Source organism: Bradyrhizobium sp. JR4.1 (assembly GCF_040548605.1).
Classification (GTDB): Bacteria; Pseudomonadota; Alphaproteobacteria; order Rhizobiales; family Xanthobacteraceae; genus Bradyrhizobium; species Bradyrhizobium canariense.
The window spans coordinates 57,672-100,445 of sequence record NZ_JBEPRY010000028.1 but is presented as its reverse complement, the minus strand read 5'-3'; the positions used below and the strand labels follow the sequence as shown (position 1 = coordinate 100,445).

General features: G+C 59.3%; 38 protein-coding genes and 7 pseudogenes (1 of these 45 cut by a window edge). 18 read left to right on the top strand and 27 right to left on the bottom strand.

Going from position 1 to position 42,774, the window contains the following annotated elements:
- The first annotated feature begins 822 nt into the window (after positions 1 to 822).
- On the top strand, positions 823 to 1,002 hold the full coding sequence (locus ABIB90_RS35480) for a hypothetical protein (protein WP_354202419.1): 180 nt from the start codon (positions 823 to 825) through the stop codon (positions 1,000 to 1,002).
- Positions 1,003 to 1,578: 576 nt separating this feature from the next.
- On the opposite strand, the gene ABIB90_RS35475 is transcribed toward ABIB90_RS35480, so the two are convergent.
- The 4 genes from ABIB90_RS35475 to ABIB90_RS35460 all read right to left on the bottom strand — a co-directional run bounded on the left by ABIB90_RS35475 (position 1,579) and on the right by ABIB90_RS35460 (position 5,365).
- Complete coding sequence (locus ABIB90_RS35475; protein WP_354202418.1) at positions 1,579 to 2,133, bottom strand: FAD-binding protein; 555 nt, start codon at positions 2,131 to 2,133, stop codon at positions 1,579 to 1,581.
- A 382-nt stretch (positions 2,134 to 2,515) separates the two neighbouring features.
- Positions 2,516 to 2,824: an NAD(P)-binding domain-containing protein gene (locus ABIB90_RS35470; protein ID WP_354202428.1), complete on the bottom strand. Its 309-nt coding sequence runs from the start codon at positions 2,822 to 2,824 to the stop codon at positions 2,516 to 2,518.
- 261 nt (positions 2,825 to 3,085) lie between these two features.
- On the bottom strand, positions 3,086 to 3,766 hold the full coding sequence (locus ABIB90_RS35465) for an HAD family hydrolase (protein ID WP_354202417.1): 681 nt from the start codon (positions 3,764 to 3,766) through the stop codon (positions 3,086 to 3,088).
- Positions 3,767 to 3,775: 9 nt separating this feature from the next.
- A complete protein-coding gene (locus ABIB90_RS35460) occupies positions 3,776 to 5,365 on the bottom strand; it encodes a class II glutamine amidotransferase (RefSeq protein WP_354202416.1) in 1,590 nt (529 codons plus the stop codon).
- A 946-nt stretch (positions 5,366 to 6,311) separates the two neighbouring features.
- Between ABIB90_RS35460 and ABIB90_RS35455 the strand changes: the two genes are divergently transcribed.
- Positions 6,312 to 6,950 carry a hypothetical protein gene (locus ABIB90_RS35455; RefSeq protein ID WP_354202415.1) on the top strand — a complete coding sequence of 213 codons (639 nt, stop codon included), beginning with the start codon at positions 6,312 to 6,314 and terminating at the stop codon, positions 6,948 to 6,950.
- 9 nt (positions 6,951 to 6,959) lie between these two features.
- On the opposite strand, the gene ABIB90_RS35450 is transcribed toward ABIB90_RS35455, so the two are convergent.
- From ABIB90_RS35450 to ABIB90_RS35405, 10 genes and pseudogenes are all read right to left on the bottom strand, one after another.
- Positions 6,960 to 8,717 (bottom strand): phosphoenolpyruvate hydrolase family protein, encoded by a 1,758-nt coding sequence (locus ABIB90_RS35450; RefSeq protein WP_354202414.1) that lies wholly within the window; start codon positions 8,715 to 8,717, stop codon positions 6,960 to 6,962.
- Positions 8,714 to 9,802 (bottom strand): annotated as a pseudogene (locus ABIB90_RS35445) (ABC transporter ATP-binding protein). Before ABIB90_RS35445 ends, ABIB90_RS35450 begins: the two are co-directional and overlap by 4 nt.
- Positions 9,803 to 9,833: 31 nt before the next feature.
- Complete coding sequence (locus ABIB90_RS35440; RefSeq protein ID WP_354202413.1) at positions 9,834 to 10,313, bottom strand: HAD hydrolase-like protein; 480 nt, start codon at positions 10,311 to 10,313, stop codon at positions 9,834 to 9,836.
- Positions 10,225 to 10,632, bottom strand: a complete 408-nt coding sequence (locus ABIB90_RS35435) for a hypothetical protein (RefSeq protein WP_354202412.1) — start codon at positions 10,630 to 10,632, stop codon at positions 10,225 to 10,227. The genes ABIB90_RS35440 and ABIB90_RS35435 overlap by 89 nt, the downstream gene beginning before the upstream one ends.
- Positions 10,625 to 11,395: an SDR family NAD(P)-dependent oxidoreductase gene (locus ABIB90_RS35430; protein WP_027515969.1), complete on the bottom strand. Its 771-nt coding sequence runs from the start codon at positions 11,393 to 11,395 to the stop codon at positions 10,625 to 10,627. The genes ABIB90_RS35435 and ABIB90_RS35430 overlap by 8 nt, the downstream gene beginning before the upstream one ends.
- A complete protein-coding gene (locus tag ABIB90_RS35425) occupies positions 11,392 to 12,303 on the bottom strand; it encodes a ribokinase (RefSeq protein ID WP_354202427.1) in 912 nt (303 codons plus the stop codon). Before ABIB90_RS35425 ends, ABIB90_RS35430 begins: the two co-directional genes overlap by 4 nt.
- Positions 12,304 to 12,317: 14 nt before the next feature.
- Entirely contained in the window at positions 12,318 to 12,620 is a 303-nt protein-coding gene (locus ABIB90_RS35420) for an ABC transporter permease subunit (RefSeq protein WP_354202411.1), read from the bottom strand.
- Between the two features lie 62 nt (positions 12,621 to 12,682).
- Positions 12,683 to 13,168, bottom strand: a complete 486-nt coding sequence (locus ABIB90_RS35415; RefSeq protein ID WP_354202410.1) for an ABC transporter permease family protein — start codon at positions 13,166 to 13,168, stop codon at positions 12,683 to 12,685.
- Between the two features lie 11 nt (positions 13,169 to 13,179).
- The gene (locus ABIB90_RS35410) at positions 13,180 to 13,860 is read right to left on the bottom strand and encodes a carbohydrate ABC transporter permease (RefSeq protein WP_354202409.1); all 681 of its coding nucleotides are present in this window, start codon (positions 13,858 to 13,860) and stop codon (positions 13,180 to 13,182) included.
- Positions 13,861 to 14,198: 338 nt separating this feature from the next.
- Positions 14,199 to 15,584, bottom strand: a complete 1,386-nt coding sequence (locus tag ABIB90_RS35405; protein WP_354202408.1) for an ABC transporter substrate-binding protein — start codon at positions 15,582 to 15,584, stop codon at positions 14,199 to 14,201.
- A gap of 269 nt (positions 15,585 to 15,853) precedes the next feature.
- On the opposite strand from ABIB90_RS35405, the pseudogene ABIB90_RS35400 reads away from it, so the two are divergent.
- From ABIB90_RS35400 to ABIB90_RS35385, 4 genes and pseudogenes are all read left to right on the top strand, one after another.
- Positions 15,854 to 16,010, top strand: a pseudogene (locus tag ABIB90_RS35400) (IS630 family transposase); the annotation flags it as partial.
- Between the two features lie 238 nt (positions 16,011 to 16,248).
- Positions 16,249 to 16,413, top strand: a complete 165-nt coding sequence (locus ABIB90_RS35395; RefSeq protein ID WP_354101523.1) for a hypothetical protein — start codon at positions 16,249 to 16,251, stop codon at positions 16,411 to 16,413.
- A 15-nt stretch (positions 16,414 to 16,428) separates the two neighbouring features.
- Entirely contained in the window at positions 16,429 to 16,860 is a 432-nt protein-coding gene (locus ABIB90_RS35390; protein WP_354202406.1) for an oxygen-independent coproporphyrinogen III oxidase, read from the top strand.
- A gap of 29 nt (positions 16,861 to 16,889) precedes the next feature.
- Positions 16,890 to 17,255, top strand: a complete 366-nt coding sequence (locus ABIB90_RS35385) for an oxygen-independent coproporphyrinogen III oxidase (protein ID WP_027515963.1) — start codon at positions 16,890 to 16,892, stop codon at positions 17,253 to 17,255.
- A gap of 1,355 nt (positions 17,256 to 18,610) precedes the next feature.
- On the opposite strand, the gene ABIB90_RS35380 is transcribed toward ABIB90_RS35385, so the two are convergent.
- The 6 genes from ABIB90_RS35380 to bioB form a co-directional block, all read right to left on the bottom strand.
- On the bottom strand, positions 18,611 to 19,876 hold the full coding sequence (locus ABIB90_RS35380; RefSeq protein WP_354202405.1) for an adenosylmethionine--8-amino-7-oxononanoate transaminase: 1,266 nt from the start codon (positions 19,874 to 19,876) through the stop codon (positions 18,611 to 18,613).
- Positions 19,873 to 20,505, bottom strand: coding sequence for a dethiobiotin synthase (gene bioD / locus ABIB90_RS35375; protein ID WP_027515961.1), 633 nt, complete (start codon positions 20,503 to 20,505; stop codon positions 19,873 to 19,875). Before bioD ends, ABIB90_RS35380 begins: the two co-directional genes overlap by 4 nt.
- 250 nt (positions 20,506 to 20,755) lie before the next feature.
- The gene (locus tag ABIB90_RS35370; RefSeq protein WP_354202404.1) at positions 20,756 to 20,923 is read right to left on the bottom strand and encodes a hypothetical protein; all 168 of its coding nucleotides are present in this window, start codon (positions 20,921 to 20,923) and stop codon (positions 20,756 to 20,758) included.
- Positions 20,910 to 22,064, bottom strand: coding sequence for an 8-amino-7-oxononanoate synthase (locus tag ABIB90_RS35365; protein WP_354202403.1), 1,155 nt, complete (start codon positions 22,062 to 22,064; stop codon positions 20,910 to 20,912). The genes ABIB90_RS35370 and ABIB90_RS35365 overlap by 14 nt, the downstream gene beginning before the upstream one ends.
- 3 nt (positions 22,065 to 22,067) lie before the next feature.
- Complete coding sequence (locus ABIB90_RS35360) at positions 22,068 to 22,325, bottom strand: aspartate 1-decarboxylase (protein WP_027515958.1); 258 nt, start codon at positions 22,323 to 22,325, stop codon at positions 22,068 to 22,070.
- A 114-nt stretch (positions 22,326 to 22,439) separates the two neighbouring features.
- Positions 22,440 to 23,438, bottom strand: a complete 999-nt coding sequence (gene bioB, locus ABIB90_RS35355; protein WP_354101529.1) for a biotin synthase BioB — start codon at positions 23,436 to 23,438, stop codon at positions 22,440 to 22,442.
- A 118-nt stretch (positions 23,439 to 23,556) separates the two neighbouring features.
- Between bioB and ABIB90_RS35350 the strand changes: the two genes are divergently transcribed.
- From ABIB90_RS35350 to ABIB90_RS35315, 8 genes and pseudogenes are all read left to right on the top strand, one after another.
- Positions 23,557 to 24,219: a GntR family transcriptional regulator gene (locus ABIB90_RS35350; RefSeq protein WP_027515956.1), complete on the top strand. Its 663-nt coding sequence runs from the start codon at positions 23,557 to 23,559 to the stop codon at positions 24,217 to 24,219.
- Between the two features lie 123 nt (positions 24,220 to 24,342).
- Entirely contained in the window at positions 24,343 to 24,702 is a 360-nt protein-coding gene (locus ABIB90_RS35345; RefSeq protein WP_027515955.1) for a Dabb family protein, read from the top strand.
- 111 nt (positions 24,703 to 24,813) lie between these two features.
- Entirely contained in the window at positions 24,814 to 26,208 is a 1,395-nt protein-coding gene (gene pabB / locus ABIB90_RS35340) for an aminodeoxychorismate synthase component I (RefSeq protein WP_354202402.1), read from the top strand.
- Positions 26,205 to 26,783, top strand: coding sequence for an anthranilate synthase component II (locus ABIB90_RS35335; RefSeq protein WP_027515953.1), 579 nt, complete (start codon positions 26,205 to 26,207; stop codon positions 26,781 to 26,783). Before pabB ends, ABIB90_RS35335 begins: the two co-directional genes overlap by 4 nt.
- 530 nt (positions 26,784 to 27,313) lie before the next feature.
- A complete protein-coding gene (locus tag ABIB90_RS35330) occupies positions 27,314 to 27,535 on the top strand; it encodes a hypothetical protein (RefSeq protein ID WP_354101532.1) in 222 nt (73 codons plus the stop codon).
- 17 nt (positions 27,536 to 27,552) lie between these two features.
- Positions 27,553 to 27,977: pseudogene (locus ABIB90_RS35325) on the top strand (hypothetical protein).
- Between the two features lie 660 nt (positions 27,978 to 28,637).
- The gene (locus ABIB90_RS35320) at positions 28,638 to 28,889 is read left to right on the top strand and encodes a hypothetical protein (protein WP_027515949.1); all 252 of its coding nucleotides are present in this window, start codon (positions 28,638 to 28,640) and stop codon (positions 28,887 to 28,889) included.
- Between the two features lie 74 nt (positions 28,890 to 28,963).
- A complete protein-coding gene (locus tag ABIB90_RS35315; RefSeq protein WP_354202401.1) occupies positions 28,964 to 29,248 on the top strand; it encodes a hypothetical protein in 285 nt (94 codons plus the stop codon).
- A gap of 652 nt (positions 29,249 to 29,900) precedes the next feature.
- Here the strand turns inward: ABIB90_RS35315 and ABIB90_RS35310 are convergent.
- A complete protein-coding gene (locus tag ABIB90_RS35310) occupies positions 29,901 to 30,470 on the bottom strand; it encodes a GNAT family N-acetyltransferase (protein ID WP_035968463.1) in 570 nt (189 codons plus the stop codon).
- A gap of 1,942 nt (positions 30,471 to 32,412) precedes the next feature.
- Here ABIB90_RS35310 and ABIB90_RS35305 point away from each other — a divergent pair.
- Positions 32,413 to 33,645, top strand: a complete 1,233-nt coding sequence (locus ABIB90_RS35305) for a diaminopropionate ammonia-lyase (protein WP_354202426.1) — start codon at positions 32,413 to 32,415, stop codon at positions 33,643 to 33,645.
- A gap of 2,584 nt (positions 33,646 to 36,229) precedes the next feature.
- Here the strand turns inward: ABIB90_RS35305 and ABIB90_RS35300 are convergent.
- A pseudogene (locus ABIB90_RS35300) lies at positions 36,230 to 36,322 on the bottom strand (ATP-binding protein); the annotation flags it as partial.
- 67 nt (positions 36,323 to 36,389) lie between these two features.
- On the opposite strand from ABIB90_RS35300, the gene ABIB90_RS35295 reads away from it, so the two are divergent.
- From ABIB90_RS35295 to ABIB90_RS35285, 3 genes are all read left to right on the top strand, one after another.
- Positions 36,390 to 36,554: a hypothetical protein gene (locus tag ABIB90_RS35295; protein ID WP_354202400.1), complete on the top strand. Its 165-nt coding sequence runs from the start codon at positions 36,390 to 36,392 to the stop codon at positions 36,552 to 36,554.
- Between the two features lie 339 nt (positions 36,555 to 36,893).
- Complete coding sequence (locus tag ABIB90_RS35290) at positions 36,894 to 37,145, top strand: hypothetical protein (protein ID WP_354202399.1); 252 nt, start codon at positions 36,894 to 36,896, stop codon at positions 37,143 to 37,145.
- A 319-nt stretch (positions 37,146 to 37,464) separates the two neighbouring features.
- Positions 37,465 to 37,665, top strand: a complete 201-nt coding sequence (locus ABIB90_RS35285) for a hypothetical protein (protein WP_354202398.1) — start codon at positions 37,465 to 37,467, stop codon at positions 37,663 to 37,665.
- 889 nt (positions 37,666 to 38,554) lie between these two features.
- Here the strand turns inward: ABIB90_RS35285 and ABIB90_RS35280 are convergent.
- The 5 genes and pseudogenes from ABIB90_RS35280 to ABIB90_RS35260 all read right to left on the bottom strand — a co-directional run.
- A pseudogene (locus ABIB90_RS35280) lies at positions 38,555 to 38,683 on the bottom strand (IS5/IS1182 family transposase); the annotation flags it as partial.
- A gap of 92 nt (positions 38,684 to 38,775) precedes the next feature.
- Positions 38,776 to 39,813: pseudogene (gene fni, locus ABIB90_RS35275) on the bottom strand (type 2 isopentenyl-diphosphate Delta-isomerase).
- Between the two features lie 78 nt (positions 39,814 to 39,891).
- Positions 39,892 to 40,800, bottom strand: a pseudogene (locus ABIB90_RS35270) (terpene synthase family protein); the annotation flags it as partial.
- The gene (locus tag ABIB90_RS35265; RefSeq protein ID WP_354202397.1) at positions 40,797 to 42,344 is read right to left on the bottom strand and encodes a hypothetical protein; all 1,548 of its coding nucleotides are present in this window, start codon (positions 42,342 to 42,344) and stop codon (positions 40,797 to 40,799) included. The gene ABIB90_RS35265 and the pseudogene ABIB90_RS35270, both read right to left, overlap by 4 nt.
- Positions 42,345 to 42,651: 307 nt before the next feature.
- A protein-coding gene (locus ABIB90_RS35260) for a polyprenyl synthetase family protein (RefSeq protein ID WP_198034818.1) crosses the window boundary here: on the bottom strand, positions 42,652 to 42,774 show its end. Its footprint extends 885 nt past the window's final position; only the last 123 of its 1,008 coding nucleotides appear in the window; its start codon lies beyond the right edge, outside the window; the stop codon is at positions 42,652 to 42,654.

The window sequence follows — 42,774 nt, the reverse complement described above, 5'->3', positions numbered from 1 at the left end:
TCGCTGCGACGATGAAGCCGAAAACCGAGGAGTCCGACGAGCTCTAACGGTTAACTGGAAAGATCAGCGCGCTGCGGCCTACCGCGTAGGGTTACGTCGTAAACGCGACAGCAGTGGTTGCAACGACGGCACACTTGAGATCCGGGATTTGATCTAGGCATGGGATAGGTCTCCTCATCCTGGTAAGCGCCAGCATTATGTCCCGCGCTTGCTCCAGCGCGGCTTTCTGCATGACCCCACAGAAGAAGCGGAGCGGACCCAGCTACATCATCCGGCTCCAAGCCAGAGGTTGTTGGCATTACCGACAATGACGTGGAAGACTGGGTCTGTTCGCGTAAATAGCTCGACGACTCATCGAGACGGGATGAGTTGATAACGAACTTTGAATAAGATCAAAGTCGCTAACGCTATGCGGACCAGGTTCCGGGCCGATACTATTCACTCGAATGTCGCCGCGCAATGCTTGGTCCATCTCATGATGCGCACCGATCACTTGCATCGCGTGATGTCGGAGGGCGTCAGAAACGGGTTTGATCAGTCCTATTTGCACGCCGCAGCTATCCAGCAGCCATACCTGCGCGCTATATTTGTTTCTTGCCGGAGAAGCCTACGATCTGATTGCCTCATACCGACTATCGTTCGGGGCGGAGGCATGAGCGGCAAGGACGAAAAGACTCCGATCGAGGCATTAGGGCCGCCAAGTAATCGGAAAATTCCGCGTGCCGAAGCGCGGTCGCAAGAACTGTGGCATGCCGCCGCCCGCGACGTTCGACATCGATACGCTGCCGGGCAGCTCTGATTTGGACGCCATTGGAGGCCGCCGTGGTTATCCGGCGCACGCCCGGCGCGCTGGAGCAGTGGCGGCGGCATCCGAACCACCCGCTGAAATGGCGTCACGTCGACGGCCGACCAATCTATCCTATCGATGCGGTACGCGACCATCTGGCCAAATGCGACGAGGCTACTAACAATTGGTTTGACGATATCGCAACAGAAGACTAACAGATTTCTTTCATTCGTCGCTGGACGGCTAAAGCCTGATCAAGGAGCAGACTAGCTATGCCCTTCAATAGCAAGCCGAAGCGCTTTCCGGATGCGCTGCGGTTTTCCGCCTAAAATGAACGCCACGCGTACACGCGCGGGGCCCCCGCGCAGGTCTACACCCTCGTGATCCCGGATCATGCCGCCGACAAAGACGCGCCCGACAATTCCGCTGTCCCCAGGCCTTTGACACTCAGGTGTACGCGAGCATCGTCGATGCATTCCCCCGATCGCTCGGCCGAGCTCTCGTTGAAGCGTGCGGATCGAGACATATGCGCGCGCATGGTCGTCCCGCGTTCCGTGACTAAAGTTCAGCCGGAGCGTGTCTGTGCCCGAAAGGTAGAGAGCACGGATCTTGTCAGGTTCGGCGGTTGCCGGACAAGGATTGTGACGATCTTAGCATAGCGCGAACGACGCATCGTGAACCCTCTTGGTCCAGGATGAGTTCTACGTAAACCGCGATGGCCACCGAGGACGTCGTTCGGATCTGCTTGCCGATGCTGCCTTGATCACGCCCCACCCCCGCCTGTTGCCGTCCTACCTACTACATGCCGCCACGCAGCCGAAAACAGTGCACGTGGCGATCATGCTCCGGAAGCCGCGCCCTCTTGCCCCTGGTGAGCCGATCGCAGGATGCTGTTGACCGCGCCGGTAGGCGAACACGATGGCCGGGCCGATCGTGATGCCTGCGCCGGGATAGATTCCGCGCATTGGCGAGGTCATATCATTGCCGCAAGCATAGAGGCCCGCGGTCGGCCTGCCCTGTCCGTCCAACAACTGTCCGCAAGTGTCAGTTGCCAATCCAGTCGCCGTTCCAAGCGTTGCCGGGACGATCGTGAGCGCTATAAATGGGCCGTTTTTGATCGGTCCGAGATTTGGATTTTTCGTTCCCATGGCCGGATCACCGAGCGTGCGGTTGAAAGCCGATTCACCGCGCTGGAAAAGCGGATCGCGTCCTTCAGCAGCGTGCGCGTTATGCTCTTCAACCGTCTTTTGAAGCTCTCCAGGGTCCAGTCCCAACTGTTTTGCAAGTTCGGGAAGCGTGCGGCCGATCTTGATGTAGCCGAGGCGCGCATATTTTCCGATGCTCAACGTCCAGGGTCGGGGAGCAAATGTCCCATGCCTCGCGAGCGGACGAAATCCTGGTCGCAGACGAAGTAGAACCGTTTGTCCGCGGGATATCCGCTTTTGAACATTCCGAGGCAAATGTCATGGTACGAATTGGACTCGTTGACGAAACGTCTGGCATTCGGCCCCACGGCGATGACACCGACGCGGCCGCGGTCGAGCCAGCCATACGGAACCACTCGCGAGGAGCTGCCACTCTTCAGGATCGATACAGGCGTCCAAAAGCCTTGAAATATTCCGGTGTTAGTGGAGCCGCGACTAATCAGAGAGCGGAGCATTACGAGAACGATGTCAGGACCGCACGCAAATTGGCAAACCTCCGCGGCTACCGCCGCTATCCCCATCGTCATGCTGTTGTAAACAAGCTTGACCTGTGACCTCGTCCGACATCGCCGACATGAAGAACGGTCTCACAAAATGCGACAAGAATGCGTTCAGCCGCAGGAAAACGCTTTTCATTCGATCCTAGGATCGCGTAGAGACGGCCTAACTCTGCTTGTTCGGGGCTCCGCGTCAGTGGAGCATCTATAAAGCTCAGGCCGCCTTTTTGGGCTTGCTCAGCGAGTGCAACCGTCGAAGCAGGATACGACGTCGAGCAGTCAATCATTAAACCTCCTCGGGCATATGGACGAACAGTCCGTCTTGCCCAAGGCAGACCGCCTCAACCTCGCGGCTGGAGGGCGAAGATAACAGAACGGCACTTACATGTCGCGCCAACTCAGCGATTGACGGATGTTCATGAGCCCGCACCAGTCAAGCGATCCGCACCGAAGCGATTCTTGTTGGCTGTGATATGCAAACAATTTGCTGACGCAACAGGCTGATGCCCATACCGGTCGTCCAACGCCGATCAGGTCTATTCTCTGCCTCGCCGTTTAGGAGCGACGTTGTGTGATGATCCCTTGCCAATCATGATTTATGCATTCCGCAAAAACCCATGGCTTCGTAGGATTGGCAACAGCTCATGATGGTTCTTAATCGTGTAGTCCGGACTTGCCGCCCGCAAGCGCGACTCAGAAACGAATCCCCCGGTAATAGATACACTTATCAGTCCGAGATTCCGTGCAATATCCGTTTCAACCGGCATATCGCCGATAATGACGGTTGAGGCCGGCTTCAAGTTTTTCTTCTGCATGTACAGACGAAGCCGCTCTCCTTTGCTCATCGATTTGTATTGAGTGTCGCGGCTTTCGAAGGCGAGCACGTCGTCGATGTAGTCATTGATTCCAAGTCTTCTCAACTGGGAGCGCAGAGGGTCGACTATGTGGTTGCTCACGATGATGGACGAAGCCGCTTCTCGACGCGCCAACTCCAAGACTCTGCGTGCGCCCTCGCGCAGATCGGCTTTATCGGCAAGACGTTCATAGGCGTCGTGAAAGATTGCACTCCCATGCCGATCCACCGTCGCAAGCTCGTCTTGCGACAGTCCGAGACTGCGATAAAGAAGAGATAGCGGAACGTCGCAATGTTCCCGAAACGTCTTCATGTCGATCGCTGCACGACCAAAGCGATCTAGTATCGCATTGGTTGTTTCGAGCAGTGCGTAGGCATCGTCGAGCAGCGTGCCATTCCAATCGAAGACGAGAACGGGTTTCATGATCTGACCTCAAGCAGGGATTGATTCCGAATAGGGAAGATCGGCCACTAATTCGTGCAAGTTCTCATTCGCGCGCCTCTGCCCCGCAGGGGTTGGCATCTCAAATGTAAACGGTGACAAATCGACGCCGTCTTGGCTGCCTGGCAACAGCGACACTAGAAGTGGAAACGGCAGATACGTTATCGTGGCTGCGTTGATGGACGCGGCAATACGACTTTCGATGATTTTGAGAACTTGTGGCTCCATCTTGTGAAAGCGAAGGCTTTGCGTGCGCTGTTCGGGTGGCAATCGTTTCCATATCTGCCAGAATGCCAACTCATCTAGTGTATCGATGCCCATACCATAGTAGTTCGGAGCCAGTATGGGCGGCGAACCGATCGCCCAATGTACGGCTTTGGCCCCAGCGGCTAGCAACATATTCGTAACAGCCTGACTGGTGTCGCCACGAATGAGGGCCTCGTCGGCAATGATTATCGTGGTTTTAGCAAGGCTAGGTCCCGAGACGCGGTACTTTTGAGCAATGCGAGACTTTCGCTGGCTGGGTGTACCGATGAGAGTTCGCTGAAGGAATTGCGTTGCGACTACTTCCCGACGCTGGGCGAGCAGGCCGTATTCGGCGAGAGATGCAAACAGACCATCAGCGTACGGTCCTCCGGCATGCGGCATCGAGGAAACGATTGTGAGCGGGGAGCCTGGCTCTCCTTGCAATCGCTGCGCAACAAGGCCACCAAGGGCGACACCGATGTTGTACCGGGTTTCGAAATGCGATTGGCCTTCAACCGACGTTTTTGGATTTCCCAGATAAAGAGATTCGTAGGCGCAGAGTTTGGCTTTGTGTCGCCTGTTGCTCACGGAACGATCAACACAGCCCCCCGTTTTTCCGTCTACATACTTGATGTGTCCCGGTAAGACTTGCTGCGTCTTACCCTCTAAACCGGCGAAGGCACAATTTTCCGAAGCAAATAGCAAGAAGCCGTCATCTGTTTGCATAGTTTCCAATGGTCGCAAACCACATCGATTGCGGTATGCAACTAGAGTTCCTTCACCGTCCAGTAAGAGCGCGCTAATAGCACCATCAATACGGTCATCAACGTCGCGCAAGACGTTTACATAACTAACGGGCAGACCGTGCCGCCAATAGTCTCTTTCACAAGAACGTTCGATCCATTTGAGCAAGAGCTCAGCATCTGTGTTGCCGCCTAACCTGTAGCCCTGGGCAAGCAATTCTTCCCTGAGTTCACGGGCATTGACCAAAGCTCCATCCAGAGAAATTGCCAAATGGCGGCTGATGCCCGCATTGTGGTGGATTGGCTGAACTTCGCCGCCATCGCTGGTTTCTCGGCATCGGCTACGAATGTGGGCAATTGCAACATGGGGCCTAAACTTCGGATCCTGCTCATCGTACTCAATGCGCACGGAATCGCATGATGGCTCAAGCGCTCTCGCATATCGAATACCTTCCTTGTTCATGAAAGCTGCAACGCCTATCCCCGCCTGCCCACGAAGTGCTAGCTTCGGAAGCATGTGCTTCAGCCGATCATAAACCGTCGCCCGCGAATTGCTTGAAGAGCATAGAAACGCAGCAGCAACACCGGACATGCTATTAGCCCCGCTTGTTCGAAGAACTGATGTGACGAGCCCATCACAGCAAAGCGTATTTAACCGCCAAGGCGCGCAGACGTGGTTCCGCCTCTCATTAAGCAAGCGCCGTACCAGTGCTTGGGTGAATCGGTTTGCACCGCCAGAGCAACCTAATTCGGGAAACATCAGCTATTTGGTTTGCTGGATGATCTCGCGTCGTCCGATTCCCGACACGTTGTCTGAAGCGCGACGCGTTAGTACGACAAGAGCCACGCTCTGACTGTAGTCATCTCGGTCCCATCGTCCCACGGGCACGTTCGCGCTCAAGCTAAGGTGCGACGCAAATCCTCACACGTGGTCGAGCACGACGATTTCGAGCCGCTTGACCCGCGTGGCGGGCAAATCTCTGGGGCCTTGGTGGCAACTCTATTTCGGTCCATACTGCGAGAGGCAGGCTGATACCCGAAGTGGTGGAAGCAGGTAAAGCGCGTGCCCTCCAGATCGCAGATGTGATCGCGCCTCCGCGTTCGTTGGAGCTTGGCAGGGCTTCCGTTCTCACCGCCTACCAAACGACGCTGCATACTGGCGTGCAATTTGAGCGGCGAGCGATCCGGATTGCTTTCACCACCGCCAACAGGAATGAACAGCATCGTTTGAGGGTGGTCACCAAAGTACGACGCGAGCTAGGACTTCTCTCTTCGCATCACCGGGACTGAAATACGAGAGGATCGATTTCATGAAACGTGCGATGCTGGAGCAGGCCGAATGGGTCGAAAGAAAGCAGACGAGCCCGGTCTGACAGCGGATCTCCCCCGATCCATAAAAAATCGGCGATAGTCGTTTGGCCTGAGTTGACCTCTTTGAGTTCAGTTCCCGTCGGAATATGTGCCAGCCCGCAGAAGTTCGGCCTGCGCGCACATCTAGACCAGGCCGAAAGCACGTATAAGATGGGTGAGAGATGCGGATGAGTAAAATCGGGTCGAATGGGGTAAAGATGATAGCTGTCGGCAAACCTGCCACTGTTCTGGCGAGCGCCCGTAAGAGCACGTCACTCGAAATCTACGCACCATCTTTGCGGAGCCTTCCGAAAGACTCCATGCTCGTCATGGCCACCTTGCCTATTATGGACTGGAATGACTGCCTGTTGCGAGACTTGAAAAACGCTCCCAAGAGAGGACGCGCCCACATGTACGCGGCGATCATGATGCTCGACCCGTTCGCGTACTGGGACGACCTAGCCGAATTATTGAGAGATGCCGGGATTCTCGGAGTAATAAACTTCCCGCCTGCCTCTATGATTCAGCGATCGACGACTGGCGAGCCAATCGATGCCGGACAGGAGCTAGAACTTCGGCGTATGGAATGGTTTACGAGCCTGGGGTTCAAGAGCTTGTTCGCTGCTGCTAAGGATTCTGAAATCATATCGGCAGAGAGACGACTTGGTTCGCATCTCCACGGTATTGTCGATTTCCCGGAAGAGGCTCTTGAGCTGAGGATTGGCGACGAGATGGAGCTGGTCAGCCTTGGCCGGCACGGGTCGTCAAAGCCAAAGTTCGCGCTCTTGGACGCGACGGCTTCGAAGCGGCGCGTGCCACAAGATTGAGGGCGACTGCTACTCCAAGATTCTCAGCTTCTTGATCTTGTTGTAGAGCGTTTTTCTTGAAAGTCCCAGAGAGCGGGCAGTCCTCCCGCGGTGGAGCCTGTTTCGTTTCAATCCTTCGATGATCCATTCGCGCTCGGAGAATGCCGATGCGGGCTTGGCGGGCAGCGCGGCATTCAACAACGGCTTGAGGACCTCGGCGACTATGTGGGTATTTTTCAGGGCTACAAGTTGGTTGACGATCTGGCGCAATTCCCTCAAATTTCCGGGCCAATGATGGCACGCTAGCGCCAGGAACGCCGACTTTTCGATTGCCAGCCTTTGCGCGTTCGAATCGCCCTTGGCCTCGACTGTAAAATGCTGAATCAGCTGCGGAAGGTCCTCTAGTCGGTTTGACAAAGCGGGCAGCTCTATGTCGAGCCCAACAAAGAAGGCAAGAAGGCGGGGACATAGAACACTTTCCAAGCTTGCTCCACGGGCCACTGTTGCGGTTGCGATGATCTTGGCGTTGGACCTTACAACGGGTATGCCGTTCAGCGGCGTGAAACTACCCGTCTCGATATAGTCGGCAAGACGCTCTTGCCCATCCCGCGACAGCTGATCGGCATGCATCAGCAAGAGCGCAGAATCGCTTGCGGCTTCCAGGAGCGACAGTTGGCGTCTCCTGTTCTCATCGCCCTCAGTGCCGAACAGCGCACCGATCTTATTGATTGCGGGACCCGGCCCGCAATCAAACAGCGCCGCCTTCGTGTTTTTCCGGTCGCTGAAGGCATGAATGAGACTTGCAATTTGCCGCTTCCCTGATCCCGCCTCACCCCACACCAACACAGGATTGGGACCGCCAGCCAAACGCCTTGCGGTCTCGAGGACGCGCTTCATGATTGAGGACTGCGCAATTATGCCGTGCCTGACGCCGCTCAACTGGAGCTGGCGGTCGAGGAGATCGACCTTCTCGCGTAGCAAGTGAATGGTCTTAAAGCCGGAAGTGACCTCAAGGACCGACATTTCCAATGGGACGCGATCGAGCGAAGAGCCGCCAATGAAGCCCTGGATACCTGTTTCGCGACAAATATCCAGCAATTCGTCAGGCTTTGTAATAGGTCCGCCGCCGAGCAGGCAGATTGCGCTCTTGTCGATGGATTGCGCCACACGCGCAACGGCGCTCGTGCGCGCGGCAAGCTCCGACAGGCTGATCGATGGGGCGGCGGATCCGGTTTCTCCCCCCCGGTTGAGATTGAAGTTGATGCAGATGGCCTCAGCTCCTGCTTCGACCATGCGTCTTGCTTCGGATTTGGTCCGGGTGTAGCCGATGGTCATCAGGCCACGTCTGGCAGCTTTCACCAGGAGCTCGATTTCTCGCGCATAGCCAAGACCGGACTTTTCCAGCAATGATCTCCTGTAGTCATCGATGTGGATGACGGACGGGAAGTTGGTAACCCCGGAGAAGCCCCATCTGATGATGTGGTCGAGAAAGCGGTCAATATCGAGCTGCGGATCGAAGGTACAGGCCCCGAAAAATACCGGCAGTTTCGTGCTGGGCAGTATCTCGGTCCGGCCGAAGCCGGCTACAAATTCATTGGTATTGCGGATTGGAAGAATTGAGGCCGGCGAAGAGTCGCCCATCGCGCGAAAACGGCCGGCGTTCAGGGCGAGAACGAAATCCGCCCCCGCGAGTTCGGCGGCTCTGGCGGTCATCCCCGATCCGATTCCCGCCCCGAGCACAAACGAACGGGAGTTCCGGAAGAACTGCCTGATACCGTCTTCCTTCACCTGACCCGTCCGCGTCTGCATACCGAGCCCACGTCCCGCACGGCACCAAGGAAAGTTGCGGGCGCACGCAACCGCCGCAATGCTTTTGCGTTCGTCATGAAGAGGTGGCATTCCGCCGGAGCATCGGCAAGCCGGATCTTGCCGGCGCTCTTGGGTGGTTCAGGCCTTGCCTTTGCGACGACTGCTTCCTTTCCAACGTTGCCGTAGATGTATGTGACGCTGCCGAGATGCTCGATGAAATCGACATCGAGCTCGATCGCTATCTCTTTCTTCTCCGCAGCGGGTGGGGAGAAATCATCCGGCCTGATTCCGAGGGTGACGGATTTCCCGACGAGAAATTTATCCGGTTGGACCGGGACGGATATTTTCGCACCCGCGTCCAGTCTGACGTCCATGCCCGACTCGTGCGCCGCCTCGATCTTGGCATTGAGGAAGTTCATCTTGGGCGATCCAATGAAGCCGGCCACAAAGCGAGATGCCGGATTGTGGTAGAGATCATGGGGCCCCACTTGCTCTATATCGCCATCCTTAAGAACGACGATCTTGTTGGCCATGGTCATCGCTTCGACCTTATCGTGGGTGACATAGATCATGGTGTTTCCAAGCTGCTTGTGAAGCTTCGCAATCTGAACCCGGTTCACGCACAATGGCCCGGCCGATCGCTACCCGCTGCCGCTGCCCGCCTGAGAGTTGTCGGGGTTTGCGATCCAGCAGATGGTCAATTTGCAATTAACAAGCCTTGTCGCGACTCTCGCGTGTATCCGGGCCCTATCAACCTTCGCCATACGCAGAGGGAACGCGAGGTTCTCTCGCACGGTCATGTGCGGAGAGAGAGCGTAGCTCTGAAACACCATGCCGAGGTTGCGGTCGGCCGCGTCAACATCGTTGACGAGCTCGTTGATCAGCAGCCGCCCTCCGCTAATTCGCTCCAGTCCCCCGATCATTCTCAAGAGCGTGGACTTGCCTGCCCCCGATGGTCCGACGAAGACGACGAATTCCCCATGATCAATTGTCAGATCTATATTCTGTAGGACCGGGATACTTCCATACGCCTTGTTGACACCTTCCAGACGGACATCAGCCATCACGCTCTCCTTTGTCGCGAGCTGCCAGTAATCATCGGCGGCACCTCAATCTCCTCTCCTTTAGACTTGACACCATGAAATCGGGCGGAATCAGCGATGGGTCCTCTCGTGCCGGCACACCGGTCGTGACCAGCACGGTCGGAAGACCCGCCCGTTTCCTTGCCTGAATATTCGTCTGTATCTGGTCGCCGATCAGCAAGGTGGAACCGCGAGCTGTCCGCAGACGCGAAAGTGCAGTCTCGATCATATGCGCCTCGGGTTTACCGACGATCAGGGGTTTCATTTGCGTGGCAGCAGCGACCGCCGTGATCGTTGCGCCTGCTCCGGGCTCGAACCCGTTGTCGGTTGGCAAGAGGAGATCGGGATTCGTGCCTATGAATGCGGCTCCGTTCAAGATCGCGTCGACCAGCGTCAGCATCTTCTCATGCGTGATCTGCCGATCGAGTCCCATCAGTACGACCTCGGGCTTTCGGTCGGTAGTCTCGAGACCCACGCCGGCGATGGCCTTCACAAGGGATGGCGCACCGATAACATATGCGCGTCACGTCTGGGTATTTCGCGCGGATGAGTTCCGCGGCCGTGATAGCGCTCGTCACCACGTCTTTCGGCGCGATGGCAAGGCCGAACGCTTCCAATTTGCGGACGACGTCCTCCGGAGTGTGCGTTGAATTATTGGTCACGAAGCAGACCGGCACTCCGGCGGCCTGCCATCGCCCAAACGCCGCGATGGCGTCCGGAATCGCGGCGTTCCCGCGATAGACTTCGCCATCCAGATCCGAAATGATCCCTTCGACTGGCGGCCAATTGAGGTGAGAGCCTGCACTAGCCATTCATAAGCATCCCGCCGTTCACGTGAACGATCTGCCCGGTCATGTAGGAAGCTGCAGGACTGGCGAGGAAGACGGCTAGCCCTGCGATATCCTCCGGTACTCCTACCCGTCCCAAGGGGATCCGGCCGCTGTGGCGCGCTTCCGTCTCCTCGCGCGGACGGCCATGCATTGGCGTGTCGATGATCCCTGGCGCGATCGCATTCACGTTAATGTTCAGGGGAGCGCATTCGTAGGCAAGTAACTTCGTGACGTCGTGAACGATCGCTTTGGAAAGACAGTAATCAGCTCCGCCGGCCTGGTAGTTGAACACGGCCCCGTGCGAGGACAAGGAGGAGCCAACGTTGACGATGCGCCCGCCCTTGCGTTTCATGAAACGCTCGATGGCCATTTTTGAACAGCGCAGGACTGCGACCGAGTTGATCTGGATGGTACGCTCAATTTTCTCCGCATTACCGTTCAGGAGCGGCTGGGCAGATTTGATACCGGCATTGTTGACCAGCACATCGAGCCGGCCAAAGTGCTTGCTAACCTCATCGAGGACCTTGGCGACATCTTCCTCGCGGGCGACATCCATGGCCATGGGCAATACGCCATTGCCATAGGGCAATCTTGCCAGAGTGTCTCTGAGATTCTCCAGATTGGCATCGGTGGCGACGACGTTCGCCCCGCCTTGGCGGAATGCATTTGTAATGGCAGAGCCAATCCCACCACCGGCCCCGGTGACGAGCACCGTTCTATCTGACACTGAGAACTGTTCGGTCATTCCAACTCCAAGATCGTTTGGGACTTCAGAAACTCCTCAACGGCCTGGGCCGTCGGCATCGCGCTTTGAGCGCCGCGTCGTGTAACACACAAGGCTGCAACGTCCAGCGCTTTCCTGACCGCTTCCCTTAAGGGCAAGCCTTGAGCCAGTGATGCGGCGAACGCTCCGTTAAACGCATCTCCTGCCGCTGTGGTATCGACGACTTTCACCGGGAACGCACGCAGCGCAAAAGAGCTCGTTGCATCGGCATAGTAGGCTCCCTGCGCACCCAAGGTGATGAGCGCTGCCCGTGGCCCAAGATCAAGAAGCTTCGCAGCCACGCCCGCGGCACTCTCGAAGTCTTCCACCTCGATCCCGGTCAGTTCGAAAGCTTCCGTCTGGTTCGGCGTGACAAAATCGACACTTCTCCACACCGCGACTGAAAGTCCGGGTCTTACCGGCGCCGGGTTGAAGATCAGCTTGAAACCCCGGTCGGATTTCATCTCGAACAGCCGATTGAGCGCTGGTGTCGGGATCCCCATCTCAGCCACGACGATTGCTTCTCGGTCGATGAATCGCGCCGCGCTCTCGATCATGTCCGGCGTCACGTTGAGATTGGCGCCCGCGTCTATGACGGTCATGTTGGAGCCGTCGTCACCGACAATAACCACGGCTGAACCCGACACCTCACCCGCACAGATCTCGATGGCATCCGCGCAAACACCGGTATCGCGCAGCGACCGCAACAACAATCGTCCGGTATCATCATCGCCTAAACGCGTGTAAAGACCAAGCCGGGCAGCGGCAACAGCCTGATTGGCGCCCTTCCCCCCGGGGGTGCGGGCCAACGCTCCCATGAGGCTTTCACCCGGCGTCGGAAGGCGCTCGACATTGAAGCAGAGATCGAGATTCGTCGTTCCGAAAAACATCACTGGCCTAGCGCTCATTTTACGGCACCAAATGTGAGGCCGCGTTCGAGGTGACGTTGGCCGATGATGATCAGAATGACGGGAATGATCATCGTCACGACCAGCCCTGCGGCCATCACAGGGTAGAACTGCACGCCCGGATTGAGCAGCTTGAGAAGAGCGACCGTCACGGGTGCCTTGGTCGAGCTGAGGATCAGACCGAGAGCGAAGTTGTGCCAGGCGAGCAGAAAGATGAGCAACGAGGCCCCGATGAGGCCCGGCTTCAAGAGCGGCAGCACGATGTGCAACACAACCCGGTCCGGTTTGGCGCCGTCCATGGCAGCCGCCTCCTCGATATCTTAGGGGATGTCTTCGATATAGGAGCGGCTCAGCCAAACAATCAGACGACCTGGTAGACCCAGATCATCCCGAGATAGGTGTCATACAGTCCAATCGTCTGAACGACGCTGAAGAGCGGGATGACGACCAAAAGGACCGGGGCAAAGCGGAAGCCCAAAATAATGAAGGCAATGTCTTCCTTGAGAGGTATGTCTCGCCTCGCCAGGACGTAGCCGGCGGGCACCCCAACGAGCAGAGAGATGATTACGGAGCGGAGAGCAATGACGACGCTGTTGGTGATCGGCGTCAAGAAGTCGACTTTGATGGTGCCATAGCTGGTCGCCCCGGCCTGGGCGACATCAAACAAGACACGAAAATTCTCCAGTATCGGCACGAAGAGAAATGTTGGCGGCCAGGTCATGACGTCAGTCTGCTGCTTCAGCGACATCATCACGATCCAGACGAGTGGTAAGGCCAGGATCAATGCGCAAATGCCGATGAGCAGGTTTAGAATCAAACTGGTGGAGGTCGAGCGCTTCAATCGCATAGGTTGCCTCCTCAGCTTACGCGCTGCCGAACGAAGCGCCACAGCTTCACCATGGTAAACGTTCCGATCAGCACGATCATCCAATTGACGACCATAAGTGCGGCACCACGCCCAAAGGAGAGAAACGCGGTAACGTAAGCTCGCACCGAAAGGACAGAGGTGCTATTTCCGGGTCCGCCTTGCGTTGTCCCGAAGATGATGTCGAACTGATTGAGCGATTCGATCAGCCGAAACACTGCGGCAATCAGAATGTATGGGGTGACCAGGGGCAACTCGATGTGGAGGAAGGTTGCCCATCCCTTCGCGCCATTGACACGCGCGGCCTCCCTCACCTCTTCATTAATACCCTGAAGGCCTGCGAAGACGATTAGCGCGAAGAATGGCGTGTAGGTCCAGACGTCAATGAAGACCAGTGAAAACATCGCGGTGTTTGGATCTGAAATCCACGCAAACCGGCCTATTCCCACGAGAGACAGCAAGTAATTCATGATACCGCTTTGTGGGTCCATCATTGTCGTCCACATGAGCGCAACGCTCATCGGGGGCAGGACCAGGGGCAAGTGAATGACGGGCCGCATCACACGCGCAAGGAAGACTTCAGTTGCGAACAGCTTGGCAAGTGCAAGACCGAATGCAGCCTCCGCAAATACCGCCGATCCGGCGTAGACAAGAGTGGCACGAATGCTGTTCACAAAAGTCGCTGGTCTTGATCAGTGCTGCGTAATTGTTGAGCCCCATGAAGTGGCCCAGCGGGCGACCGAACTTGAGATCGGTCAGCGACTGAAAGACGTCATAGAAAAACAAGAAAAGAAAGCCAAGAAGTATGATGATGGTGGGGGCTATCGCGCTAATGCTCCACCAATCAAGACGCAGCTTTTCGGCGCGCCTGACGGTCTCATCTCGTGGCGGCGCAAGTTCGCTGGCCGAAGGCTGCAGCGTCACGATTCCGTCGGATCCTCGAAGGTCCATCTCACTGTATCTCTAAAATGCGAAGGGGGCGACGACGATGGTCGCGGCCCCCCAGCGGGCTTTACATCGACGAACGGATCTCGGAGGCGAGATCAGCCAAGGTGGCCTTCACGTCAGCTCCATTGACCATTTTTTGCATGGCCACGGCCCAACCACTCATTGCTTCGGCAAAGCCGACGCGAGCTGTAAAGGCGAGTTGTGCCCTGTCCTGAACGGTCTTGAACGTGTCGACGAAGTTGTTGAACTCCGGCTTTGCCGCATATTCGAGCCAGGCCTTATCGCTCCAGGTCGAGGCACGCGGAGAGTTGACGAGCTTGCCGGCGATCGCGCCGTTCAGCTCGACCTGTTTTGACGTTGCCCATTGGATGAAGAGCCAGGCTGCCCCCTTCTTCTGCGACGCAGCATTCATCGCTAGAGACCAGATCCAGATGTTGGATTCGAAATCCTTGCTGTTCGGAGCGTGCAGCGGAGGCGCGAATGCGATCTTCCCGGAGGCAGGCTTGCCAGCCACGTCATTCCAAAAGCCGAACATATTGGAATCGATCGCCATCGCTGTTCGTCCCGAATTGATGCCATCGACCACCTGGTACCAGTTGTCGTTGGCAAAGGATGGAGCCGCGCACTTCTTGATCATGTCCACGTAGTCCTTGTGGAACGCGATCGACTCGGGCGAGTCGAGGCCGGTGTCCAGCTTACCGTCCTTGACGACGAAGTCATGCACCCCGTAGGACCTGGCAATCGAGATCGCAGCCGTGTGGATGCTGCTCCAAAATCGCACGCCGCCCACGCCCAACGGTGTGATCGCGGGGTCCGCAGCCTTCAGCTTTTCGCAGGCCGCGGACATCTCCGGAGGAGTCGTCGGGATCTTGAGGCCGTACTTGGCGAGGATGTCCTTGCGGTAGAACAGCTGGATGTTCTCAAAGCCATGCGGAATGGCCCACACCTGTCCGCTTCCCGGCTCGATCTGCCCTTCTTTGACCTTCCAGGTCAGCGCATCCCGTAGTGCAGGGAAGAAATCCTTGTAGTCGTAGCCAGCCGCCGTGAGTTTCGGATCGTTCAGATAGCGGTCGAGCGGCTCAAGCAGTTGACCTGGTGCAATATCCCAAGCTGGTTGAATGCCCGTACCCACAACGTCCCAGCTCGGCGACTTGGTACTGAGCTGGATTGTCAACTTATTCCAATAGGCGTCGTCAGGATAAAGCTCGGGCGTCACCTTGATGCCCGTGAGCTTCTCGAATTCCGGCAACTGGGCTGCGACTGCATCGGCATACGGATGAATGTCGTAGGCCCAGACGATCGATGCGCCTTCGAACTGGCGCCAGTTGATGTCGTCCGCCTCGGCTTGGGTAAACGCCGTGACCATTCTGGCCAAAAGCGTGGAGCTGATGAGAGCTTTTTTGGCAAAATTGGCCGAATGGCCGCGACAAGCGGCAAGCTTCCTTGGCATGATTCCCTCCGATGGGCTCTCTGGCCCGTAGACCACGCGCCCCCTCCTCTTCCAGAGGCCGTAGTGTCGGGAAGGCTAGCGCTCAGCGTTCGGTCGTAAGCGGCTTTTCAAACTCTGGTTGGGTAAAGTTGAGTAACTCGACAGGACTACGACGGCAGTTCGGAGTCAATGAGCACACCCAAGTTGAGCAGCCGCTTCGAACTCGAACGATAGACAGATTGATCGACCTAGTACCCACTTTTCATAGTGAGTGGTGATTCAACATCGGGATGATACTCGAAACAAGAGAAGTCCAGCTTTCGAAAAAAGGATCGCAAGGTGCTTGAGGCATGTTGCCGCTCAGCGGTGACATTGCAGCGCGATTTGAATCGGGCTCGGATCGTTCTGCCGGCTGCGGGCGAGCGCAGCACCTCAGAGCTGCCAAAACGTGGTGCCAACTACTGCGGGCGGAGTTGAAGCCCAGAACGGCCAAAGGATTGCGCCAGCGCAATGTGCCTCCTCAGCGAAGTCGGTAGACAATTCCGCAGCTGAAGGAGAAACAGATGAGATCGTAATCTGGCGCAATAGTACGGTCACGACAGGCTTCCACGCACCTAATCGCCGAAACTACGGCCAACGCCTTCCAATCTCGCACATCCATTTTGGCGGCGGCACGCCGACGATCATGACGCCCGAGGCCTTCGCCGATCTCGTCGGCGCGCTCCGCTTCTCGTATCTCGTGTTGCCCGGCGCCGAAATGGCCGGGGAGATCGATCCGCGTACCCTGACCGAGCCGATCGCAGAGGGTTTGGGCTACAGCGGAGTCAATCGCGCGAGCCTGGGGGTGTAGAGCTTCGATCCTGTTGTGCAGCGCGCCATCAACCGCCTGCAGACTTTCGAGCAGACCGCCACGAGCGTTGAGCGCCTGCGGCGAGCCGGCGTCGGCTGGCTCAATTTCAATCTTATCTACGGTCTGCCGCTTCAGACCATGCAATCGTGCCTAGACACGGTCGCCAAATGCATCGAACTTCGGCCGGATCGCTTGTGGGTGTTCGGTTACGCGCATATGCCCTCCTTCAAGAAACATCAGCGCAAGATCGACGAACACGCCCTGCCCCAGACAGTCGAGCGTCATCTTCAGTCGGAACTGATTGCGGAAGCCCTGGTCGACGCGGGCTATGTGCGCATTGGCTTCGACCATTTCGCCCTACCCGGCGACAATCTTGCTGCGGCGAAGCGCCAGGGGCGGCTGCGTCGGAACTTCCGGGTTACACCGACGACACCGCCGAAACGCTGATCGGGCTAGGGGCAAGCGCCATCGGAAGGATGCCGCAGGGATTCGCACAGAACGTCGTGGTAACCCGTGATTACCTGGCGCGCATCGCCCACGACCGGCCCGCCACCCTCAAGCGGTATGCCTTCACGGGTGACGATCGCTTCCGAGCCGATCTAATCGAGCGACTGATGTGCGACATGGCCCTCGACCTGTCGAAGGTCGCTCGGTCGCGATCCGAAGTCGGCCATCGTCGATCGCTCGCGGCTGATAGCCTGATTCCAGACGGCGCAGTGACCATGGACGGCGACGAGCGACTGTTCGTCAGGAAAGGCGCCGAGTTTCTCGTCAGGACTGTGGCGTCCGCATTCGATGCTCATCTGGCGCAGTCAGTGCCGACTCACAGCCGCACAGTATGAGGCTCTTGGAGCTACCACACCAACGTGTGGAGAGACTAGGTTGGATTGCCGCAGTTTCCGGCGGTTGTTGAGCCAGCTGCGAAGTCGATCGGTTACTGTCGACCTCGACTAACCAACCTACCGGACTCGGGAAACTCGACGTTCTCGAACGACGTCTTCACTGGATCAAACCGCATGTTTAGATAAGCGAGAACAGCATGCCGGACATCAGGCGATGTGAATTCCGGAACTCGAATGCCGGTAAACAAGAGGGCATTGATTCTTCCGCGGACTCGCTAGGCTAGAGCACAAATGCTCACAGGAAGTTGCGAACTGCGCGCGCGACTATCCTATCGTCAAAGGAACCTTGAGCGACTGAATCGCATAGTAGCACCGAAAATCAACGAGCAGCAGCGTGCTCGGCATCATGAACGTTGGTTTTCCGTTACGGGCAGACCCATCAAACCTAATGGGGTCCAAGCCAGGAAAAGCCAAAACACATAGAGAGGTACGATCGCGCTATTCGGTGCAGTCGAGCAAACCTGGTTCCTTGACGACCCAGCCGCAGCACGCTTGTTGGTCCTGTAAGCAGTGAAATCGATGATTGTCGCCGACCTCTCTGTCGCTTGATACTTTGATACCATGAAAATCCTACTCAGCCACTGCCCTTGTCGCTTTTGCATTCTCTGCCGCATTTGGTCGTGCCGTGTCTTGAGCCAAGTGCAGCAAGCAAAGCCAGATGTGATCGGCCTCGCGCCGGGCTTTGAAGCGGCCAACGCATTTCTTAGAGCAAAGAGCCGTGCGCCAGGAATAATGGCGGACCAGCCCAAACTTTCCGCCGCACACCGCGCAGCACCTTGACTGATCGCGGTGACAACTATGGGAGCTGTTTCGCATTCTCGCCTCCTGTCGGCGTTACGTGGACACCTCGGGCATTTTCTTCCGCAGCACCACTGCCCGCACACGGCAGGGGCGGTGCCAAGTTTTGCGATCCGTGCGGGACACCGGCCGCAAGGGCTTGAGCCTGATGCTGATGCGCGCGGCGCGATCCATCTGAGTGCTTCCGCGACAGTCGCAAATGTAATAAGTATCCAATCTCGATTCCGGCAATGAGCTGGCCACGCGCGACAAATTCCTGCGTTTGTGCAGCTTTTCTCGATGGATTTCAGCTGCCATCGCGCAAGAGGCGCCTAGCGGCGCTCTACGGCTTGTAAGCGCCACGCTGCCTTTGCGCGGTCAAAGGCGATAGCTCACCTTCTTCCTCGGCTGTTTGAGAGGCAATAATGACTGCGGGCGAGTGAGGGTGCAGAGTTGCGACTCGGATGGGCCAAGCTGAGGTGCTTGGGCCCCAGAGAGAAGGCGCGGAAAGCGAGACGTCAGGTCAGTGCATCGGCCGCATCCCTGATGCTGCTGTAGATTTCGTCAAGGTCTGCCGCTGTGACACAATAAGGAGGCATCACGTAGATCGTGTTCCCGAGCGGCCGCAGCAGCATATTTCGCTGTTTAAAGAAGGCCTGAAGCTTCGGACCGAGTTCGGCCAGATAGCCTGCATCGCTCGCTTTCAGATCGAGTGCTGCGATGGTGCCAGTCCGACGGACCTTTTCGAAGCGTCGGTCGGCGCGGAATAGCTCTAGCGCCTCTTCTTGCATCGTACCGACCGACGCCACGCGCTGGCGAGTTTCCGGATCCTGCCAGAGATCGAGGTTGGCGATTGCGGCGGCGCAAGCCACCGGGTTCGCTGTATAAGAACTCGAGTGAAAGAATGTCCGTGTACGATCCTTCGAATAGTGCGCGTCGAAAATATCCGCCCGGCACAGTGTCACCGCGAGCGGAAGCGTCCCACCCGTGAGGCCTTTGGAGTAGCAGGCGAGGTCGGGAATGACATTGGCCTGTTCGCAGGCGAATAAGCTTCCGGTGCGGCCCCAGCCGGTCATGACCTCGTCGGCAATGAACAGGACATCAGAGGCCTCGCAGATCCGCTTCATCTCTCTTAGCACCCACGCCGGGTACATCAGCATCCCACCTGCCCCCAAAATCAGCGGCTCTACAATAAAAGCGGCGGGCATTTCGTTTCGACAAGCCGCCTCCAGCGCATCCAGTGTCGCCTGCTCATGACCTCTCGCAGGAAACGGGACTGAGGTCACGTCGAACAGGAAGGGCGCGTATCGCACGTTGAATACCCCTCGAGCACCGACCGACATCGCACCAATTGTGTCCCCGTGGTAGGAATGTTGCATCACGACAATGCATCTTCGCTGCTTGCCGATGTTGTGCCAGTAGCCGACTGCCATTTTTAGCGCCACTTCCACGCTGGTCGAGCCACTGTCCGAGAAGAAGACATGCGCGAGGCGATCGGGTGCGAGTTTCAAGAGTTGTGCAGCAAGCTGCTCCGCCGGTTCGTGGGTGTAGCCTGCGAAGATAATCTGATTGAGCTTGCCTGCCTGTTCCTGGATGGCGCTCACGATATGAGGATGGCAATGCCCATGGGTCACCACCCACCAGGATGATATAGCATCGATAACTCGACGACCATCAGCGGTGTGGAGATAGGCGCCATCTCCCCGCACAACCTCTGTCATCTCCTCTTGCAGCGCATGTTGTGTGAACGGATGCCAGATCGGCGACTTCGGCTTCGTCGTCATTGCTTGAATTGATCGGCACGGAACGAGTTCTTAAAGGCGGCCTGCAGCGTGTCTGCCGCGAGGGGCGACAGCCAGGGCAATCGCCCTAACCAAGGCGCCCGCCCAATCTCGCGAATAGCGATCTGGGTCTCAGCATTTGGTGCTCCAATGAAGGCAATTCCAAGAATGGGGATCTGGCGCCTTCGCAGAGCCTCTATCGACAGCAGCGAATGATTAATGGTGCCCAGCGCCGTGCTCGCGCAAAGCACGACCGGAAGCCGCCATCGCTCGAAGACATCAATGTAGAGTGTATCGCCCCTCAGCGGCACCATCAGGCCGCCAGCACCCTCAATCACCAACGGTCGCCCCCCGGTGTCTGGCACATTGAGCGAATCTGGCTCCATGCGAACTCCGTCAATTTCAGCGGACTGATGGGGCGAAACGGGGGTGCGAAGCCGGTAAAGCTCCGGCATGATGCGATCGGGCGAGAGACCGCCGAGCCGTGCGACAAGTTCGGCATCAGTCTCTCCTTCGAGACCGGCCTGAATCGGTTTCCAATAATTCGCGCCGAGGAGATCGGCGAGTCCCGCGGAAAACACCGTTTTTCCGATTCCGGTGTCTGTGCCTGTCACCACGATCCGCTGACTCATCGAGCTTCACCTCTCGCCTCAATAAACACGTCGAGCACTGAACGCACCTTGTCGTCTTGCTCGACCGGAAGTCTTTCATCTTTTGCACCCATTATTGCCGGGGCGCTCAGCCGAATTTCCCTATTGCTGGGCCGTTCGCTGCCGAATTCCGTAGCTAATTCGGAGAATGCAAAGCTTTCATGTGACAAGCGTCGAGGCCTGCGGGGGTACTTAAGCAAACAACGAGGGGCGTTCTAAGCGTCGGAACGCTTCACTGCCCAGCCGTGGACGAGTTCCACCGGCTCCCGTTCGGGCGGCCGGCCTGAATGGTTTGCAAGAGGATTGCACCGAAGAGATGGGTGAACCCGGCCGCAAAAACGTTTTTCTCATCCCGGTACGCCGTATAAGCCACCACGAATCTGTGATCATCGAGCTCCATCTCTTGTCTCCTCGAACAGAGCATCGAGCATTGCACGCACGTCATCCTCCGCCATGTTAAGCGTCAGTGAAATTCGCAGACGAGCCGTGCCCGCCGGCACGGTTGGCGGCCGGATCGCGCGAATATCGAAGCCGCGCGCCTGCAGTCTCGATGCGAGCCGCATCGCACGCGCGTTGTCGCCCACAATATAGGGCACGATCTGCGAGTCCGAGGGACTTCGCCCGCCGCGCGCGCCAATCTCTCGATGCGTGAACGCGACCAGCTTGGCCAAACGCTGCTGCCGCCCGGGCTCCTCCCGCAGGATCAGCAATGCCTCCCGCACGGCGACTGCCATCAATGGCGAGGGCGCGGTGGCGAAGATGAATGGACGGCAGCGGTTGACCAGGAAGTCGCGCAGCACGCCTGCGGCCGTGACAAGCGCGCCGGCCGCTCCCAGTGCTTTGCCGCAGGTATGGACAACCAAGAGGTTCTCGCGCCTTTGATAAGGCGCGGTGAGCCCTCGACCCTGCTCGCCGTAAACGCCCGTGGCATGGGCCTCATCCACTACGACAAACGCATCATGGCGATCGGCGATCGCGATCAGTTCTTTGAGCGGGGCGAAATCGCCATCCATGCTGTAGAGACTTTCAACCACGATCCAGACGCGACCGGTTCCGCCCGCAGCCCGCCAGTCACAAATTGTGCTTTCGACCGACTGAGGATCATTATGGGCGCTTAGACGAAACTCGGCCCGGCCAGCACGCGCTCCTTCATGAACGCTTGCGTGCACAAGAGAATCGAGAACAAGCAGATCACCCCGCTGGGGCAGTGTTGTCAGGACTGCAAAATTTGCGACATAGCCGCCGGCAAAGAAAAGCGCCGCGTCCGCCCCAAAGAACTGAGCTGCTTCCGCCTCGAGACTTTCGTGTTCGTCGCAATTGCCACGCAGCAGCCGCGACCCGCCGGCCCCGATCGGGGTCCCCGCCTCGAGCGCGGCCGTGATAGCCTTTTTCATGCGCGGCGCGCTCGCCAGCGCCAGATAATCATTCGATGTGAAATCGACCCCGCTGCGCGGCTTGAGGCTGCGCAGTCGGTCGTCTTCGTTCAGGACCTGCAACGCCGCGACATAATCGGCAACCTTGACGCCAAGGCTTAACGTCACGCTTCAACTCCCACATCGCGCAAAGAAATTGTAATGGCCGCCTAGAACGAGCTCAAACATCGGCCTCTTGGCTTCAACCTGGCAGAATGCAAGTTTCTCGATCAACGAGCACAACGTGCGGCTTGCTTCCGTCTCGTCAAAAGAGTCGTCGGCTTCCACCACATAGGTCGCGAAGCGCGCCCCGGCTTTCAATTTGTAGATCTCGACGCGTCCGTGGATCAGGACTCCTGCCGCATCCAGCAGCAATTGAAACCGAGCCATCACTGTCCAGATCGGCTCCAGCCAGCGAGGCGCGATGGATTTTGCCTTGCATTAAGGTAATCTGCATTTGCCACTTACGCTCGGTTTGCGGCAAAGCGTGCTCGCTGCCTGTTTTCACTTCGTAAGCCCGGACGTAATGCCGAGTCGGTCCAGCAAGTTCGCATCACGGCCGCGCTGCGGGTTCTTAGTCGTCAACAGCACATCGCCGATGAAGATGGAGTTTGCGCCGGCCAGAAAGCATAGGGCCTGCAGTTCGTCGCTCATGTATTGGCGTCCAGCGGACAACCGCACGACGCTCTTCGGCATCATAAGCCGGGCGGTCGCTATCAGTCGCACCAGTGCGATCGGATCGGGGCGCTCTGCGGTGCCATTGACCGGCACACCTTCGACCTCGTTCCAGAGGTTAATTGGAACGCTCTCCGGGTGCTTCGGAAGATTGGCGAGTAGGACCAGCATGGCGAGGCGGTCCTGGACACGCTCGCCCAAGCCGACAATGCCGCCGCAGCAGACCTTGATGCCGGCAGCGCGCACATGTTCAAGAGTGTCGATCCGATCCTGCAAGGTGCGGGTGGTGATGATCTTGTCATAGAAATCCGGTGAGCTGTCGACGTTGTGGTTGTAGAAGTCGAGCCCGGCTGAGGCGAGCCGAGCGGCCTGCCTCGACGTCAGCATGCCAAGTGTAACGCAGGTTTGCATGCCAAGCGCCTTGACCGCCCTGATCATCTCACAGACCGAATCGACGTCCCGGTCCTTTGGGCTGCGCCACGCCGCAGCCATGCAGAAGCGAGTGGCCCCAGCATCGTTAGCGCGTTGCGCGGCGGCGACCACATCGGCGCAATCCATCATGCGGGTCGCTTTCAGCCCGGTGTGGTAATGTGCGCTTTGCGAGCAATAGCCGCAGTCTTCCGGACAACCACCGGTCTTGATGCTGAGCAGGCTTGCAGTCTCGACGTGGTTTGGGTCGAAGTTGTCCCGATGAGCGCGCTGCGCGCGAAACATCAACTCGGCAAACGGCAAAGCATAAAGCGCTTCGGCCTCGGCACGCGCCCAGTCACCGCGGAGCGGCCCGCTATTTCCGGCACCGTGCCGGTCCATCTTCACCGCAGCAATCATCAAACTTGCCTTAGCATTCCATCATAGATAATGAGCGAAATTATCTATGAACTGTAGATCTGGAGTGATGCTAACCGATGCGACCTGCTCATGCACCCCGTTTTGCGATAGATAATCTATGATTATTCCCGACCAAAATGCGACGACTGCGGCGCGCATTGCCGACGCGATCGGCCAGCGCATTATCAGCGGCGAGCTGCAGCCCGACGCCCCACTCCGGCAGGATCATGTCGCGCGGGAATTCAATTCAAGCCACGTCCCGGTGCGCGAGGCATTTCGGCAGCTCGAGGCCCAACATCTTGTCGTAGCGCAGCCCCGTCGCGGGGTACGGGTTGCGCCGCTCGATACCAAGTCCTTGAAGGAGATTGCCGAAATGCGTGCGGCGCTCGAAGTGGTCGCGTTGCGCAATGCGGCTCCAAAGCTCACCTCGCAGCATTTGGCACGGATCGAACGCGTCCTGATTGAAGGAGACGACGCCCAGACGATTGAGGAGTTTGAGATGGCCAACCGCGCGTTTCACCGCGCGCTGGTCGCGCCATGCGCGATGCCGCGCCTGCTCGCGAGCCTCGACGGATTGCAGCTTGCGAATTCTCGAATGGTGTTCGCTATGGCACGAAGCGCCGGCTGGCGCCCGAGGTCGAATCAGGATCATCGCCTGATCCTGCAGGCGCTGCGGGCGCGCAACGTCGAGCACGCCTGCAATCTGCTTGCACGCCACATCCAAACGATCGAGCGCCTTGCCCTTCCCGCCTCCGCTGCAGGATGCGATCTGGCGACCTGAGCTCGACCCTTCGCAACATTGTCCTCAATCCGGTCTTGCGCGTGGCATGAGGTGTGGTTGCGCCGAGATCAATCGCAGGATAGTTATGCGACCAATCTAGCGATATCACACACTGCGGCACCCATGATTCGTCACATCGTCTTGTTTAGCGCCAAGGATCAGGCCCATATCGACCAGATCATCCAAGGGCTCCGGGTTCTCACCACAATCCCACATGCACGCCGGCTCGAGGTCGCTCGCAACCGCAAGACCGACCAGCTCGGCAACGACATCGACGTCGTGGTCTATGGTGAGTTCGATAACGAGACGGAGCTCGCAGCCTACAAAGCGCATGATCTCTACCAGGAATCGATCAGGCGGGTACGACCACTCAGGGAGTTGCGGTTCGCGGCCGACTACAATGTACCAACAGGCGAGCGTTGCGTATCAACGTCAGTGATAAGTTCGAAGGCTCTGCGCATTGATTCCACCGGCGGGGATTAACCTGACAATCGATCTCAAGACTTTGCGGGCCCGAGATGAGCTCGCTCTCGTTGGGGCGGGGATCAAAAGCGCACCTCCGAGCGCGCCGGCCGTCCGGTGACTGACAGGGCGATGCACGTCCGCGAACTGCAGTGGATCGAGCCCATCATTGGGATGCAATGTCTGGCGCATCGATCGCACCTTACATTTCTCGACAGCGCAGCAAGCCATGAGTTACTAGGGCGCTATTCATATCTGACCTGCGACCCCTTCAGCACTTACACGGTCGTTGACGGACAGGCGAGTTGCAATGGAGAGGCGCTCGATGGCGATCCATGGGAAGCTCTTCGCACCCTGCTGGCCAGGTTTCGCCAAGAGCATCGCCCCGATCTCCCGCCGTTCCAGGGAGGCGCGGCCGGCTTCTTGAGTTACGATCTGAACAGGACACTGGAGCGATTACCGGCGCCGGCAGCTCCTGGTCAGCAGTTGCCCCAATCCATGCTGCATCTTTATGACGTGGTCATCAGCTTCGATCATCGCGACCACCGATGCTGGATCTTTTCTAGTGGATGGCCGGAGCAGGATCCGGCGCGACGAAACAAGCGTGCACGCGGGCGAGCCGATGAGTTTGCAGCCCTCCTTGCCGGCCCAAAAGCGCCGCGGAATGACTCCCTGGTCACATCGGGCAGATGGCGTTCGAATTTCAGTCATGAGGATTATATTGCGGCGGTACAGCGCGTTATCGATTTGATTCTGGCCGGCGACGTCTTCCAAGCCAACATTGCGCAACGCTTCAGCGCGGAGATCTCGACTTCATTCGATCCCATCTCGTTCTACTGCCGGCTCCGATCATTAAACCCAGCCCCCTTTGCAGCCCTGCTGCGCTACGGCAAGCTCACCATCGCGTCGAGCTCGCCGGAACGACTTCTGAAGCTTGACGGACGGCAGGTCGAAACGCGCCCCATCAAAGGTACGATCGCGCGATCCTCTGATTCCAAGGAAGACGAGCGCCGCGCTGATATGCTGGTCGCGTCCGAAAAGGACCGCGCAGAGAACACTATGATCGTCGACCTGTTGCGAAATGATCTATCTCGCGTTTGCACTGTGGATTCGATCGACGTTCCAGCCTTGTGCAAGCTCGAATCCTATGCCTCAGTGCACCACCTCGTGTCAGTCGTCACGGGTGAACTTTCAGAACGCCAAGACGCCGTTACCCTCCTTCGAGCTTGCTTCCCCGGCGGTTCCATTACAGGGGCACCGAAGGTCCGCGCGATGGAGATTATTGCGGACATCGAGGGTGTGGCGCGAGAGGTCTATTGTGGGGCGATCGGCTTCATCGGTTTCAACGGATACATGGATACGAACATTGCGATCCGCACTGTCACGATCGATGACGAATTGGCGGTGTTTCACGCCGGTAGCGGTATAACCGCGATGTCGGAGCCAGAGGCCGAATACGAAGAGACGCTCGCCAAGGCGCAGCGGATGTTTGATGCATTTGGTGCTGAAACGCCCGGTGCATTTTGATCGTCATCATCGACAATTACGACTCTTTCGTCTTCAACATTGCGCGGTATTTCCGCAGACTCGGTCAAGCAACCGAGGTGTTCCGGAACGACGCGGTCGGCGTGAGCGACCTTGTTGGCCTCAAGCCGCGCGCCATCGTTATCTCCCCCGGTCCATGCACTCCAATGGAAGCCGGAATATCTACCGCCGTCATCCGCGAACTTTCCGGGCGGCTCCCAATTCTGGGCATCTGCCTCGGACACCAGTGTATTGGCAGCGTTTTCGGCGGACGCGTCGCGCGTGCACGTCGCCCTATGCACGGCCGGTCCTCGTACGTAACGCATGACGGCCTTGGGCTATTCCAGGACCTCCCGTTTCCACTTTGCGTCGGGCGCTACCATTCTCTCGTTGTCGAGCTCGATGAGGCCTGCGCGCCGCACCTCACGGTCACCGCGCGTTCAGACGAAGGCGAGATCATGGCCGTTGCACATCGCCATCAACCAACCTATGGCGTGCAGTTCCATCCGGAATCGATACTTACAAAGGAAGGGCACGCCTTGCTCATGAATTTTCTGCGACTTGCAGAGACTTCATGAGCGTGGCGATCGGGTATCAGGAATCCTTCCTGGCTCGTGGCGAGGTCGTCACTTGGATGAGGCGGCACGAAATGGAGGAAGCCGCTGGCCCATGGCGGTGGAGGCAGAAGGGTAGTCGGATCGCATAGCGGCATCATCGTCAGAAAGAAGTATGAGCCATGGTGCAGATTGACGACGAGAAGAACTAAAGCCAATTCGTGGAGCGAGGCCCGACAGCAACGATGTACGCGTCCTTCCGGGCGCGAGCCGAAGACGAGTTCTCGGAATTCTGGTGCGCAGTGCCCCGGACGAAAGGTGCTGGACCTGTGCCGCTGATGGTCTTGAAGCTCTGAGCCCGACGGCTGGGAGAGCATCTTGTTGAACACGCCGACGCCCGTTCGAGTGAATGCGGCACGTCAGGGCTGTGCAGCTACGGCTATGGGTTACCCGCGCGTCAGTGAGAACACTCATATTTTCGAGCGACATAGGAACACTATTCCGAGCTGCAAGGTTCTTCGTCACAGGGGCTAGAAATTGCGGAGTTCTATTTCATGGCCATTCAGATCGTGATGGACCACACGGGCGACACCCGACATATCTTTGAGCAAACCGCCCCGACGGGGCTGGCCCAGGCTGAAAAGCGCTTCAAGGAGCTGACGGGGCAAGGATTTACCGCTGCCACCCGGACGTCGCCCGGCGAGCTCAAGGTCACACGGTCATTCGACCCGACTGCCGATGAGACGCTGTTCTATCCGCGCCTCGTCGGTGGTTAGCTAACACGGCACGGCAAATGTTTTTGTTCAGGCGCAATGGGGTCGGCTGTCGTGCGCGTTTGCGTGCCCTGCGCTTGCTCTACGGGAGCTTCATTGAGCAAAACGGCCCGGAAGCGCGTGCGCGGCGTCTTCTGCGGGATTGGTTATCTCCAGAGCAGCGTGCGCAATTTGATGCCGAGGGCTATTTCGAGGTCACGGGCTCTCACACGGGTCGACGATATCGAATCTACCAGGCCAGCGTGAGCAATGTTTTGGAGGTCGACGAACAAGGTCAGCCTAAGATCGGGTGGTGCTTTGTTCCCGAACGTCCCCTGGTGGCTGGCGACATCATGCTCGCTCAAAAGATCGCGCTCGAAACCGATGATTGGCCGTGCTCGCGGTTGCGAATAGATTCTATCCGAACCCTATTCGGCTCCCAGGGCTACTGCGGCGCGCCTACTAGCCTGCTCGTGGGTGGGGCCGCTCGCTGCGGGCCAGCGACGCCCTCGCCGCCAAAGGCGCCGGTATGCGAAACGAGGGCTGGCAGTAAGCCGTCGGTAGACTGGCGTTTTGTTGCAATGCGATCTTCCATTAGCGTCACCCGAATGGCTTGCGCGGATTTCGCGCTAGGGCTTTTCTCAACCTCGGCCATTGTCCGTTCGAAGGCGTCGCGCAGCCGTTGTGCGTGGGCAATGCTCTCCGGCTCGGTGAGATACGCAAGCTTGATCAGCAACCTGTTCAACAGATATGTGACGCGAGCATCGTCAGAGTGCCGGCTTCGCAGAACCGTGATCTGTCGTCGTATCTCGACCAGGTCGTGCGCTCCGTCCGGCTGCTTGAATCTGGAACTCGCGACATCGCCTCAGCGCTGAACGAAGTCCACGGCCGGGTATTATGGCGCGCGGAATTCGTCGTGCTGGACCCGACGGGGGCATGTCCGGGGCGCCCATCTTATTGGTCAACGCCGCGCTCGCAATCGAACTCCAAAATTAAGCTTGATGGCACGGCCGCTGGTTATTTCCGGAACCGATCACTCTCGCGGAGAGCACGTGGCATTCCGCTTGCTCATCCGGCCTAAATCGCCCGCGACAAGGGAGGCCCCGTTTCAGGTCGAGGCAAAACAATGCAAGAAGTGTCCCGCTCCGGCACCACCGGAGAGCTACGTCGCAACGCCCTGATCGCCGATCTGTGTTGGCGCGTCCGGCTTATGAACTCCGACATTGTCGAGGAAGAAGCTAAAGCTGGCGTGTACGACGTGCGGCAGCCTACCTATCCGATGCTTGCGCACAACCTGCGTGCACGTCGAGACAAGCTCATGTCGACGATTAGCTTGCTCGAAGAAAGAGAGAGATCGAGCCAGCAGCGCGCGGCCTGAGCCCCTAAGTCCAAACACAATAGGGCTCGCGCAATGAAAGGGTTTGTCGTATAGAGGACCCTTGGGGAGACATCATGAGTGATTGGCAAGCCGAACTGAAAGCGCTGCGGGCGCAGACCGATGCGTTCGCAAAGACGGTTGCCGCCGAGATCACCATCACCAGCTTGTCGCCGGCTGTTCCTGCGTCGGCGCCAATGCGCGAGAGCATGGCGCCGCCGCAGTTCGGACCAATCGACTGGGTCGGCTCAGAGCGCGTTGAGATCAGCAAGCGTGTCGAGAACTTCCGAGCTCACCAGCGTCGCGTGCGAGAGGGAAAGTTTTGCCACGTCCGTGATCGCAAAAATGCGCCAGCCAGGTAGCTAAACCGCGGCCTCTTCAAGCCGACGGAGCCGTAAATTGGGCCGATGCGTAGGTTTCTGCACCCGGTATCTCGGCATGCACACTTCCGCGCCGCCGGCTCAGAACCTATCTCGGCGGCGTCATCCGCGACATTGCTCGCAAGATCGAGGGGCGCTCCGACTTGCTCTGTGAGATTGTCCTTGGGCGCATGCTAGCGCTGGCGGGGCGGGGCGGGTGCTAATACGAGGAGGCCGTGGGCGGTACCGGGACCGTCGGGCTGACGCTACCGGCGGACGCATGCCCTACCGATCGTCATGATCCAGACGATTTGATCAGAGCGGCCGCGGCCAGATTAGGAAAGTTGCGAGCGGGGGTCTGGCACGTCGATCCGCATCCCGCCCAACGAGCTGCTATGGCGATAGGGCGAGTTCGTGAGCCTTGTGTAAGCCGTTCCATCCGTACGCCCCGGGAGAACTGGCCAGCGTTCGGCCCTTACACAAGGCTCACGCCACGCAAGAAGCACCCGCGGGGACGAGGTTCAGAGCTGGGCACGCGGATCGGCTCACTCAAAAAGAGGGTTTGGGATACGGCGGTGCTCTCCGACTTGTCGGCCGGACCCAAACTGGCACTACAAACTCCATCGCGAGTCAACCGAGCGCTGGCAAATCGACCTCACGCAAATCTCGAGGACGAATCCGGGATACGGCGGCTTAGCGCGCGTTGCCGCCGAGGATCTAACCGCGATCTCCCTGCAGCATTACGTTTCTCACGTTGACTGGCTAAGCCGTGTAACGGCAACTTGAGGCGTGGGCCGATCTCTGCAAAACCGGCCTTCAGGTACAATGCTGAGGTGGGGCTACGGCTCCAGATGGGTTGCCTCGGCGCCCCGACTTCAAGCTGGCCCCAGCCCTTTACCGTCCCCAGGCCAACCGCAGCCTCAATGAGACGCATCGCGACCCCAGACGATCGCTGATCCGGCACCACATAGAGTTCGGTGATAATGCCGTAGGTTCCGCCCGCAAAAAGGGCGGCGCTTTCCGACAACATAATGAGGCCGACCGGGCGTGCCTCCGTGAAAGCCACAAACCCATAAACCCGCTCTTTCATGGCTAGGAGGTCGACAGCCAGCTGGGTATCTAGTCCGCCCTGCTTTTGTCCGCCCTCAAGTTCGGCAAGTAGGGCAGAAACCATGTGGGTCACCGTTGCGGCGTCATCGATAGACACTTTACGCGTGGTAACCATGTCATATCCTCTTCCAAGTTTAACCAACATACGACCTGGCCCAGCGGCGGACGAGACTGCCGCAACACCCGATTCAAGGCAGATAGGCCGCACGGTTGAAAGTCAGATGACGCTCTAGTTCACATTGAGGTGATACGTCCTCGTGCCGCTCCAAAACTATCTCAGAGAGCCGAACGATAATTTGTCGACCATCGTCATGGTCGCACGGAGCGCTCTCTTCTGCTTTAGACCCGCGTGTCGCACCACGCGCGTCGGGGCAGGAACGCTAATCGGCGCGCGGTGATAACCGAATTGTTCATCCTGAGCGTCCCAGACCGGTATCATGACATCAATGTTCTCAGAGAATTGTCGAACGCGCCAGTCCAAGACACCCTGTTCTTGGTTGTGTCTAGATAATCAGTTTTTCTTATTTCTCATCGGACGCGCCAATTGTTGCCGCGCGACGAATATACGGAGCGGCTATCGCGCTGACGACTCCTGCCAGCGCGCGCGAACGGAAGGATGAGGCAGACGGCTGAAGTGACCTACTAAGTCACTTTGCGGGTGGTATCATCCTATAACCGAGGCTGCCGGAAACGTTTCAGGCGCGATCCCCCTCTGTGATTAGACCGCCTAGCATGAGCGAAAGCTTAGTTGGAGATCACCCAGTCAGTCAGCGCTGCCGTGATATTCCGCCATCAATGTGCTTCGGCATTCATTTGCGGCATTGCGGTCGGAGTGATGTGAACGACATGATAGCCGTTGTCGTGCAGCTACCGTAGGAAAGCCAACCACAAAGAGTTCGGCTCCCTTGACCCATCATCAGCTGCGTCTCGCGGGACTCGGCGTGATATTTATGCCGCAAGGCATCCTCGCTCCCGCTTGGGGGGCGGCAGAGTCGCAATCCACTAGTCACCGGCCGAACATGCTATGGTAGAGACCGTGTTCGTAGGACGAAAGGATGTCTACCTTTCGAGCGCGATAAAGGCGCTCTTTGATCTGATCCGGTCTGACCCGCAGTCCAAGCGCGCGGCCTAGAAAAGACGCTTCCCGCCCCTCGAAACGGTTCAGCGTGCCGGTGCACAGTGAACCTATTCGAACATCTGCGCCGCCGGAACGAACATCTTGTGCCAGCTTTGGATTTGATTGTTCTTACCGAGCTTGCCGTACCGGGGCGTCGCGGCGCGCACGATTGTTCGGTGAGCAAGGATGATGCTCAGCCCCGCTTTCAATAAGATGGAGCGAGAGGAAATAACCGAGCGCGTGCGTTTCCAGCTCGGCGGCACCACAGCGTAGGATGTTTGCAGGAAACATACGGACCCAGCAGCCTGTCGCTAGGGGGTTTTGCGCAAATCCATGCTGCGCTCGGGCGGCGCGCTAGCCGCGCATCTAATCAGCCTACTCTGGATCGGGCCGAAAAAGCTGCTGAGCCAACAGCTGTGAGGCCGCGTGGCAACGGCAGCATTGCATACCTCCGTTGAAAGGACTTCCGCCACGCCTTGGGCGCAAGGACGAGGAGGAACGCGGATCGGGCGAGCTCCATCCGCGTGCTCATTTTGATATTTGCTCGCCAATGTCCGCGCGCACGGCAGTGCCACCCTCTGGTCTGTCGAGCCAGGTGCAAAGCTTGCTTGCCTTGCACGACCTCGTCTGTACGCCCGCCCACGGACTGGAAGATGGCTATGGCTATTCGCGGCCCCTCCGCACGGATATCATTGAGCTGCTGCACAGGCTGACGCTCGTGCACGAAACGAGAGTGCTGCGCGAAACGAGGTAAGAGATGGCGATGAAGCTCTCCGACGGTCTTGAACATGCAGCCCCCCCACCCGATCCCATCACGGTCCTCATTGAGAGCGGCCGCCCATTCCTGCGGATTAGGGAGAAGCGTGACATGGCCGGTATTGCCGCTATTCTTTCCCAGGCAGCGGCGCGATCGCTAGATCTGCGCCCAGGAACTCGAACCATGTTGTATCTTAACCATCGCATCGACCACCGCGCGCCTCTAGACGGTGCGGATGCCAACATGCTCAGTTGCGAAGCCGCGCGAGAAGTGGAGCGGTTTCTTAGATGTCGCAATGGCCACAAGGAAACACCCCTGATTTCTTTGCCGGGGCTCGCAAATGAGATTGGCGTGGGCTCGATCCAAGTCAAGGACGAGGGCCATCGGCTCGGCCTTGGCAGTTTCAAGGCTTTGGGCGGTTCCTATGCGGTGATCCGGCTCGTCTTAGAAGCAGCGACTCGGCGCCTCGGCAGGGCTGTTGACGTGTCGGAGCTTCATGCGCCTGAGGTGAAGGCGGTAGCACGTGAAATGACGGTATCCTGCGCTACGGATGGTAACCATGGCAGGTCAGTAGCGCAGGGCGCCCAGCTGGTGGGGGCGAACTGTGCTATATTCGTCCACTCCGGCGTCAGCCAACAGCGTATCGCAGCGATCGTCCGATATGGCGCGCAGATGATCCGCGTCAACGGCAACTATGATGACTCGGTTGCTCAAGCATCCCGAGTTGCCGCAGAGAACGGCTGGACCACGGTGTCCGACACGTCCTGGCCGGGCTACGAGCGTATCCCTGGTTTGGTGATGCAGGGGTATACCGCGCTCCTGAGTGAAGCACTACGACAGCTGCCCGAACCCCCGACCCACGTCTTCGTCCAGGCAGGGGTCGGTGGAATCGCGGCAGCGATCGCCGGACGTTTTTCGGTCTTGTTAGGTGATAATCGCCCGTTCTTCACGGTTGTCGACCCATCGCGCGCAGCGTGCCTATTTGAAAGCGCTCGCGCCGGGTATCCCGTCAAGGTAGCTCATAGGCAGACGACAGTGATGGCGATGCTCGAATGCTACGAACCTTCGCTCATCGCTTGGCGCATCCTTTCGCGCGCAGCCGACGCTTTTATGATCGTCGATGACGAGGACGCCGTCAGCGTCATGAAGCGTTTGGCCAATCCCAGGGACGGTGACCCAGCTGTCGTTGCAGGCGAAAGTGGCGGGGCTGGTATGGCAGGGTTGCTCAAAGTTGCTGCCAATTCGACCCTGCGTGGCCAGATTGGTCTTGGACCTGAAGCACGGGTCTTCCTCATCAATACCGAGGGTGCGACCGATCCTGACCTTTACGAAGAACTCGTAGGTCAGTCTCCAGCGCAAGTGGCCGGAAGCAATCTTGGACGTCTGCACGCTCATGATCCGGGTCCCCTTCGGTGAACTCAATGACGGGGACGCAAGCCAGCAGAAGGCCAAGAAAAAGCCATCAGCGATTGATTCTAAGATCGAAATAAGCTGCATTCTTTCTGCCGCTAACGAGGACCGGACGCACGTTTTCGGCGTGAAAGCACAGGCTTTGCTGTCTTGCCGCTACAGCAAGCCGCTATGACTTTGGCGTGCTTCAATTGCGTTAGAACTCTGAGTAACCTGTCGACATGCGTGGACTCCTGATCGTTCTCACGGCTTTCGTCATCATGTTGGCGGCACGCGGCCAACACCAAAGTGCTTTCCTGCCGCGCCCGACCGCGCCCATGCCACCCGTCAACGTGCCCTAACGCCATGAGGTCTGTCGGCTAAGAAAATAAGTCCATACAATTTAGGATGTTCGGAAAGCTTCCTGATCGTGTTCAGGGACGTCAACAGCTAGCGCGCTACTCCATCGTACAGCGCTCGGGCTCTCCATCAAGCACTGAAAGACAGGCTCAAGATCCAAGACGAAAGCTTGTCGCGCTAAAGCTCGTTCTCCATCTTATCGCTGATATGGAGCAGCCCTTGCTTGCGAGCGAACGCAGGGCAGATCAGGGCGGCAACAAGGGGCTGCTAGGCTGAGTTCGGCGCATTCTTCAGATAGACGATAGCGCGACGTCCGGCGTACGTCAGCTCCCCCAGATTGGTTCTTCCCGCACGCACCGCTTCGATCACTTGTTTGGCGACATACCGACGGCTTTCGTGGTCACCACCATTTGGCAGTTCCCACAGACCTGATCCAAAACCAAGTCCATATTCGCTTGAAGTTCTCTCGTAATTCGCCCACGCTGCATCTCTCCTTTCGAGCAACGCGACAAAGCTGGTGCCGTTTTCGCAGCCGGTACAACGCCCATTTGGTAAAAAGCCTCTTTCGAGAAGGCAAGTCAGGGTATGAGGCTCCAGGCGCTTGCGTTCGAAACGGTCGCGCCGCGTTCAATTCGTCATGTCGGGAGGAGGAAAAAATCGTCGGGCACGGGTTGGATTTTCCGCGCACTCGCCGACCGCACGTCGCCCGAGCCTCACCTCGGGCCGCCGCTATGGTCCTCACGGCCGGTGACGGCCTCTGACTGGGCGCGGGAAGAAGCGGAAAGCTTCCGCACGGTTCTGGCGAGAAAGCATCCGGTCCGCGCCGTGAGAGCGCGCTTCACAGACCGGCCGGTAAACTCGCGAGAATTTAGCTAGCCGGCAGTGCTCGGTGACGAGCTAGGCTTGAAAGCATGGCCTCGGAGGCACCGTTGCGAGCTAGCGCTGGTCATCTTGCGCGGCAAACGCGGACAGGTTTTACGATGCGGTGCCGGTGATAACGGCGGGTCACGACAGTCCCATGGCATGAATTTGCATATGGCATGCCAGTGGCATCCGAACCAGCAATACCGCGCGGATCAGGGTATGCAGGAAACGCGGTGGCTGGAGCGGTATAGGCGAGGACTCAAAGCAGAGCTAGAGCTGCGGGTGCATAGATGTTTCTTCCATTGAACCTCCTTCACGCGCTACCCAAAACGGTTGTAACTTGAGAGATGCCCCCGCAATGAAGGCCAACGCTTCCGGCTTTCGAACCGCTTTAGCTCCGTGCTTGTCATTGTTGTGCACGACCGAGAACTGCAGCTTCACCGCCGTGAGCACAGTGAGAGCGCATGACAAGCGCGGAGGTGGTTCATTGTGGAGGAAAGCTCGACAGACGCCCCGCAGGTTTGCGCCTTCAACTTGATTGGGGAATCGATGCGGACGATCTGCGCGAACTTTCGCTGCATCGAAACACTCTACAGCGCCTGTCAGCACGGCGCCGGCACGCCGGATGGATGCGATTCTTCACTTGAGCCGGCTTCTGCGGTCCACCGCGATACGGCTATCTTTCGATCGCAGCTCTCCAGGCCATGCAGCAAAACGCGCGGTAGACACTGACGGTCGCAGCTCGCTCAAACTGCGTCACAATGGACGGAGCGGGAGCTTTAACCGGCCCTTTCATTGTTCTTTTCGGGCCTTTGTGAACTGCTTCACACGTGCTTCACCGGTGATCTGCTATGCTCGCTCCGCTGGGAATTTCAGGGGCCCGGCTGATAAACGCCGCCAGGACGCTGTATTTCGAGCCGGGCGGCGTAATTTTAAGTGAGCAGATCGTAGTCGATGAAGCCACTGTTCCGCCGAAGCACGAGGAAGCAGCGAGGCTTCGAAGTGCATAATGAGGCCCATATGAGATGCCGATGACGGACGCTGAGAGATCGGCTCGTGCGCAAACCTGTCGGAACAACATCCAACGATATCGTCAGTTATTGCAAACCCGCCTGACTGAATTTGAGCGTGACTTTATCGCAAAGCGTTTGAGCGAAGAGTCGTCAGAGCTGGAGAGATTAGCCACGCTCTTACAACGAGCTTCGATCAGACTGCGTGCCCGGATAGCCGCTAGTCTGTCAAACGCGGGCCGGAACTGCCCCCTTTGCGTCATGAAGAACTGCCCCACCGTTGAGATTATGATCTCGGTTGAAGGTTGTTTCCGCCGGTGGACGGGCCGGAGGGAGGCGGAGCCGACCGGAGGGTCGTCACCGGCGGTCGGCGTCTTGATGAGGCCGCTCTTGCGCTTGGCGCGGAGCCGGTAGCTGTCACCGCGGATCGTCAGCACATGGCTGTGGTGCAGCAGCCGGTCGCATGGCGCCAGTTTCATAGCGCCGGCCGACCACAGCTGGAAGCTGTTCAGGTCGGGCCAAGATATTCCCGACAGTTTGCTTGAGCTTTGGACGGATCGCACGGAGGTGCTCGGGGCGGAAATGGTAGGTGAGATGATCGCTCCGCGCACCCGGCAGGTCACCAACGGTGGCGCGCACTATGACCATGCCAGCGATTTTCTTCATGTGCTCCTCAAAGAGATGGAGCGTCACAAGCACTGACGACCGGTGACCGAACGCAAGGGGCGTGCGCTGTCTGTTGACGGGACGCGCACTCTAGCCGACGCCCTCTTGATCCTCCGAACAAGCAAATCTCAGTCTCACCCCGCGAAGAGCGGTTTGGCACTCCGGCAACAACCTGATTTTCCACTACACGAACCGCACTACACCGCTCGCGGGCTGCGATTTTGTTGATAGCCGATGACGCTCTTGCGTGAGCATCTGCACACGGTTCCTGTCACAGCAGGTGTGAAGTGCTGGCACGATTTTCGTCGCTGGGGCTTAGAGCGTTGCTAGCCATGGCAACCACGATGCCTCTTACTTTGCGGATGATCGGCCTGGATGATTACACGGTTTTGGAACCGGCAGCTAGTCGGGCGCATCCGCTACGCCAGCGAACGCTCCCCTGGGCTCTGGCTATGGACCTGCATCGTGACGCTCCCCGGTCCGCCGTTTGGTGAGGCCGGCACGCTGGATGAGGCCAAGGGCCGCTTCAAGGTCGCAAACTTCAAGGCGAAGCATCAGCCAGCAGAGGTGGCGAAAGCATTTGAGGAAATGAACCACGCGAACCGGCCATTGCGATATCTGCGTTAGTGGCGGGTCCCGGCCTCCGAGCTCAGGCAGACGTCTCGGCTCCCGCGATATCGATCGGTGCCCCACGGTTCGGCGGCCGATTTGCTTGCGCTTGTTCACGAAGAGGACTTGGTTCGTTTCCTTCGCCCTGTGGATAACCTGTGCACAGATGAAGGGCGTGAACAGAATGGGGCAGGTGAAACGCGCGAGAGCTGCTGCGCGCCGTGGGTTAGACATTCCACATGAATCGAACGGCGCGGACGCGGGGTCAGTGCAGGATAGTTTGATTGCGGCAGGATAGCTGGCTTGAACCTGGGCACCATAGGCGCATATTCCGCGAATGTTCGAGCAACGGCCAACCTTCATGGCTCGGAAAAATCCCGGAGTTGGCTGGGGGGTCGATATTCTGTGGCCCGATGGCGAAACGGAAGCTATCAAGGGCTTTGTTACGGAAGGCGACGCGGTGAAGTGGATTGCTGAGCATGAGCACACTAAGCGTTGGCAGGGAAATACGATTCAAAAACCATCGCTAGTGCCTTAGAAGCCCCGCCCAGGGTCCGCAAAATCGATCGAGACAGCACACTACCTATGCGGCCCGGGATCATGGGCGGACTCCCCAGACTGACGGCGACCACGCGGCGGGAGTCTGATCGGCCGCATGGGGCATCAGCACGACATCGACGAGCTCAGGCGGTTCGAACGGCTCCGCCTGGAGCTGGCCGCCGGCGCGAGCATGCCCGAGGAGCGGACAGGGCTGGAGTTCATGGCCGGACGGCAATTGTCTGCTACCTCCACTGCTACCCCAATGGTTTGCGGTGGGTTGGAAAAGGCTGGGGCGAACCGTGGCTGGCATAGTCGGATGACCCGGCACTTTGAGACGTTTTGCGGAAGGCAGCGGCTAAGCAGTGCGCCAGTGCGCGCACTGCAAAACCATTTCTCGGAGCGATACCGGCATCCGCGCAAATGTCGCATCGAAACTTTGGCGGCGGCCGCCGACGGGCGAGAGGATGCGCGAGCGCCTGAAAACGATCGGCTTCGACGCGCTTCGCCAAAGGCCGACATCTGGCGGTAGGCAACACAACGATGATGTTGTTCAGGTGAATTTCGACATTCTATCGAGAAGATTCTATTGAGCTATCCGGACGGTTCCGCACCGATGGCGGAGCTCAAGCGGGACATACTGATTTTGGCAGCGAGCGGTCGCGATTGGGCCGAACGTCCAAGAGCCTTGGCGGCTCGTGTGCCGAAACCTCGACACGTTTCGCAGCAACTTTATTCAGCGCGCGAACGGGATGGCGCATCACGTGCAAAGGACGCGGGGCACTCGATCTGATGGAGGGCCTCGATCCGTGCGGATACGCAGCCAGGCATTGATGCAGCCGCTCCGCTGTCATCCAAGTTGCATACCGACTGATGTGCCTCCTGTCCCCGCCGTCTAGCCGCACGAGCGCTTCATTGACGATCAGCCGGATCGGGCGCAGTGGATGATCGGCTGGAACGAAATCCTCCAACCTCTTCATCGCGAACAGCTGCTCCATGCACACATCGCTCCCGCGCATCGAACCGCCTCGCCAAGGGATCAGTACTCTGCTTGACGTAGGTATTCAGCAGCCTGTTAGGCGCCCGCCGCCACGACCGGGGGACGCCGGCATCAACCGGCGGGCAGATCCGCCGAGGGCAACAAGCGCGCCTGACGCAACGCCGCCAGATCAGCCGAGCCGGTGCAGAAACAGGCGACGGCCAACTGGCGGATGACGATCTCGAAATGGGCGACAACCGCCTCGGTGGACACCGTCGCCGCGCGCAGCACGCCGGCCGCCTGCCCGGCGATGTCGACGCCCAGGCGGATGGCCTTGGCCACGTCGACGCCGTCGCCGATCCCGCCCGACGCAATCAGCTTCACCGTTGGCAGCGCCCGACGCACCGCCTGCACGCTGGCCGGGGTCGGAATCCCCCAATCGGCGAACGCCATCGCCACTGCACGGTCGGCGGCATCGCGGGCGCGCTCGCCCTCCACCGCGGCTCAACTGGTGCCGCCGGCGCCCGCGACATCGATCACCGCCACGCCCGCCTCGACGAGCGCACACGCCACCGAGGCGGACATGCCCGACCCCACTTCCTTGGCCACGATCGGTACGCCCAGGCTGCGCGCGGCGCGAGCGATCTGCGCCAGGACGCCGCGCCAGGTACGGTCGCCCTCCGGCTGTACCGCTTCCTGCAGCGGATTGAGGTGGACGATAAGTCCATCGGCATCCACCGCCCGGCGCGCCAGGTCCAGGCCGTCGGCGTCGCGCAGTTGCGCGGCGCCGATATTGGCCAGCAAGGGAATGTCTGGGGCGAGGCGGCGCAGCGCGGGCGTCAGCCCCTGGGAGTTGCGGGACTGCAGGCTCACGCGCTGCCAACCGACGCACATGGCGATCCCCAAAGCCTGCGCTGCCTCGCTCGGATGCCGGTTGATGGCCTCGGCGCGTGGCATGCCGCCGGTCGAGCTGATCAGCAGCGGCGCACGCATGGTCTTGCCCAGCTGCGAGGCGCGCAGGTCGAACTGCGTCAGGTCCAACTCGGGCAATGCGCAGTGTTCGAAACGGATGTACTCCCAGCCGGCGGCAACCGTGGCCGGCGCCGTTCGCCGATCCAGCACGATCTCCAGATCGTCGTCCTTGCGCCGGCTCAGGGTGGTGTCGCTCATGCTCGCTCCATCCGTCGCATCGGGCGACAGCGTTGCGTCGGATCGGACTAACGGCAGGGCGCGCACGCCGCCGCCTCCCGCGCGTTCAGGCCCGCGCACGCAGGCCTCCCCAGCAGCGTCGCTGCGGTAGCGGCTGGTCGAAGTCTGGTAGTACTGCGCGCGAATGGCCGCCATGGCCTCGATCAACGGTCCCCACGGCGCGGGAAAGCGTTCTTCCGCCATCACCCGGTGCAGCGTGCGCGTATGGCCGGCCAGCTCGTCGTTGAGGAAGTCCAGCACAGGCATAGCCGGATAGCGCTGCAGCAGCAGGATCGCCGCGTTGTCAGCCTCGCCGGCCGACCTGTCCTTGTCGCGTCCATGCAGATCGTTCTGGAGGCGCCCTATCGCGGAGATGAGCCGCAGGACCTGGCGAAACGCCGGACGCGCGCGCAAGGTCGCCATGTCCAGCCCCCACAGCAACGACAGGCAACAGAACACATTCGCGTAGCCGATCGAATCGATGCCGTTGTGCAGGTACTCGGCGTAGGACCAGCGTTCCGCCCCTGCCGCCTGCACGTGTCCGGCGCGCAGCGCCGCGCAGTAGCACCGAGTATCGTCGAGAAGCTGAGCATAGTCGCGACGATCGTAGGCGAGCGCGGCCAGCGAAGCGCGCAGCACAGCGCAGCCCTCGAATCCGGGGAGCGCGCATGGCACGCCCTGCCCCAGCGCCTGCTCCACCGCGGCGAGCTGCTCCGGCGCGATCAGGCCAAGGTCGTTGCAATCGTCGAGCCAGAACAGCAGCGCCAGTTCGCAATAGAACGCCACAATCAGCATTTCGTCGTCCGGATCGCGGCCGGTGCGGGGGCTGGTGTCGCGCAGGCTGGGGTGGATGCGCTGCAGGATGTACTGGCCGCCCCTGACCGCTTCCAGGGCATGCTCGTCGGCGAACCCGGTCAGGGAACGCCCCCACTCCAGCACCTGCTGCAGTGCGCGTTCGGTCTCGATCATGGCGCCGCTCCTGCTCGCTTGGCCGGAGCGCGCCGCCCCCAACGAAGCGCCAGCCACAACCCGGCGAGTTCGGCCACGCGCACGACCCGGGTGGGGCAATACAGTTCCTTGCCGATCCACAGCGGCGTCTGCGGCAATGCATGCGCCGCATGGCGGGCGAGCATCCACTTCAGCGCACGCGCCACCGCCTGCGCGATGCGCCGGCGCCCTGTCGGGTCTTCGCTCGCGTCCATCACATGCAACGCGAACAGCGCATAGGCGGTTTCCTCGAATGTGGACGCGCGACCGGCGCCCCAGCCTCCGTCGTCGCGCTGCGTCTGCAGCAGCATCGCCAGCGCGCGCTCCTCGCGCCACTGGGGCTTGCCTTGCGCCAGCGCAGCGAGCGCATGCGCGGTGGGATACAGCCACGAAACGTGCCATTTTTCGTTGTCCCATACACCGTGGCGGTTGCGATTGGCCTCAACGTAGACGCTGGTGCCGGCGGCGGGCCTTCCCAACAGTCGCAACGCATGCAGGGCATGAATGTTGGTCGACACCGAGGCATTGCGCTCGCCGGGGAAGGTGACGAACAGCTCGCCGATTTCGAAATGGCGCAACGCATCGACCGCCGGATCGCGGCCTGCAAGGCGCAGGACGCACAACGCAACGGCGGTGTCGTCCGCATCGGCCGCGAAGTGCAAGGCCGGCCCCAGACCGCGCACACCCAGGCGGGCGTCGAGCTGCGCGACGATCACGCGCACCGCCTCGGCGAGCGCGGGATGCGCGAACAGCCCGGCCAGATGCAGGGTGTAGAGCGACCAGCATGGCTCGAACACATTGATCGGCCAGACGTTGGGAACGACGCCTTCGATGCCGCCGCGTGTCGCTCGCGACGCCGCCTGCAGATACGCGTCGGCGCGCCCGACCTGCGGCGTGATCCCCTGTGTCACGGCGTGCGCACGCCACGCGGCGGTGGCCGCCGGACTGATGCCGATGCTGCCGTCCTCATTCGGGCATGCGGTGGTCGGCGACGTGCCCCAGGCTTCCCAGGAGTGCAGCAACGGATGGCCGCTCGGCAACGTCGCCCCTCCCAGCTTGACTAGGCAAGCTTGCCGCAACGGCACCAGCGCAGGGTGCCGCGGAAACGCCACGCCGCTCAGCAAGGAAGCGGCCTCGCCGCAAAACTGCGGCAGGATCAGCTCCGCGCCGACCGGCGCGTCTTCCGGCACCGCATGCGCGTAGGGATCGGGCTGGCGCTCGAGGAACCGGGTTGCAGCCTGCACTGCCTCGGCAGCGCCGGGAAGAGGATCGGCACGCTGCAATGCCAGCAACGCCGCCCACGTGGGCGCATGGCGGAACAGCGGGAAGTCCGCACTTCCCCATCCGCCATCGGCCTGTTGCTGCGCGATAAGCCACGCGTATGCGTCCTGCCGACCGGTGACGTTGCCGTGGAACTGGAGAGCTCGCGCCGTGTCGTAGACGGACGGACCGACGCTGCCGCCGTCGCTCATCTCGCTCAGCAGGTGGCGCAATTCGGAAAGGATCTGTTCGGACAGCGCGTTCACGCGGGATGTTCCTTCTGCAGACGGCTGACGAGAACCAGGGTCGGGCAGACGCCGCGCACGTCGCCGCAGGCCCGTCGCGGCCCGGCGCATGGGCCGCGCCGGACGACCGCCCTGCTCCGGCGCGGCGACGCGCCCCGATGCTGGCGCCGGTCCGCCGCAAGGCTCGCGGGCAGCGCGCCGCGTGCGCCGCGGCCGTGCTGGGCAACCGCTGCGATCGGCGCCGAGGACTCGGACATAGTTGCAGCATGCACCGCTGCCGTCGGCCGATCGCAGCGGCACAGGGGCGACTCCATGGGGACGGGCGCGCTCATGCGCATGGCGCGTGCATGAGCAGATACGCGTTGGCCCGCTGCAGCATCTGCGCCAACCGTTCCGCACGCGGCCCCAGCGGGGCGATGGCCTCCCCGGCGTCGCGCAACTGATCCAGCGC

Excerpts from the sequence above, each read along its gene's own strand:
- ABIB90_RS35465 (WP_354202417.1), bottom strand. The coding sequence starts at position 3,766 with ATGAAACCCGTTCTCGTCTTCGATTGGAATGGCACGCTGCTCGACGAT.
- ABIB90_RS35460 (WP_354202416.1), bottom strand. The coding sequence starts at position 5,365 with ATGTCCGGTGTTGCTGCTGCGTTTCTATGCTCTTCAAGCAATTCGCGG.
- ABIB90_RS35455 (WP_354202415.1), top strand. The coding sequence starts at position 6,312 with ATGAGTAAAATCGGGTCGAATGGGGTAAAGATGATAGCTGTCGGCAAA.
- ABIB90_RS35435 (WP_354202412.1), bottom strand. The coding sequence starts at position 10,632 with ATGGCTAGTGCAGGCTCTCACCTCAATTGGCCGCCAGTCGAAGGGATC.
- ABIB90_RS35430 (WP_027515969.1), bottom strand. The coding sequence starts at position 11,395 with ATGACCGAACAGTTCTCAGTGTCAGATAGAACGGTGCTCGTCACCGGG.
- ABIB90_RS35425 (WP_354202427.1), bottom strand. The coding sequence starts at position 12,303 with ATGTTTTTCGGAACGACGAATCTCGATCTCTGCTTCAATGTCGAGCGC.
- ABIB90_RS35420 (WP_354202411.1), bottom strand. The coding sequence starts at position 12,620 with ATGGACGGCGCCAAACCGGACCGGGTTGTGTTGCACATCGTGCTGCCG.
- ABIB90_RS35415 (WP_354202410.1), bottom strand. The coding sequence starts at position 13,168 with ATGCGATTGAAGCGCTCGACCTCCACCAGTTTGATTCTAAACCTGCTC.
- ABIB90_RS35405 (WP_354202408.1), bottom strand. The coding sequence starts at position 15,584 with ATGCCAAGGAAGCTTGCCGCTTGTCGCGGCCATTCGGCCAATTTTGCC.
- ABIB90_RS35395 (WP_354101523.1), top strand. The coding sequence starts at position 16,249 with ATGACGCCCGAGGCCTTCGCCGATCTCGTCGGCGCGCTCCGCTTCTCG.
- ABIB90_RS35385 (WP_027515963.1), top strand. The coding sequence starts at position 16,890 with ATGCCGCAGGGATTCGCACAGAACGTCGTGGTAACCCGTGATTACCTG.
- ABIB90_RS35380 (WP_354202405.1), bottom strand. The coding sequence starts at position 19,876 with ATGACGACGAAGCCGAAGTCGCCGATCTGGCATCCGTTCACACAACAT.
- bioD (WP_027515961.1), bottom strand. The coding sequence starts at position 20,505 with ATGAGTCAGCGGATCGTGGTGACAGGCACAGACACCGGAATCGGAAAA.
- ABIB90_RS35370 (WP_354202404.1), bottom strand. The coding sequence starts at position 20,923 with ATGGAGCTCGATGATCACAGATTCGTGGTGGCTTATACGGCGTACCGG.
- ABIB90_RS35360 (WP_027515958.1), bottom strand. The coding sequence starts at position 22,325 with ATGGCTCGGTTTCAATTGCTGCTGGATGCGGCAGGAGTCCTGATCCAC.
- bioB (WP_354101529.1), bottom strand. The coding sequence starts at position 23,438 with ATGATTGCTGCGGTGAAGATGGACCGGCACGGTGCCGGAAATAGCGGG.
- ABIB90_RS35350 (WP_027515956.1), top strand. The coding sequence starts at position 23,557 with ATGATTATTCCCGACCAAAATGCGACGACTGCGGCGCGCATTGCCGAC.
- ABIB90_RS35345 (WP_027515955.1), top strand. The coding sequence starts at position 24,343 with ATGATTCGTCACATCGTCTTGTTTAGCGCCAAGGATCAGGCCCATATC.
- pabB (WP_354202402.1), top strand. The coding sequence starts at position 24,814 with ATGCACGTCCGCGAACTGCAGTGGATCGAGCCCATCATTGGGATGCAA.
- ABIB90_RS35330 (WP_354101532.1), top strand. The coding sequence starts at position 27,314 with ATGGCCATTCAGATCGTGATGGACCACACGGGCGACACCCGACATATC.
- ABIB90_RS35320 (WP_027515949.1), top strand. The coding sequence starts at position 28,638 with ATGCAAGAAGTGTCCCGCTCCGGCACCACCGGAGAGCTACGTCGCAAC.
- ABIB90_RS35315 (WP_354202401.1), top strand. The coding sequence starts at position 28,964 with ATGAGTGATTGGCAAGCCGAACTGAAAGCGCTGCGGGCGCAGACCGAT.
- ABIB90_RS35310 (WP_035968463.1), bottom strand. The coding sequence starts at position 30,470 with ATGGTTACCACGCGTAAAGTGTCTATCGATGACGCCGCAACGGTGACC.
- ABIB90_RS35305 (WP_354202426.1), top strand. The coding sequence starts at position 32,413 with ATGTTGTATCTTAACCATCGCATCGACCACCGCGCGCCTCTAGACGGT.
- ABIB90_RS35290 (WP_354202399.1), top strand. The coding sequence starts at position 36,894 with ATGATTACACGGTTTTGGAACCGGCAGCTAGTCGGGCGCATCCGCTAC.
- ABIB90_RS35285 (WP_354202398.1), top strand. The coding sequence starts at position 37,465 with ATGTTCGAGCAACGGCCAACCTTCATGGCTCGGAAAAATCCCGGAGTT.